The organism is Aeromonas sp. R5-4, from assembly GCF_040908215.1.
Lineage (GTDB): Bacteria > Pseudomonadota > Gammaproteobacteria > Enterobacterales > Aeromonadaceae > Aeromonas > Aeromonas veronii.
The window spans coordinates 1-54,041 of sequence record NZ_JBFODG010000019.1; the positions used below are offsets into that span (position 1 = coordinate 1).

Annotated in this window: 47 protein-coding genes, 1 tRNA gene and 1 riboswitch; of the genes, 18 read left to right on the forward strand and 30 right to left on the reverse strand. The window is 58.6% G+C overall.

The genetic code is table 11. The features are described from left to right. On the forward strand, positions 1-426 hold a 426-nt coding region (locus AB5Y83_RS09175), incomplete at its 5' end, for an IS3 family transposase (protein ID WP_368175053.1). A gap of 170 nt (positions 427-596) precedes the next feature. On the opposite strand, the gene AB5Y83_RS09180 is transcribed toward AB5Y83_RS09175, so the two are convergent. Continuing rightward, a tRNA-Ser gene (locus AB5Y83_RS09180) sits at positions 597-686 on the reverse strand. Positions 687-1,077: 391 nt separating this feature from the next. On the opposite strand from AB5Y83_RS09180, the gene AB5Y83_RS09185 reads away from it, so the two are divergent. Continuing rightward, positions 1,078-2,034 (forward strand): L,D-transpeptidase family protein, encoded by a 957-nt coding sequence (locus AB5Y83_RS09185; RefSeq protein WP_111899471.1) that lies wholly within the window; start codon positions 1,078-1,080, stop codon positions 2,032-2,034. 39 nt (positions 2,035-2,073) lie between these two features. Further along, positions 2,074-3,060 (forward strand): DUF481 domain-containing protein, encoded by a 987-nt coding sequence (locus tag AB5Y83_RS09190; protein WP_111899470.1) that lies wholly within the window; start codon positions 2,074-2,076, stop codon positions 3,058-3,060. 116 nt (positions 3,061-3,176) lie between these two features. On the opposite strand, the gene AB5Y83_RS09195 is transcribed toward AB5Y83_RS09190, so the two are convergent. From AB5Y83_RS09195 to AB5Y83_RS09210, 4 genes are all read right to left on the reverse strand, one after another. After that, positions 3,177-4,592 (reverse strand): DASS family sodium-coupled anion symporter, encoded by a 1,416-nt coding sequence (locus AB5Y83_RS09195; protein WP_005353291.1) that lies wholly within the window; start codon positions 4,590-4,592, stop codon positions 3,177-3,179. A gap of 245 nt (positions 4,593-4,837) precedes the next feature. Beyond that, positions 4,838-5,563 carry a MaoC family dehydratase gene (locus AB5Y83_RS09200; protein ID WP_111899469.1) on the reverse strand — a complete coding sequence of 242 codons (726 nt, stop codon included), beginning with the start codon at positions 5,561-5,563 and terminating at the stop codon, positions 4,838-4,840. Positions 5,564-5,808: 245 nt separating this feature from the next. Beyond that, entirely contained in the window at positions 5,809-6,780 is a 972-nt protein-coding gene (gene rlmF, locus AB5Y83_RS09205; RefSeq protein ID WP_111899468.1) for a 23S rRNA (adenine(1618)-N(6))-methyltransferase RlmF, read from the reverse strand. A gap of 148 nt (positions 6,781-6,928) precedes the next feature. Then, positions 6,929-7,417, reverse strand: a complete 489-nt coding sequence (locus AB5Y83_RS09210) for a C40 family peptidase (protein WP_005334331.1) — start codon at positions 7,415-7,417, stop codon at positions 6,929-6,931. A 275-nt stretch (positions 7,418-7,692) separates the two neighbouring features. Between AB5Y83_RS09210 and AB5Y83_RS09215 the strand changes: the two genes are divergently transcribed. Together AB5Y83_RS09215 and AB5Y83_RS09220 are read left to right on the forward strand one after the other, a co-directional pair. Continuing rightward, positions 7,693-8,415, forward strand: coding sequence for a 4'-phosphopantetheinyl transferase superfamily protein (locus tag AB5Y83_RS09215; protein WP_368175054.1), 723 nt, complete (start codon positions 7,693-7,695; stop codon positions 8,413-8,415). Continuing rightward, positions 8,412-9,260 (forward strand): tetratricopeptide repeat protein, encoded by an 849-nt coding sequence (locus AB5Y83_RS09220; protein ID WP_368175055.1) that lies wholly within the window; start codon positions 8,412-8,414, stop codon positions 9,258-9,260. The genes AB5Y83_RS09215 and AB5Y83_RS09220 overlap by 4 nt, the downstream gene beginning before the upstream one ends. Positions 9,261-9,432: 172 nt before the next feature. On the opposite strand, the gene AB5Y83_RS09225 is transcribed toward AB5Y83_RS09220, so the two are convergent. Both AB5Y83_RS09225 and ribB read right to left on the reverse strand, forming a co-directional pair. Next, entirely contained in the window at positions 9,433-9,675 is a 243-nt protein-coding gene (locus AB5Y83_RS09225; RefSeq protein WP_005334342.1) for an Lpp/OprI family alanine-zipper lipoprotein, read from the reverse strand. 225 nt (positions 9,676-9,900) lie between these two features. Then, positions 9,901-10,554, reverse strand: a complete 654-nt coding sequence (ribB, locus tag AB5Y83_RS09230; protein WP_064339774.1) for a 3,4-dihydroxy-2-butanone-4-phosphate synthase — start codon at positions 10,552-10,554, stop codon at positions 9,901-9,903. Between the two features lie 104 nt (positions 10,555-10,658). Further along, a riboswitch (FMN riboswitch) is annotated at positions 10,659-10,815 on the reverse strand. A gap of 259 nt (positions 10,816-11,074) precedes the next feature. Here ribB and purU point away from each other — a divergent pair. Continuing rightward, positions 11,075-11,911: a formyltetrahydrofolate deformylase gene (gene purU / locus AB5Y83_RS09235; protein ID WP_019445959.1), complete on the forward strand. Its 837-nt coding sequence runs from the start codon at positions 11,075-11,077 to the stop codon at positions 11,909-11,911. A gap of 79 nt (positions 11,912-11,990) precedes the next feature. On the opposite strand, the gene AB5Y83_RS09240 is transcribed toward purU, so the two are convergent. Both AB5Y83_RS09240 and cls read right to left on the reverse strand, forming a co-directional pair. After that, entirely contained in the window at positions 11,991-13,253 is a 1,263-nt protein-coding gene (locus AB5Y83_RS09240; protein WP_021229238.1) for a DUF945 family protein, read from the reverse strand. A 107-nt stretch (positions 13,254-13,360) separates the two neighbouring features. Further along, positions 13,361-14,842 (reverse strand): cardiolipin synthase, encoded by a 1,482-nt coding sequence (cls, locus tag AB5Y83_RS09245; protein WP_005361740.1) that lies wholly within the window; start codon positions 14,840-14,842, stop codon positions 13,361-13,363. Between the two features lie 97 nt (positions 14,843-14,939). Between cls and AB5Y83_RS09250 the strand changes: the two genes are divergently transcribed. Next, the gene (locus AB5Y83_RS09250) at positions 14,940-15,482 is read left to right on the forward strand and encodes a DUF1439 domain-containing protein (protein ID WP_368175056.1); all 543 of its coding nucleotides are present in this window, start codon (positions 14,940-14,942) and stop codon (positions 15,480-15,482) included. Between the two features lie 5 nt (positions 15,483-15,487). On the opposite strand, the gene AB5Y83_RS09255 is transcribed toward AB5Y83_RS09250, so the two are convergent. Continuing rightward, positions 15,488-15,928, reverse strand: a complete 441-nt coding sequence (locus AB5Y83_RS09255; protein ID WP_041980377.1) for a GNAT family N-acetyltransferase — start codon at positions 15,926-15,928, stop codon at positions 15,488-15,490. A 340-nt stretch (positions 15,929-16,268) separates the two neighbouring features. Here AB5Y83_RS09255 and AB5Y83_RS09260 point away from each other — a divergent pair, with 340 nt between their 5' ends. Continuing rightward, a complete protein-coding gene (locus AB5Y83_RS09260) occupies positions 16,269-17,006 on the forward strand; it encodes a lytic transglycosylase domain-containing protein (RefSeq protein WP_058055841.1) in 738 nt (245 codons plus the stop codon). 92 nt (positions 17,007-17,098) lie between these two features. On the opposite strand, the gene aqpZ is transcribed toward AB5Y83_RS09260, so the two are convergent. Further along, a complete protein-coding gene (gene aqpZ, locus AB5Y83_RS09265; RefSeq protein ID WP_201988190.1) occupies positions 17,099-17,788 on the reverse strand; it encodes an aquaporin Z in 690 nt (229 codons plus the stop codon). A 270-nt stretch (positions 17,789-18,058) separates the two neighbouring features. Then, a complete protein-coding gene (locus AB5Y83_RS09270; RefSeq protein WP_115544111.1) occupies positions 18,059-18,271 on the reverse strand; it encodes a DUF1653 domain-containing protein in 213 nt (70 codons plus the stop codon). 381 nt (positions 18,272-18,652) lie between these two features. Here AB5Y83_RS09270 and AB5Y83_RS09275 point away from each other — a divergent pair, with 381 nt between their 5' ends. After that, complete coding sequence (locus tag AB5Y83_RS09275; protein ID WP_005334367.1) at positions 18,653-19,867, forward strand: pyridoxal phosphate-dependent aminotransferase; 1,215 nt, start codon at positions 18,653-18,655, stop codon at positions 19,865-19,867. 63 nt (positions 19,868-19,930) lie between these two features. Here the strand turns inward: AB5Y83_RS09275 and AB5Y83_RS09280 are convergent, their stop codons facing one another. The 7 genes from AB5Y83_RS09280 to AB5Y83_RS09310 all read right to left on the reverse strand — a co-directional run bounded on the left by AB5Y83_RS09280 (position 19,931) and on the right by AB5Y83_RS09310 (position 28,154). Then, on the reverse strand, positions 19,931-21,406 hold the full coding sequence (locus AB5Y83_RS09280) for a YfcC family protein (protein WP_368175057.1): 1,476 nt from the start codon (positions 21,404-21,406) through the stop codon (positions 19,931-19,933). A 162-nt stretch (positions 21,407-21,568) separates the two neighbouring features. After that, a complete protein-coding gene (gene fabV, locus AB5Y83_RS09285; protein WP_005353312.1) occupies positions 21,569-22,762 on the reverse strand; it encodes an enoyl-ACP reductase FabV in 1,194 nt (397 codons plus the stop codon). A gap of 287 nt (positions 22,763-23,049) precedes the next feature. Then, complete coding sequence (locus tag AB5Y83_RS09290; protein ID WP_021229324.1) at positions 23,050-24,675, reverse strand: methyl-accepting chemotaxis protein; 1,626 nt, start codon at positions 24,673-24,675, stop codon at positions 23,050-23,052. A 323-nt stretch (positions 24,676-24,998) separates the two neighbouring features. Continuing rightward, positions 24,999-25,586 (reverse strand): histidine phosphatase family protein, encoded by a 588-nt coding sequence (locus AB5Y83_RS09295; RefSeq protein ID WP_368175058.1) that lies wholly within the window; start codon positions 25,584-25,586, stop codon positions 24,999-25,001. 154 nt (positions 25,587-25,740) lie between these two features. Beyond that, positions 25,741-26,394, reverse strand: coding sequence for a transcriptional regulator (locus AB5Y83_RS09300; protein ID WP_005334376.1), 654 nt, complete (start codon positions 26,392-26,394; stop codon positions 25,741-25,743). Positions 26,395-26,458: 64 nt separating this feature from the next. Then, positions 26,459-27,748, reverse strand: a complete 1,290-nt coding sequence (locus AB5Y83_RS09305; RefSeq protein ID WP_368175059.1) for a serine dehydratase subunit alpha family protein — start codon at positions 27,746-27,748, stop codon at positions 26,459-26,461. Between the two features lie 22 nt (positions 27,749-27,770). Then, positions 27,771-28,154 carry a Rid family detoxifying hydrolase gene (locus AB5Y83_RS09310; RefSeq protein ID WP_040095234.1) on the reverse strand — a complete coding sequence of 128 codons (384 nt, stop codon included), beginning with the start codon at positions 28,152-28,154 and terminating at the stop codon, positions 27,771-27,773. A gap of 251 nt (positions 28,155-28,405) precedes the next feature. On the opposite strand from AB5Y83_RS09310, the gene AB5Y83_RS09315 reads away from it, so the two are divergent. The 3 genes from AB5Y83_RS09315 to AB5Y83_RS09325 all read left to right on the forward strand — a co-directional run bounded on the left by AB5Y83_RS09315 (position 28,406) and on the right by AB5Y83_RS09325 (position 32,456). Beyond that, complete coding sequence (locus tag AB5Y83_RS09315) at positions 28,406-29,701, forward strand: amino acid permease (RefSeq protein ID WP_201950152.1); 1,296 nt, start codon at positions 28,406-28,408, stop codon at positions 29,699-29,701. 192 nt (positions 29,702-29,893) lie between these two features. Next, complete coding sequence (locus AB5Y83_RS09320) at positions 29,894-31,900, forward strand: methyl-accepting chemotaxis protein (protein ID WP_368175060.1); 2,007 nt, start codon at positions 29,894-29,896, stop codon at positions 31,898-31,900. A gap of 268 nt (positions 31,901-32,168) precedes the next feature. Further along, complete coding sequence (locus AB5Y83_RS09325) at positions 32,169-32,456, forward strand: hypothetical protein (protein ID WP_047438534.1); 288 nt, start codon at positions 32,169-32,171, stop codon at positions 32,454-32,456. 80 nt (positions 32,457-32,536) lie between these two features. Here AB5Y83_RS09325 and AB5Y83_RS09330 read toward each other — a convergent pair whose 3' ends face one another. Together AB5Y83_RS09330 and speA are read right to left on the reverse strand one after the other, a co-directional pair. Further along, the gene (locus tag AB5Y83_RS09330) at positions 32,537-32,725 is read right to left on the reverse strand and encodes a hypothetical protein (protein ID WP_005334402.1); all 189 of its coding nucleotides are present in this window, start codon (positions 32,723-32,725) and stop codon (positions 32,537-32,539) included. 270 nt (positions 32,726-32,995) lie between these two features. Next, complete coding sequence (speA, locus tag AB5Y83_RS09335; protein ID WP_368175061.1) at positions 32,996-34,897, reverse strand: biosynthetic arginine decarboxylase; 1,902 nt, start codon at positions 34,895-34,897, stop codon at positions 32,996-32,998. Positions 34,898-35,911: 1,014 nt separating this feature from the next. Here speA and pepT point away from each other — a divergent pair. Both pepT and AB5Y83_RS09345 read left to right on the forward strand, forming a co-directional pair. Beyond that, entirely contained in the window at positions 35,912-37,135 is a 1,224-nt protein-coding gene (gene pepT / locus AB5Y83_RS09340; RefSeq protein WP_368175062.1) for a peptidase T, read from the forward strand. 202 nt (positions 37,136-37,337) lie between these two features. Next, complete coding sequence (locus AB5Y83_RS09345; RefSeq protein WP_368175063.1) at positions 37,338-39,047, forward strand: lysophospholipid acyltransferase family protein; 1,710 nt, start codon at positions 37,338-37,340, stop codon at positions 39,045-39,047. A 114-nt stretch (positions 39,048-39,161) separates the two neighbouring features. On the opposite strand, the gene AB5Y83_RS09350 is transcribed toward AB5Y83_RS09345, so the two are convergent. The 4 genes from AB5Y83_RS09350 to AB5Y83_RS09365 form a co-directional block, all read right to left on the reverse strand. Continuing rightward, complete coding sequence (locus AB5Y83_RS09350; RefSeq protein WP_043821170.1) at positions 39,162-39,470, reverse strand: SelT/SelW/SelH family protein; 309 nt, start codon at positions 39,468-39,470, stop codon at positions 39,162-39,164. 76 nt (positions 39,471-39,546) lie between these two features. Next, on the reverse strand, positions 39,547-40,671 hold the full coding sequence (locus tag AB5Y83_RS09355) for an adenosylhomocysteinase (RefSeq protein WP_203117468.1): 1,125 nt from the start codon (positions 40,669-40,671) through the stop codon (positions 39,547-39,549). Between the two features lie 182 nt (positions 40,672-40,853). Beyond that, complete coding sequence (locus tag AB5Y83_RS09360) at positions 40,854-41,591, reverse strand: hypothetical protein (protein WP_279488116.1); 738 nt, start codon at positions 41,589-41,591, stop codon at positions 40,854-40,856. Continuing rightward, entirely contained in the window at positions 41,591-42,151 is a 561-nt protein-coding gene (locus AB5Y83_RS09365) for a YceI family protein (protein WP_005334411.1), read from the reverse strand. The genes AB5Y83_RS09360 and AB5Y83_RS09365 overlap by 1 nt, the downstream gene beginning before the upstream one ends. A gap of 109 nt (positions 42,152-42,260) precedes the next feature. Here AB5Y83_RS09365 and AB5Y83_RS09370 point away from each other — a divergent pair, with 109 nt between their 5' ends. Beyond that, complete coding sequence (locus AB5Y83_RS09370; protein ID WP_279488117.1) at positions 42,261-43,163, forward strand: LysR family transcriptional regulator; 903 nt, start codon at positions 42,261-42,263, stop codon at positions 43,161-43,163. A 41-nt stretch (positions 43,164-43,204) separates the two neighbouring features. Here AB5Y83_RS09370 and AB5Y83_RS09375 read toward each other — a convergent pair whose 3' ends face one another. Beyond that, on the reverse strand, positions 43,205-43,633 hold the full coding sequence (locus AB5Y83_RS09375) for a hypothetical protein (RefSeq protein WP_368175064.1): 429 nt from the start codon (positions 43,631-43,633) through the stop codon (positions 43,205-43,207). Between the two features lie 67 nt (positions 43,634-43,700). Between AB5Y83_RS09375 and AB5Y83_RS09380 the strand changes: the two genes are divergently transcribed. Beyond that, entirely contained in the window at positions 43,701-45,431 is a 1,731-nt protein-coding gene (locus tag AB5Y83_RS09380; RefSeq protein WP_368175065.1) for a formate--tetrahydrofolate ligase, read from the forward strand. Between the two features lie 59 nt (positions 45,432-45,490). Here AB5Y83_RS09380 and AB5Y83_RS09385 read toward each other — a convergent pair whose 3' ends face one another. The 3 genes from AB5Y83_RS09385 to folE all read right to left on the reverse strand — a co-directional run bounded on the left by AB5Y83_RS09385 (position 45,491) and on the right by folE (position 50,419). Beyond that, positions 45,491-47,146: a methyl-accepting chemotaxis protein gene (locus tag AB5Y83_RS09385; RefSeq protein WP_206901469.1), complete on the reverse strand. Its 1,656-nt coding sequence runs from the start codon at positions 47,144-47,146 to the stop codon at positions 45,491-45,493. A 272-nt stretch (positions 47,147-47,418) separates the two neighbouring features. Further along, a complete protein-coding gene (locus AB5Y83_RS09390) occupies positions 47,419-49,506 on the reverse strand; it encodes a methyl-accepting chemotaxis protein (RefSeq protein ID WP_279488121.1) in 2,088 nt (695 codons plus the stop codon). A gap of 256 nt (positions 49,507-49,762) precedes the next feature. Beyond that, a complete protein-coding gene (gene folE, locus AB5Y83_RS09395) occupies positions 49,763-50,419 on the reverse strand; it encodes a GTP cyclohydrolase I FolE (protein WP_042054628.1) in 657 nt (218 codons plus the stop codon). Positions 50,420-50,727: 308 nt separating this feature from the next. Between folE and moeA the strand changes: the two genes are divergently transcribed. Next, the gene (gene moeA, locus AB5Y83_RS09400) at positions 50,728-51,954 is read left to right on the forward strand and encodes a molybdopterin molybdotransferase MoeA (RefSeq protein WP_368175066.1); all 1,227 of its coding nucleotides are present in this window, start codon (positions 50,728-50,730) and stop codon (positions 51,952-51,954) included. Next, a complete protein-coding gene (gene moeB, locus AB5Y83_RS09405) occupies positions 51,951-52,706 on the forward strand; it encodes a molybdopterin-synthase adenylyltransferase MoeB (protein ID WP_139746747.1) in 756 nt (251 codons plus the stop codon). The genes moeA and moeB overlap by 4 nt, the downstream gene beginning before the upstream one ends. 61 nt (positions 52,707-52,767) lie before the next feature. Here the strand turns inward: moeB and AB5Y83_RS09410 are convergent. Beyond that, positions 52,768-53,987, reverse strand: a protein-coding gene (locus tag AB5Y83_RS09410; RefSeq protein WP_279487891.1) for an IS3 family transposase whose coding sequence is annotated in 2 segments (ribosomal slippage) — positions 52,768-53,639 and positions 53,639-53,987 — 1,221 coding nt in all. Because the reading frame shifts where the segments join, the coding sequence is not laid out codon by codon here. Between the last annotated feature and the right edge of the window lie 54 nt (positions 53,988-54,041).

The window sequence follows — 54,041 nt, forward strand, 5'->3', positions numbered from 1 at the left end:
GACCTGCACACCCGGCGGGTCGTGGGCTGGGCGATGTCTGATAAACCTGATGCAGAATTGGCAATCAAAGCACTGGAGATGGCCTATCAGCAGCGGGGTTGCCCATCCGGTGCGCTATTTCACTCCGACCAGGGCAGCCAATATGGCAGTCGGGCATTTCGGCAACGACTGTGGCGTTATCGCATAACCCAGAGCATGAGTCGGCGTGGCAACTGCTGGGATAACGCCCCGATGGAGCGATTGTTCAGAAGTCTTAAAACGGAGTGGGTTCCAGCTATGGGATACATGAGCGTGCGGGAGGCAAAGCGGGATATCAGTTACTACCTGATGGATTACAACAACTGGCGGCGTCCACATCAATACAATCACGGGATACCGCCAGCAAAAGCCGAGGTTCGGCCTAACCAAGTGTCCGGATTTAGTTGACCACTACAAGAGGGAAACATCATCAATACTTGGATACCTGACTGGGTCGATGTCCAATGTAATCCATCTGGGTAGTATGTCAGCCAATACCAGATGGCATACTGAATGGCACACCAAAAAGGCAACCAAAATAAAAAACCCAACCCAATCAATAGGTTGAGCTTAGCTTGTGGCGGAGAGACAGGGATTCGAACCCTGGGTGGCATTGCTGCCACAATTGATTTCGAGTCAATCCCGTTCGGCCACTCCGGCATCTCTCCGTGGGGAGAGATTTTTACCCAAGCTGGGCCGAGGATGCAATAAAAATTTCTTAGATATCAAATGGCTGAATCAGATATCTGGGAGCAGGCTCACAATGCGGCGCGTGCTGTTCGCGTTGCCAGACCACCCTGCATCCACCAGACATTAACCCTCTCGCACACCCGGCCATTATCCATATCGTGATATTGCCCCATTGCCATCAGGCGTCTCTTTTTCCTGCTTGGTGCTCAAATTTATGGGTGATGCCGATTTTGGCAGGTTTCCTATGTATCCCCACATCATTGCGAGTGCGCGGCAAGCTGGTAATCATGGGCTGATTGAGGAACAATCGCGCCATCCTGGCGGCTGTATTGATGATGTTCCGCCCAGATTGAACTGATGGATCTTATTATGCGATTGCCGAAACTCAAGCCCCTACCCTTAACGCCCGCCCTTTCCCTGCTGCTGGCAACGATCCTGCTATGCGCGGCGCCGGCAGAGGCCAAACGCTACCCGCTGCCAGCTGCCGGGAGTCGCCTCATCGGTGAGCTGGAGGATTACATCATCCAGCAGAATGAACATCTGGAACTGGTTGGCAAAAATACGCAAATTGGTTTTTTGGCGCTGCTTGAAGCAAATCCGGGTGTAGACCCCTATTTACCCAAGCCGGGCACCCGTTTGACGCTGCCCACCCAGATGCTGCTGCCTGATGTGCCTCGCGAGGGGATCGTCATCAATCTGCCCGAACTGCGCCTCTACTACTTCCCCAAAGGGAAGAATGAGGTCATCGTGCTGCCCATCGGGATTGGCGATATCGGCCGCGAAACACCCGAGATGACCACCACCGTCATCGAGAAGAATCCCAACCCGACTTGGGTACCCGGCCCCATGGTGCGCAAATCCTGGCTGGAGCAAAAAGGGATCACCCTGCCCGCCGTGGTGCCCCCCGGCCCGGAGAATCCCCTTGGCAAGTTCGCCATGCGCCTTGGCTATGGCAAGCGCGACTACCTGATCCACGGCACCAACAAGGATTTTGGCGTTGGCCTGCGGGTAAGTGCAGGCTGCATCCGGCTGCGACCTGACGATATCGAGGCCCTGTTCAAGATTGTGCCGATCGGCACGCCGGTGCGGGTCATCAATCAACCGGTCAAGGTCGCCATCGAACCGGATGGTCGGCGCTGGCTGGAGGTACACTCCCCGCTATCCCGCACCGAAGAGGAGCTTGAAAATGGCGCCCCGCTGATGTTATCACCGGCCATAGAGAGCTTTATCAGCGCACCTGACGTGATGCAGGATGAGGTGACGGCGGCGCTGGAGAACAAAAATGGCCTGCCCCGCCCCATCAGCAGCCAGCTTGTCAGTGGTTAAGTCACCAGCGCCCGAGTCGCACCGGAGTCACCTTTCCTCATGAAATACCTGCCTCTCATACTCATGGTGATCTGCCATCCCCTGTGGGCAAAAGACATCCTCTGGATGAACAATGGCGATCGTCTGACCGGTACCATCGAAGAGATTGGCGATGAATCGGTACGCATCTCTTTGCCCTATACCGGTGCCGTTACCGTCAAGCGGGATGCCATCAAGCGCTGGCGACTAGAGCATCAGGATAAACCCAAGGCGACCGCCAAAGGTGGATTCACCCTGTTCAAGGATGAGCAGGATGAACGCAAGGCCTGGCTCTGGACCGGTAGTGGCGATCTCAACATCAAGCTCAAACACAAGGACAAGCACACCAACAACGTCAACTTCAAGGGCAAGACCGAGTTGGCCAATCTGGACTGGCGCTACAGCTTCTCCGGAGAGTACTCCTACGAAACGTCTGACAGCGCCACCGATAACCACGACTACAAACTGAACCCGACCATTGACTACTTTTTCGATCAGCAGTGGTTTGTGCGCAGCTCGCTCAATGCCGAATATGACATGCTGGAAAGCAACTACCTCAGCCTCGACTATGGTACCGGGCCGGGTTACCGCTTCTGGAACGAGAAGCGCCGTCGGCTGGAGTTCGTAGCACAAGGGGGTCTGCGCAAGGCCTACTTCAGAGAAGAGAGCGGGATTGGGTTGCTCTTCAAAGGCAACCGGATCATCGACTACCCCTTTGCCAGCATGAACTGGGATTATCGCCAACCCATCCCGATATGGCGGGAAAAACTGGAGCTGTTCAGTCAGGGGCGCTATCTGCTCTATCTGGATCAACCCTCACCCTATATCACTCTGAATCGAGATGTGACCGGCAGCGTGGGCCTGCGCTACTACTTCAACGACCACCTGCGCCTCTCCTGGTCGAGCGAGATGGAGTGGGAAGATGGCGAAGTACATTTCGTCGGTCTCGAGCAAAAGTACAAAGAGACCGAATTCAGGCACCTGCTCAATCTGGGCGCCAGTTTCTGAGTCAACTGCAAACAGAAAGAGGAGCCAAGTTGGCTCCTCTTTCTGTTTTGGTCATCACCTGCCATGGCACTTCTCCGATGATGGAGCAGGCAACAGATGAGAAACCGGCCGTACGCTCAGATCAGTCCCCAAGCGGCAATCTGGTAGATCCATACCATCGCCAGCAGGGTGCCGACCAACCCCATGATAACGCCGATGCGCACCATCTGGTGACTCTCCACCAGACCGGTGGCGTGGGCCAGCGCATTGGGCGGGGTACTGATGGGCAGAGACATCCCGAGCGAAACCGAAATGGTAACCGCCAGGATCAGGGTATGACTGCCGCCCCACTCGGCCAACTCCGGCATGCTGACCGCCAGTGCCGCCACCAGTGGCAGCAGCAGATTGGCTGTTGCGGTATTGGACATAAAGTTGGCCATCACCACTGCCAGCAGACAGGCGCCGACCAGTACCGCCAGCGTGGAGTACTCGTGGAACGGAATATGGGTGATGAGCCGCTCGGCCAACCCGGAGTCCTCCAGCGCCAGCCCCAGCGCGATACCGCCCGATACCAGCCAGAGCACGTCGAGGGAGATCTTGTGCAGATCGTCCTTGGTGATGATGCCGGTGGTCAGGAACACCGCCACCGGGATCATGGCGACCACGTAGGAGCTCATGCCGTGCAGATCCCCCAGCAGCCAGAGCACTATGGTGGTGATAAAGGTGAGGTAGACCACCCAGGCACGAGGGGTCTGCATAAAGCGCCCCTCAATCTTGAGATCCATCCGCTTGAGGGTGCTCGGAAAAAAGCGCCCCAACAGAAACCAGCCAAGCAGCAACAGCAATACCACAAAGGGCACCGCAAACCCCATCCACTGGCCGAACGAGATGGCATGCTCGCCGGTCAAGTATTTGAGGGCCACTGCGTTGGGCGGAGTGCCGATGGGAGTGCCGATCCCGCCGAGGTTGGCCGCCAGCGGAATGGCCAGCACAAAGCCGATTTTGGCCGGATCCTTGTCGGGAAACGCCGCCAGCACCGGGGTAAGGATGGCAAGCATCATGGCGGTGGTGGCGGTATTGCTCATGAACATGGAGAAGGTGGCGGTGATCAACATCAGCCCCAGCATGACGATCCGGGGATCCTGACCGAACGGGCGCAGCAACACCCGCGCCAGATTGACGTCCAGATGGTATTTGGTCGCCGCAATGGCGAGGAAAAAACCGCCGAGAAACAGCATGATGACCGGCGAGGCAAAGGTCGCCATCACCTCGGTGGACTTGAGCAGCTCACCAAACCCCGGTTCAGCCTTGTCGGCAGTCATAAACCAGAGCCCCTTGTCGGAGAGCAGCAGCAGCTCCAGCACGATGATCAGCACTGAGGTAGCAAAGATAGGGATGGGCTCCAGGATCCAGCAGAGGGCGGCCAGCACGAAAATGGCCACGACCCGCTGCTCGATGACGGTGATCCCCTCCAGCGGGATCCAGTGGGTCGGGATCAGCAGGATGGTGAGGCTCAGCAGCAGTGGCAGAATAATCTTGTTATTGATGGGCACTATTGTCTCCAGGATCGGGAGTAAGAAGCCAATAGTGGCATAACATGCTATCGCCTCACGCGGCCAACTCGCCAAAATGAGAGCTGGCTAACTGCACGGCGCACCGTTTTGTGAGTCATATCAAGCTGGGGTCGGCGCACTATGGCTGACGCCTCAACCCTTGCAACAAACAGGCAAAAAAACGGGCCCGCTGTTCGTTGCACACGACAGCGGGCCCGTTTCACCATTCATGCCGATGAGGGGGCTCAGAAGTAGATGCGGGTCACCGACTCGATGACGCAACCCGGGCGGCGGATCCCTTCGATCTCAACCTTGATCTCTTTGAGCAACTCCAGCCCACCCTTGATGGGGGTGACCCGGGCAAGCTTGGTGCGGGCGCGGATGTTGCTGTCCACCTTGATGGGGTACGGGAAGCGCACCTGATCCAGCCCGAAGTTCACCACCATGCGGGCGGTCGGGAACTCGGGTGTGGCCTCGTCGACCGAGCCAGTCAACTGTGGCAGCAGCGCCAGGGTCAGGAAGCCGTGGGCGATGGTGGTCTTGAAGGGCGACTCGGCGGCCGCGCGCTCCGGATCGGTGTGGATCCACTGGTGATCCCCGGTCACTGCAGCAAACTGATCGATCATATGCTGGCTGACGTGCAGCCACTCGCCGACATGGGTCTCTTCACCGATGCGGGCCTGCAGAACGGCATAGAGCTCGGCCGCCTCGGCCGCCAGCTCAACAGCGGGTTCCTGAGCCACGGCAGGCTGACCGTTGGCTACTTGTGCCACGGTTGCTGCATCCTGTTGCTGCTCGCTCTGGGACTCGGCTTGCAAGTCCAGCACACGCCCCAGCAAAGGGTGAAGATGTGCCTTTTGCTGAAACTCACGCCAGTAGTCGCGGATCGCCGGAGAGAGCCAATCCTTGAGCTCAAAGGGGTGCTGCGCCAGAATTTCGCGCTTGCGCTTCAGAAAATCGACAACTTTCATCTACCGATCCCTATTTGATTCAATGCCTGTAAAGAGGTCTAACCAGTCCTATTTTATTAAAGTTTCAGCTGTAAGTGCAAAAAAATCTCGGCGTACACCTGTACCAAGGCGGAAGTAACTACTTAGACCATATAAACCAGCACGATCTGCCAATGAGGAAATCGATTGCCAAAGATGCCGCCAGCAGGGGAAATTCGCGGTGCTCATCATGAAAAAAGGCCCTCATCGGGCCTTGTAGTGGGGACTCAGCGCGCGCTCGACCAGCCGCTACGCAATCCCTCTTCATCCAGAAAGGACCAGGCGAGGATCCGGCTCACCTTGTTGCCCTGCGCCATGTCGATCACCCGTACCTGACGCGCCCCCACCCGGCTCAACGCCTTTTTCGCCCCCGGCAGGTTCTCTTTTTTCGACACCAGCGAGCTGAACCAGAGACACTGAGTGGCAAACTCCTTGCTCTGGGCAATCATGTTGGCCAGAAACGCCGCCTCGCCCCCTTCGCACCAGAGCTCGGCCTTCTGGCCGCCGAAGTTGAGCACAGGAGCGCCTGTAACCTCCTTGCCCAGATTGCGCAGCTTGCGCTCCGTCCCCTTGCTCGCCTCTTCCAGCGACGCATGGAACGGTGGATTGCACAGCGTCAGGGCAAAGCGATCCTTCGGCCCTATGATGCCGCGAAACACATGGTTGGGGTTACCCTGCAAACGACACTCAATCTGGTTGCCGAGTCCGTTGCTCTTGGCCAGCAGGGTGGCCGCCTTGACCGAGACCGGATCGATATCCGATCCCACAAAACGCCAGCCATATTCGCGGCAGCCGAGCAGCGGATAGATGCAGTTTGCCCCCACCCCGATATCCAGCACCCTCACCCCCTTGCCGGTAGGGAGCTGGCCTGCGCTCTCGGCCAACAGGTCGGCCGCCCAGTGCAGGTAGTCCACCCGTCCCGGGATGGGTGGGCAGAGGTAACCGGCAGGCAAGTCCCAGTGGGCAATCCCGTAGTGATGGGCCAGCAGGGCGCGATTGAGGGTCTTCACTGCATCGGGATTGGCAAAATCGATGGTGCGGGTGCCGTAGTCATTGATAAAGACGTGGGCAGCCAACTCGGGAGTTCGCAGGCAGAGCGCCTCAAAATCGTAACCCGCCTGATGGCGATTACGGGAGTGAAGTCCGGATTTACGGTCGCCCGACTTGGGGCCACCGGCTGATGGGATGCGGGGTTTCATGCTGAGCCTGCCGAAGAAAACGGGCCCACACTATAGTGATTTGACTCGGGAAAGTCTAAACGAGGGCAATAAAAAACCGGGCTATCTGGCCCGGTCCAAGTGAGGTTGGAAAAACAGTCCGTACTGCGAGCCGTTTGTCCAGCCTGACTCAGATATCGATCCGGCGAGCTTGCCAGAACTTGTTGCGCCAATATTGGCTATCCAGCTTGGAGCGCGTCACACCGGCTCGGGTCGAGGCGTGGATGAATTCGCCATTGCCGACATAGATACCAACGTGGTTGAGACGACGATTGATTTTGAAGAAGACCAGGTCACCCTCGACCAGATCCTGCTTGGAAACGCGCGTCCCTTCGTGGACTTGGGAGCGGGTATCGCGGGGTAATTCGATACCGACGGCATTGCGGAACACTTCACGGGCAAAGGCGGAACAGTCGATACCGCGCTGGCTGCTGCCACCCATCCGGTACGGAACGCCACGCCACTCTTTATATACAGTCAGGATTTCATTCACATCGGGTGTCTGGGAAGCTTCCGGTTCTATGACAGGTTCAACCATGGAAACTTCGATCTTGCTCGCGACCTCGGGTTGGGGTGCCGAGGCACAACCCACCATTCCGAGCGCGACCAGCAGTAGCATCAGGTGGCGCAATCCTTTATCCCCGCTAAATAGTAAATCTTGTTAAAATACGGCCCCAAAGGGCAATTTATAAGGCAACAGCATCCGACTATATCCAAGAATTCTATCGAGGCAAGTGAAAATCCCTATCAAGCTCACATTTTTGCAAGGAAATGCACGATTTTTCATAATTAATGTGATCATGCACAAACAATATACAATCGCCAAGAGAGCCTTGGGCCTCATAGATAACTGGCTTTTATCCCTGCTTCAGCACCTTTTTAAAGTGAAAAATCATGATCGAAACCGATCTTTTTTTGTTAAAACCGACCAGGGTATGCCAGGAACTGCTTGCTCAATTGCCTGAATGGCTGTCAACCGATGAGCAGCATATCTGGCAAGCCATGACCCATCCTGAACGGCGTCAGGAATATCTGGTGAGCCGCGCCCTTCTGCGCCAGCTATTGGCCGAGCGGCTGCAACAACCTGCTGCCAGGCTGCAATTTTGCAACGGCCCCCAGGGCAAGCCCCGACTACATGATGATGCTTGGCAGTTCAATCTGAGCCACAGTGGCTGCTGGCTGGTGTTGGCGCTCTGCCCGCATGGGCCGCTTGGGGTGGATATCGAACTGGGCAAACGGCGGCATCATCCCCTCCCCTTGGCCCGCCGGTTTTATGCACAGAGTGAATATGAGTGGCTCTGCGCACTGCCTGCCCAAGAGCAGGAGAGTGCCTTCTACCGGCTCTGGTCGCGCAAGGAGGCGGTACTGAAAGCCCACGGTGGCGGCATAGCGGCGGGACTGGAGAAGGTGCGGTTTCTCCCGGAGGAAGGATGGCGACTCGACAACCTGCTCGATGACACCCCTTATCAGGTACAGGATTGGCCCTTTGCCAACGGCTGGCTCAGTCTCGCAACGACGGCAGCCCCTGTGACCTTTTACCGGCTGGATGAGCGCTTGAATTGCCACTCGCTTAACCCCATGTTACTTAACACCCTTTCTGAAGAGTCCAACTCATGATCGTCGACATTACTTCCCAGAATTTTCACGCTGAACTTATCGATGCGTCCATGAAGAAACCGGTCGTCATCTATTTCCATGCTCCGCAGATGCCGGAGTGTCAGGGGATGACACCGCTGATCGAATCACTGGTTGGGCCCGCCAATGAGCAGGTCACCCTGGCCAAGGTGGATATGAACGATCCCCAGCTGCAACCGCTGGCTAGCCAGCTCGGCCTGCGCGCCCTGCCAGCACTGGTGCTGTTCCATCAAGGTCGCCCTGACGAACAGGGGATCATCGAAGGGCCGCAGGATGAAGCCACCCTGCGCCAGTATTTCGCCGCCTTCGCCCCCAAAGCAGAGGAAGAGTTGCTGGCCAAGGGGCAACAGGCACTGGCTGACGAGCAGCCCAGCACCGCCTATGCCCATCTGACCAAGGCACACCAGCTGGCTCCTAAACGCCACGACATCAGCCTGTGGCTCATTCAAGCTGCGCTCGACCTCAACCTGCTGGATGAAGCGCAGGAGCGCCTCGACACCATCCCGATGGCGGCGCAGGATGGTCACTTCCATACCCTGAGCTCACGGCTGGCGCTGGCCCTGCAAGCGGCAGACAGCCCGGAACTGCGCGCGCTGGAAGCCCGTCATGCAGAACAGCCTGATGATTTTGCCCTGACTCAGGAGCTGGCGGTGCAATACAACCAGGCTGGTCGTCAGGAAGAGGCGTTGGGACTGCTGCTGGAGATCCTCAAGCGGGACTTGGCATTCGGCGATGCCAGAAAGACCTATCTCGATATTCTAGCAACCATGGGCAGCACACCGGCGGCACAGAGCTACCGTCGCAAACTCTACAGTCTGCTCTACTGATCGGAATCGAACTGGCTGGAAATGATGGGGGAATGCCGGGAGACCGGCATGACCTCATGGGTCAAGTACGAAGAAGGTATTGTGGAAATAAGTTGCTGTGGAAATAGTGGAGATAAGGTGAATTTCAGGCAAAAAAAAATGGCGCAAAACTGCGCCATTTTTTTCGCATGGATTACTTCTTGTAGGAAGTAGCCATGTTGTCGATGCGCTGGTTAGCACGCATAGCTTCTTGCTTGGCTTCGGCAACATCAGCAGCGATTTTGGACTGATCAGCACGAACTGCGCTAACATCTTGAGCCAGTTGGTCAACTTTGTTAGACAGATTCTGAACGGAAGTTTCCAGTTCGCTGGTGTTTGCACAACCGCCCAGCAGAGCGGACAGACCAACAACACCTACCAACAACAATTTTTTCATTTTTAAAGCTCCCTTGAACTCGCCAGACGTTTAGCAAGCGGCGTGATTATGGCACAAAAAAATCCTACTTTGCATAGTCCCCACCACAGATAAATGCATTAAAACCCTCATTTTTTTTTGAATGAACAGTTTTTGTCCAGATTCGTCTAAAAAATGAGTGCCGTGTGGTGGGGGCACGGACAAAGGTTAACCAAATTTTTGCCTTATTACAATTTCGTATGAGGCTCAGGCAGTACGTTCTGACAACAATTGACGATATTGCACCAGATCCTCGATGGTCAGCACCGGCATCTGGTGCTTGCGACCGAACGCAACCAGATCTGGCAGACGCGCCATCGAGCCATCTTCTTTGGTCAATTCACACAACACACCAAACGGTTTGAGGCCAGCCAGCTGCATCAGATCGACCGTCGCTTCGGTATGACCCCGACGGGTAAGCACCCCACCGGTTCGCGCCCGCAGCGGGAAAACATGACCCGGGCGATGCAGATCGCCCGGCTTTGCGCCGTCAGCGATGGCTGCGCGGATGGTGGTGATGCGATCAGCCGCCGAGACACCGGTCGTGACCCCCTGCGCCGCTTCGATGGTCACGGTAAAGGCGGTCTGGTAGTGGCTGGAGTTGGCCTCCACCATCATCGGCAGTTCCAGCTGGCGAACCCGCTCGTCGGGCAGGCAGAGGCAGACGATGCCGGAGCACTCGCGGATCATCAGCGCCATCTGTTCATTGGTCATGGATTCGGCGGCGAAAATGAGGTCGCCCTCGTTCTCCCGATCTTCATCGTCGGCCACCAGCACGCCGCATCCGGCACGCAAGGCAGACAGCGCCGCTTCGACACGGGCAACGGGATCACCGAATTCACTGAGTAGAGACTGATTCATGGTAAAACTCCTAAACAAGACAAGGACCAGAATCAGGGCATGGAAAGGCAGACAGAGATGGGCATGCAGCGGCCAGCCCACAAGGGCTAACACGGCAAGGTCTGTCTTATCCTCTTTCATCCGGACTATGACCGTCGGCTCCGGCATCTCACCGGATCTGCTGACCCCGACCTAGCAATCAGCCGGGTCGGGCGCTCGCGGGCTCCCCGAGTCAATCGGGATACCGCCGGTGGGGAATTGCACCCCGCCCTGAGAATAAGCGCAGACAGCCTAAAGAAAAACGGTTGCAGATACCAGCCAAAATCCCCCGCAGGCTGAAAAGCGTTTCAACATTGCGCCCGGGATCCCGCTCTGCGGCCCGCTCGCCAGCACGAGAGGCCATGACTGGCGAATTTCTTTATGGCGCGGATCGGTTTATGGCATAGTTCCCGAAACAAAAAAACAGGGCCCGAAAAGAGAGCCTGAACAACGCTGCCGGCGCAGACAGCAGCGCCAACACCACAAACGGAAAATGACAGAGATGGAAAAGAAAATACTGCTCACGGATTGCCCGGATGCCAAAGGGCTCATCGCCAAGATCACCAACATCTGCTACAAGCACCAGCTCAACATCATCAAGAACGATGAGTTTGTGGATCACGAGAATGGCCGCTTCTTTATGCGTACCGAGCTGGAGGGGCGCTTCAACGACGAGACCCTGCTGGCCGACCTCGATGATGCCCTGCCCACCGGCGCCCAGCGCCGTCTGGTCAAGGCGGGCAAGAAGCGTATCGTCATTCTGGTGACCAAAGAGACCCACTGCCTCGGCGATATTCTGATGAAGAACTACGCGGGCGCGCTGGATATGGATATCGTCGCGGTGATCGGCAACTACGACACCCTGGCCGAGCTCACCGGCAAGTTCGATATCCCGTTCCACACCGTCAGTCACGATGATCTGAGCCGGACCGAACATGAAGAGCAGGTTCGCGCCATTATCGACAGCTATGAGCCTGACTATGTGATCCTGGCCAAGTACATGCGGGTGCTGACCCCGAGCTTCGTCGAGGCCTATCCGCGCAAGATCCTCAACATCCACCACTCCTTCCTGCCCGCCTTCATCGGTGCCCGCCCCTACCGGCAGGCGTTTGATCGCGGCGTCAAACTGATCGGTGCCACCGCCCACTTCGTGACCGACGATCTGGATGAAGGCCCCATTGTCGAACAGGACGTGATCCACGTCGGTCACGCCTTCAGTGCGGACGACATGGCCAAGGCGGGTCGGGATGTGGAGAAATCGGTGCTGAGCCGCGCGCTGGAGCTGGTACTGAACGAACGGGTGTTCGTCTACGGCAACAAGACGGTGGTCTTCAAGTAATTCGCCCACACGGCCCATATGCAAACGCCAGAAACAACAACGGCTCCCGCGGGAGCCGTTGTTGTTTCTACATCATGTGTCAGAGCGGCAGATCGTTTACCGTCACCGCGCCCTTCTCCAGCTTCAGCTCGGAGGTCAGCGCTTGCTTGTCGGCCTTCAGATAACCCATCAGGGTCAGCTGATCGAGCATGGGGGCCAGTTGCGGCACTGCCTTGCCCAGCTTGTCGCTGAGGCTGGCATGCAGCACGCCGGAGAGGGCCTGCATGCCCGCGTCGCTGTTGAACAGCTGCTCCAGCGAGGTGGAGGCCAGCTTCACGTCCCCCTTCATGGTCACCGCCTCACCGTTGAGCTTGGCGCTGAGATCGGCCAGCTCCAGGGTCGCACCACGTTTGAGCATCTTGTCCAGCGCCTGCTGGATGGCTGCATCTTCAACCCCCTTGCCACCGGCGGCCTGCAGCCCCTGATACCCTTCCAGATCCAGACCGTTGAGGTTGAGCGCCAACTTGCTGTCGGTCACCGCCAGGGTGTCGGTCTCGTTCTCCAGATCCAGCTTGGCAATTTTCATCTGATAGCTGCTGGAGAGGGTCTGGGCATCATCACCGGTCAGCTGAGTCTCGGTTGTCATCCCCTGCAGGGCGACCTTGACGCTGTCAGGCAGTTGTACCGTGAGGGCCGAGAGGGTCATCTCGCTCTGGGGCGAGAGGAGCACACCGCTGATCTCGGCAATGTCGGCACTCCCTTTCAGGTCGGCCAGCACCAAGTCCATCTTGCTCTGCTCTTCATGGACCGTCATCCCCTGCCAGGTCATAGTGAGGTGACCATTCCCCTCCAGATTGCCGTGGAACTCACCGCTCAGGGGCAGGAAGCTGAACTCGTCCAGCCCCTGTTTGATCTTGAATTCATTGGCCCAGAAACGGCTGCTGTTACCCTGGGTCCAGAGACTGGTGACCGACTCCAGACCGAGTTCCCACTGCTCCATACCCAGTGCGGTAAAGACCGGAGCCAAAGTGCCGTTATGGGTATCGAGCAGAAAGTGGCTCTTGATATAGAGCGGCAGGATCTGGCTCTTGACCACCAGTTGCAGCTCGATGGGCTGACTGCCCTCCAGCTCGCTGTCGATGGCAGCCAGCTCCTCCGGCGTCACCACGACCTTCAGGATCCCGTCACGGGTGAAGAGGTTGCTGCTACCCGGCTGCCACTGCATGTCGATACCGGTCTCTTGCTCTACCTTGGCGATCTGCTCCGCCATGATGTTGTCGAAGCTGTTGCCCGTGTACCAGCACGCAGCCAGACCACCACCTACCAGTGCCGCACCCACGGCGAGGGCCACTATCTTTTTCATATATCCATGTGTCTCCAGGGAGTTGTCACTGCACTCTACGGGGCGGACTCGGGGCTAGGCAAGTCCAATCAAATGGCGAGTCCACTTTCTTGCGGCTCGCCACAACATCACAACAAGGGGCTGAAGAGATAGAAGATGTTCTCCATCGCCTTCTTGTACCAGGGGCGGGCCTGCCATTGGGCCAAGGTCATAGGGGTGGCTTCCGCCATATAGCCCTGTACCAACCGGGTCATCTGGGCCACGAACGAGGGGTTGTCCACCAGCAGGGTCACCTCGAAGTTGAGCCAGAGGCTGCGCCGATCCAGATTGACCGTCCCCACCAGCGCGAAGTCATCATCCACCAGCACGCTCTTGGTATGGAGCAGACCGGCATCGTAGCGGTAGATCTCCACCCCGGCCGCCAGCAGCTCCTCCATAAAGGCGTTGCAGGCGTAATTGGCCATGATGGAGTCGTTGCGTGCCGGCAACACCAGCTGCACCTGCACTCCGCGCGCTGCTGCCGAACTGAGTGCGGCCGCCAGCGGATCGTCGGGTACAAAGTAAGGGGTCGTCAGCACCAGATGGCTGCGTGCCTGATAGATGGCCAGCAGCAGGCTCTGCTGGATGCAGTCGCCGCCGACGAAGGGGCCGGACGGGATCAGCTGGGCGCGGTAGTTGGTCTGGGGCCAGGCTTCCGGCTCATGCTGCAGACTGTCGAGCAGCCGCTCGCCGGTCTCCATCTCCCAATCCCAGACGAAGATCGACCACATCAGCGGCACCATGGGCCCCTGCACCCGGATCATAATGTCGACCCACTGGCCGACTCCAGCATCCTGCTTGAAGAAACGGGGATCCACCATGTTCATGGAGCCGGTGTAACCCACCCTGTCATCGATCACCACCAGCTTGCGGTGCATCCGCAGATCCTGACGCTGGAACAGAATGCGCCAGGCGCCGACCGGCAGCACCTCCACCAGCTTGACCCCCGCCTTGCGCAGCTTTTTGGGCCAGTGGGAGCGGAAGAACTGCTTGCTGCCCACCGAATCGAGCAGCAAGCGACAATCCACGCCGCGTTGCGCCACTTCAATCAGCGCCTCGCACACCTCGTCGGCATCGCCGCCCGGATGCCAGATGTAGAATTCCAGATAGCAGGAGAGCGTCGAGCGACGGATATCCTGGGCAATCTCGCGCAAGATCCAGTCCGGCTTGTTGAGCAAGGTCATGCGGTTGCCGGAGAGCATCGGCATGGCGAGCCGTCCCTGGATCAGATCGTGCAGCGGCTGTGCCTTGGCGCCCACTTCGCAGCAGTGCTGCGGGAACAGACGGGCCAGTTGACGGATCCAGATGGCATAAGGGCGATACATGGCCTGGGCGCGCTCGGCACGGCGGCGCCCCAGCTTTATTTCACCAAACAGCACATAGAAGCCCACCCCGGCAAACGGAATGGCATAGATCAGCGCCAGCCAGGCCAGCGACACCCCGATGGGACGGCGTTTCATCACCACCCGAAACGACACACCGGTGACAATCACGGTATGAAAAAGCAGTAGCAGCCAACCCAGAAAACGGGAAAACAGCAGTTGAAGATCGTGTTCCAGACCGTTAAACAACGGGGACTCCTTCTAATCGACAAACAGCGCGGTGGGCAGACCCCAACCGGCCGGGATGGTATGCTGTAAGGCAAATCCATTCTATCAGGTCGCACGCATGATCCTGCAATCTATGCTGCTCAGCCTGGCCATGCTAGGCCAAGGCTCATATGACATCAATGAGCAACAGATAAACCAGTACCTGCAATCTCAGGTGCAAGTCGATAAACAGCTGGAGCTGCCGGGCATCATCAAGGCCCATGTGACGCTTGAGCAGAGCGACGTCCTGATCGGTCGCCAACGCCCCGATACCGCCCGGGTCTATGGCAAGGGCAAGCTCAAAATCGCCCTGCCAGACAATACCGAATATGACGCCCGCCTGCAGATGACCTATGAGGCGAGACCCCGCTATGACAAGAGCCAGAGCGCGCTGTTTCTCGATAACATGAAGCTGGTGGAGTACAAGCTGGAGCCGGAGGCGGCCGAGAAGAAGTTCGGGCTGATGCTCAACATGCTGCTGCAGAGCATGGAGAAGCGGCTCGAGACCAAACCGGTCTATAAACTCAATGACAAGGATCCGGATCAGGCCTGGCTGAAGGAGAATCTGCTGGGGCTGGAGCTGTCACCGGGCAAGATCCACCTGCTGACCAAACCGCGCTAAACCGCTCAATTCAGGAGGGGCTGGGTGGTATCCCGTACCAGCAGCTCCACCTGATAACCCTGCTGCTGCTGCCGCTCGTAGAGGGAGAAAAGCGACCCGCTCAATTGATTGAGGGGCATATCGGCAAACCCGGCCTTGAGATAGAAAGGCTTCTCGAAGGGCAGCGCCTGACAGACCACAGGTTTGTCCAACAGACCGTGGCAGGCGTGCTGCAACAGCCGAGATCCCAATCCCAGCGACTGGTAATGGGGCAACAGGCGAAAGCCGCACAGATGGTAAAACTCCTCCTCGTCCCGCAACCGTACCGCCCCCACCAGCCAGTGAGCATCACGCACGACAAAGATCCGCTCGGCCAGATCCGGCACATAGTGGGAAAACGTCGTCTCGTAATAGTCCCTGATAAGGGAGAGGTCGGCGTCGCAGTACTCTTCGAAAGTGAGTTCCATCGCCAGCTTGCTTGTCACAGACAAATCCTTTGATAATCAGTTATTAGTGCCAGATACGGTGCGCTAATCCGACCACATGACGCCAGCACGATAGCATGCCTTTCGTCAACAAAAAAGCGGACGTCGTGGGTAGCTTGCTTACCCGGTGGAAGAGGCCATTACCCACCGCCTGACGGCCAAAACCGTGCTTTATGATGACAATCCTTTATTGCGGCGGATACTTTGATCCCGGTCACCGAATCGGATCATTTGCCCCCTGTTGGCCGCTTGTTCTGCCCTCGTCATGATGCTTTACTCAACATGGTCATCACAAGAAGGAGTATCAGGGTTGAAAGCATGGATGCTGGCAGGCCATATGTTGTTGATCCCCCTGAGCGGATGGAGCCAGACTCCCCCCCCCGCGGAGGTGATCTTCCTGACCGCCGCTCCCTCCCCCTTGCGTCCGAGCAAAGATGCCACTCCCGCCTCACAACCCGACACCGCTCAAACAGCGGCAGTCGCCACCAACGGCAAGAAGCAGATCCAGGTCTATAAATCGGTGCAACAGAACGGGGTGGTTCGCTACTCCGACATGGCGCCCGAACAAGGCCATTACGAGCTGCTGCTGTTCAACGACTGCTTCGCCTGCGACCCCAAATCCAGCGTCAACTGGCAGACCACAGGGCTGTTTCTCTATGACTATGCCAGCACCATCAAGGCGGCCGCCAAAACCTATCAGGTTGAGCCTGCGCTGATCCGGGCGCTGATCCATGCTGAATCCGCTTTTAATCCGCTGGCGGTCTCCCGCAAGGGGGCGATGGGGCTGACCCAGCTGATGCCCGCCACAGCGCGGGAGTTGGGGGTCGGCAATGCCTTGCTGGCGGAGCAGAATATCTTCGGCGGGGTGAAATACCTGGCGGGACTGCTCAAGCAATATGATGGCAACGTGGCGCTGGCGACCGCGGCCTACAACGCCGGCGCGGGCGCCGTACAAAAACATGGCGGTATCCCGCCCTATGCGGAAACCCGTGCCTATGTGGAGCGCGTCCAGCTCCTCCACCTGCGCTACAAAGAGATGCTGCAGGCCAAAGGGCTCTGAGGTTAGCCTCGGGTAATGCTCTTTTCTTGCCCCTACAGAAACAAAAAACACGCCCGCAGGCGTGTCGATACCACACTTTGTTTCGCAAATGATTACTTCTGCTCAGTCGCCACCAGGCGATAAGCCAGCGCACCCAGAATGGCACCGACAATCGGGGCAACCCAGAACAGCCACAGCTGACCGATAGCCCAGTCACCGACAAACAGCGCAACACCGGTACTGCGGGCCGGGTTGACCGAGGTATTGGTCACCGGAATGCTGACGAGGTGGATCAGGGTCAGGCACAGACCGATGGCGATCGGCGCGAAACCGGCAGGCGCACGGCTATCGGTGGCGCCCATGATGACGAACAGGAAGAAACCGGTCATCACCATTTCGCATACGAGTGCGGCAGTCAGACTGTAACCACCCGGAGAGTGCTCACCGTAGCCGTTGGAAGCAAAACCGGCAGAGAGATCAAACCCGGCCTGACCGCTGGCAATCACGTAAAGCACGGCAGCAGCGGCAATGCCACCCAACACTTGCGCCACGATATACGGCAGTACACCGGATGCCGGAAAACGACCACCCGCCCACAGACCGACGGTCACGGCCGGATTGAGGTGGCAACCGGAGATGTGGCCGATGGCAAACGCCATGGTCAGCACGGTCAGACCGAAAGCCAGCGAGACCCCCAGCAGACCAATCCCGACGTGAGGGAAGGCAGCAGCCAGCACGGCACTGCCGCACCCGCCCAATACCAGCCAGAAAGTGCCCATAAACTCAGCAGCAACAGGTTTCACATTATTTCTCCCATTTGAGATAACACCGAACAAGACCCGAGAAGGGCCCATGCTTGAACAAGCGCAGCATTATGGGAGTGTGAGTCCAGATTGCGAACCCGGCAGGCAGGGCTCACTGAATGTGATATTCGTCACAATTGGTTGATTAGATAAGGGATTTATCATTAAGACAGCTGGCTGCACGTCTCATGCCCAAGGGCGTCATGCGACAACTTGTGACACCATTTAGCTCGAGTGCTCATCCCTTGAGCGATAAAAACGGAGGCGTGGTCAGTCTCCTGTCGGGGCAAAACGGCTGACAACCTGCCCCTGATGCTCAATCCACTCCATAAACATGGCGACGGGTCGGGCATAGACCTGACCATCCTGCTCGGATTGATAAATGACCAGCTGCTCCTGGGTTTCGGTATGCAGAGCCAAGGCAAGCACTTGATAGTAACCCCCCTTGAAGTGGCGATAGCGGCCAGGAACGGGTGCTTGCATGGGAAAACCTCGCAGAAGTGAACGCCGATGAGCGAACCACATAAAGATGACACCATGAGTGCCATTCAACTCATCGAAAAGGGGGACGAAGACGATTTTTTACACAAGCCAATCGTGCCACAGGATCCGGATATTGCAACACAGTCAGGCAGCTTTGTTAATTCGTTCCCCATGTTTCACTAGTTAACCTTGGTTAGCACCAAAGATCGTGCTGAATTTAACGTTCTAGCAACCCTGTTTTAGGGCTAAAAATCAGGGAATTCTTCTAAAAAGAGGATTGTTCTAGCATTCAATTCTGTGAAGAATAGGGGAAAAGAAATTTGATACTAAAAATCGCCTTTTTCGCCAACGCGTCCCTGTGGGGAAGGAATCACACTCACCATGTTCACAATCGACAAGTCGCACAAGCTCGACGATGTCTGCTATGACATCCGCGGCCCGGTGCATAAAGAGGCTCGCCGTCTCGAAGACGAAGGCCACCGCATTCTCAAGCTCAACATCGGCAACCCGGCCCCGTTCGGCTTTGATGCGCCGGAAGAGATCATCAAGGATGTGATCCTCAACATGCCGCTGAGCCAGGGCTACTGCGACTCCAAGGGGCTCTTCTCTGCCCGTAAAGCGGTGATGCAGTACTACCAGCAAAAAGGGATGCGCAAGGTCGATATCGATGACATCTATATCGGCAATGGCGCCAGCGAGCTGATCGTGATGGCGATGCAGGCGCTGCTCAACAATGGCGACGAGATGTTGGTGCCCTCCCCCGACTACCCGCTCTGGACCGCCGCCGTCACTCTCTCCGGTGGCCATGCGGTGCACTATCGCTGCGACGAAGGGGCTGACTGGTATCCGGATCTCGACGACATCCGCGCCCGCATCACCCCGCGCACCCGCGGCCTGGTGCTGATCAACCCCAACAACCCGACCGGTGCCGTTTACGGCAGCGAGTTCCTGCTGGAGGTGATCGAAATCGCCCGCCAGCACAATCTCATCATCTTCGCCGACGAGATCTACGACAAGATCCTCTACGACGATATCTCCCACACCAGCGTCTGCACCCTGTGCGACGATGTGATGGTGGTGACCTTCAACGGCCTCTCCAAGGCCTACCGTGCCTGCGGCTTCCGTCAGGGCTGGATGGTCATCACCGGTCCCAAGGGCCGTGCCCGCGGTTACATTGAAGGGCTGGAGATGCTGGCCTCCATGCGGCTGTGCGCCAACGTGCCGATGCAGCACGCCATCCAGACTGCGCTTGGCGGCTACCAGAGCATCAACGAGCTGATCCTGCCGGGCGGCCGCCTGCGCAAGCAGCGGGACAAGGCGTGGGAGCTCTTGAACGAGATCCCCGGGGTCTCCTGCGTCAAACCCAAGGGGGCGCTCTACATGTTCCCGCGCCTCGACCCCAAGGTGTATGACATCCGCGATGACCAGAAGATGGTGTTCGACCTGCTGCAGCAGGAGAAGCTGCTGCTGGTGCAAGGCACCGGCTTCAACTGGCCGGCACCGGATCACTTCCGGCTGGTGTTCCTGCCCCGCGAAGAGGAGCTGGAGGATGCCATCGGCCGCCTCGCTCGCTTCCTCAAGGGCTACAAGCAGTAAGCAAGGCTCATGAAAAAGGCTCCCGCGGGAGCCTTTTTGTTATCTGTGGTTTTATCCGTGCCATCAGCCGTGCAGCAGGGCACCGGCCACCAGCACCGCCATGGTGATGAGGGCTACGCCGATGATAAAGGGCAGCACCCAGCGCACGAAGCGATCGTAGGGGATCTTGGCGAGCGCCAGACCCGCCACCAGATGGGCAGCAGTGGGGGCAAACAGGTTGATCCAGCCGGAGGCGGACTGATAGGCGGTGATCACCAGATCCCGGGAGATGCCGGAGAAGTCAGCCAGCGGCCCCATCAGCGGCATGGATACAGTCGCCAGCCCCGAGGTGGAGGGGATGAAGAAGCTCAGGATGATGTGCACCAGATAGGCCATCAGGATGAAGACCGACGAGGAGAGCCCGCTCACCAGCCCTTCGGCCCAGTGCAAAATGGTGTCGATGATGACGCCCTGCTCCATCACCACATAGATACCGCGCGCCACCGCCACCACCAGTGCCACCCCGATCAGATCCCGCGCGCCATTGAGGAAGGTCGCCACATAGTTGGACTCGGGCATCCGGTTGATCAGCGCAATCAGGATGGAGGAGCTGAAGAACAGGGTGGAGAGCTCGTCAAACCACCAGCCAAAGGTGGGCAGCACGTCGATCCCCAAATCGGACCAGGGCACCACCGCATAGATCATCAGCAGGAAGGTGCCGAAGAAGACCAGCATGGTGAGTTTCTGCTTGCCGGTGAAGGCGAGATTGCCGCTCTTCATCTGGGAGAACTCGTCGTCATAGACGATATCGGCCAGCACAGAGCGGGACTTGTCCTGCTGCACCTGCTTGGCATAGCGCATCACGAACCAGGAGGCGAAGATCACCAGCAGCAGCCACTGGATGACCCGCAGGCCAATCCCCTCACCAATGGGGATACCGGCAAAACCGGAGGCGATGCCGGTAGCAAACGGGTTGACTGTAGAGGCGAGTACCCCGACCCCGGAGCCAAGCAGGATAATCCCCGCCGCCACCATGCGATCGAAGCCCGCCGCCATCATCACCGGCACGATCAGTGCCCAGAAGGCAACCGTCTCTTCCGCCATGCCGAAGGTGGAGCCGCCGAGGGCAAACAAGGCGATCAACACAGGAATTAGCAGCCGCTCACGCCCGGCAAAGCCACGCACAATGGCCCCTACCCCGGCATCCAGCGCACCGCTTTGCATGGTCACCGCGAGAAAACCACCGATGATGAGCACGAACAGCGCCACATCGGCCGCCTTGTGAAAGCCCTGAATGGGGGCCTTGAGCACCTCGAACACCCCCTGCGGGTGGGCGGGTAACTCGGTGTAGCTGCCGGGCACCGGCAACAGCCGCTCGTCGCCGCTGTAATCGGCCACGGCCGCTGCCGCAACCGGCTGCTGGGTCTTGGCGGTGACATAGTCATATTTGCCCGCTGGCAGCACCCAGGTCAGGGCGGCCATCAGGGCGATGATAATAAAAAGCAGGGTATAGACAGTGGGAAGTTGGCGCTTCTTGGGCGCCTCGTTTGGAGTGGTCATAGCTTCCGTTCCTCGGCAATGCCGTCTGTGATCCGATCAGCGCAAGACTAGCGGGTTTGATATGGGGAAAAGGTGATCGCTGATAATAAAATTCCGCAAATTAGCGGGATTTTTGCCAAAAAAACAGGGCCCCGCGGGGCCCTGTTTTCACTTGAGTCAGACTCAGAGCTCGACCACGTCGAATTTCACGTCCGGATTTACATCCGCATCGTAATCGACCTCATCCAGACCGAAACCAAACAGGCGTAGGAACTCCTGCTTGTAGCCGGTGTAGTCAGTCAGCTCGGAAAGATTCTCGCTGGTGATGGATGGCCACAGGTCGCGGCAGGTCTGCTGCACATCTTCGCGCAGTTCCCAGTCATCCATGCGGATGCGAGCCTGCTCGTCCAGCGCCATGTCGGACGCGTAGAGACGGGTGCGCATCATGCGATCCACCTGCTCCATGCACCCCTCGTGAATGCCCTTCTCCTTCATGATCTTGAAAGCCATGGAGATATAGAGCGGCATCACCGGAATGGCGGAAGAAGCCTGGGTCACCACGGATTTGAGCACGGCCACGTGAGCGGTGCCGCCCTTGGCAGCCAGATCGCCACGGATGGCGGCAGCGGCGCGGTCCAGATCTTCCTTGGCGCGGCCCAGAGTGCCATGCCAGTAGATTGGCCAGGTCAGATCGGTACCGATGTAGGAGTAGGCCACGGACTTGGCGCCGTCAGCCAGCACGCCGGCATCACGCAGGGCAGCCATCCACAGCTCCCAATCCTGACCGCCCATGACGGTGATAGTGTTCTGGATCTCTTCCTCGTTCGCCGGCTCGACGGTAGCGGTGATGATCTGATCCTTGTTGGTATCGATGGCGGTGGTGGTGTAGACCTCACCGATCGGTTTGAGGGCCGAGCGCACCACTTCGCCGGTTTCCGGCATCTTGCGCACCGGAGAAGCCAGGGAGTAGACCACCAGATCAATCTGACCCAGATCCTGCTTGATAAGCTCGATCACCTTGGCGCGGCACTCGTTGGAGAAGGCATCGCCGTTGACGCTCTTGGCGTAGAGGCCCGCCTCTTTGGCTGCCTTGTCGAAGGCGGCAGAATTGTACCAGCCAGCGGTACCTGTCTTGGACTCGGTGCCCGCCTTTTCAAAGAAGACGCCGAGGGTGGCTGCACCGCTACCGAAGGCAGCCGCAATCCGGGAGGCCAGGCCATAACCGGTGGAAGCGCCGATCACCAGCACCTTCTTGGGACCATTCTCGATGGTGCCCTTGGCCTTGGTATAAGCGATCTGGCGACGAACATTGGCTTCACAACCGACCGGATGAGTGGTGGTGCAGATAAAGCCGCGAACCTTGGGTTTGATGATCATATGGGGTCTCGGATCCGTTTAATGGATGAAATCGGGGCATAAGATACCTCATCTTGCCGCGATAAGGTGCTCTGATGTGTTGAACTGCGGCAAAAATGGCCATTCAGAGTGACGGCTGCCGTCAAAAATGCACAATTTTTCGGAAAGCCTCACTTCATCAGTCCGGTAATGAATCTTCCCATATCTATGGAAACCGATGACATGTTTCAACACAGGTGCAGTACGACCAACATGATACAAAAAGGCCCCGAACTCTCGGGGCCTGGGGGTAATGTCATCGAACTATATCAAGCGGCATGTGATCGCCATTTAAAATGATTAATCTGTGTTCTCATTGACTTGGCCATCTCATCAAGACGCTGACACTTGGCCGATACATGGGCTGCCGAGTCCGAGGTATGTACTGCGATATCGGCAATATTGACCATGCTGCGCGTCATCTCTTCGGTGACTTTGCTTTGCTCTTCGGCTGCAGCGGCGACCTGCACATTGAGATTATTCAGATCATCCACGGCACTCACAATTTCTTCCAAAGAGACGCCGCAGGTCAGCATCAGGGTATTCGTCTTCTCCACTTCAGATAATCCGATATTCATACTATCAACAGCCATAGTTGCATTCTGTTGCAGGCGATTGACGGTATTCTGGATTTCTCCGGTAGAGTTTTGGGTGCGCTGAGCAAGTACCCGGACTTCATCAGCCACAACAGCGAAGCCACGCCCCTGCTCACCCGCTCTGGCGGCTTCAATTGCCGCATTCAGTGCCAGTAAATTGGTTTGTTCGGCAATCGAGCGAATAACCCCCATCACCTGGGTAATGTTATTGCTTTCGATAGCCAGGTTTTGCAGCACAGTGGATGTATTTTGCAATTGACCAGAGAGCAGAGCCATATTCCCAATGGTCTCCTTGACAACCGCTTGCCCCTCTTCGGCCTTGTTTTCAGCCTGACGGGCGGCAATTGCAGCACTATTTGTATTCTGGGCGATTTCGTTAACCGTTGCGCTCATCTCATTCATCGCCGCAGCGCTCTGATCTGTCTCCAAACGCTGCTGGGCCATTTGCTCTGCACTGGTTAGCCCCAGCTCGTTCAATGCATCGGCGCCTGTCGATAACTGTTCGGCCACGTCATCCATTTCGCCAATCAATCTGCGGAAATGGCTAACCATATCATTCAGCGCCCGTGCGACTTGCCCCAATTCATCTTCCCGAATAACAGGGACGGTGACGGTCAAATCCTGCTCATGCTGCAATTTGTAAAGTGCTCTACGCAAAGCGGTGAGCGGTTGACTGATCCCGCGAAAAATCCAGATCCCCAGCACGGATAAAGCGAACAGGGCAATCCCGGTGATGGAGAGGAAGGCAAATGAAAAATCAACGGCCAGACTTTCCAGGGTACCAACATGCTCATCTGCAAATCTCAGCTGGAGTTCAACCAGCTTGCCCAGCTCCTCATTAAAAGGATCAACCGTGCTATATAACTGATGAATTGCCTTATCAAGAGGAGCTTTTAATGAAAGATCACTCTTAATACCATCCAGTGTAATGTCGGCTTTGTTCATCAATACCTGGGCAGACTCCGCTATCGCCCGCTCTTCCGCAGACATCTTCTGGGCCATGTAACGCTTCCATTCCGTTGCTGCTTTTAACTGCGCTTCAGTAACGGAACGTTTTGCCTCTTCACGGGTGATTAATCCAACATGCGCTTTATTGATCGCATCAACGACACTGACCGCATACAAGTCTGAAATCAGCTTCAGTTCGGATAACTGCTGCACCTCCTCTTCATTCACCTGATGGGCAGCCTGATTCATCAGGCGCATCCCCCAAAGGGAGAGAGTGCACAGCAAAATCATACAAAACAGCGGTACCACAACCAGCATCAATAATTTGCTACGAACCGAGATCCCTTTCATGGTGTCGTCCTCATACTCAGGCCACTGGTCGTTTAATATGCAATTGATACACCAAGCATCACGCGACCACTCATTTCAATACAATCACCCGCTTACCTCATTAAAAAGCGCGGTCTGTGCACCATAGTGCAATGCAAGTTGCAACCTGTTCGCAAAACCAGACCTTAAACACATCACCGCAGAAGAAGGGCTAATGCCATTATTGATAATGCGCTTTTTGAGTCTATTCATCATTTCGTTGATGTCTAATCTTCGCAAAGCAAAATCCGTAGCGTGTTGCAGCCTGCATCGTCCATGAACTGCTGGCGGCAACGTCCTCGAAACTAGCAAGCAATGCGAGTGATGTGGCCATCCTGCAGCTTATAGAAGGCATCTTGGGGCAACTCCTGTGACCAGGTCGCCTCATAGTCGAGATCGGCATAGACGCCGCGCAACATGGCACCGAGCAGACCGTGGGAGATAACAATGGCCCGCTCGGCGATGGCAGGATCCTGCAACCACTGGTGTGCCCGGCGCTGAATGCTCTCGAAGCTCTCGGCCCCCGGTGCCTGCAGATACCAGTCCCCCTTGCCGGTATCGAGCTCGGGATGAGCGAGCCGCAGCACCGGGATCTGGCAGCTCTCCCACTCCCCCATCCCCAGCTCCATCAACCGATCGTCCCAGATGATGCGATCAGCTGACAGCCCCAACTGCTCGCACACCAGCAGCGCAGTCTGACGGGCACGCCCGAGCGGGCTGGCATAGATGGTCCAACGGGCGGGTTCCGCCAGTTCGCCAGCAAGCCGCCGCCCCATGGCGATGGCTTGCGCCTCACCCTTGTCGGTCAGCTCGGAGTTGCAACGCCCCTGCAGACGCTGCTCGGCATTGAAGCGGGTCTGGCCGTGGCGCAGCAGATAGATGAGTCGAGACATGATTTCTCCAGCACGTTCAGAGAGATAGAAAAACAAAGGGGGAAGATGATAGCAGATGAGCCCGAAGGATGGCCCACACAGAGAGGCTAAAACAGGCGTAAAAAACGGGTCAGGGTTGACCCGTTTGCTGCCATTTAGGCCAGATTAAACTGGCTCAGCCCTTCTTGATCTCCCGCAGATAGCGGTAGATGGAGTGGACCGAAATGCCGAGCTGGCGCGCCGCAATCTGGGCACTGTCTTTAAGCTCGAAGATCCCCATGTCGTGCAGCTGGTTGACGATGACCCGTGTCTTCTGGGAAGGGGGCACCGCCTCGTTGCCACGCACCTCGGCACTGACGGTGTCGATGGTGCTGTTGAGCGCTTCGTCGATGTTGCGGGCGAACACCTCCGGGGTGGCATGGCTCTCGTGGGGATGCATGCACTCCGGCATCATGGTGCGCAGCACCGATTGCAGCGGAGCGTCCATGTCGCTGTTGATGCAGAGCAACCCGATGGCCCTGTGCTCCCCGTTGCGAATAACGGTCGTGATGGAGCGCAGCGTCTTGCCGGTGGCACACTTGGTCATGTAGGGGCTGGAGATATCCTGCCCGCTCTTGAGCTTCATCATCGCCAGGTTGGTGATGGGGGCGCCGACACTGCGGCCGGTGATATGGCCGTTGGCAATCTTGACGATCGAGGGATTGCGCGCATCCAGACTGTGGAGCAGCACTTCGGTGTGCTGGCCATACATGGCGGCGATGCCGTCCACAATGTTCTCCATCGACTTGAGGATCTCAAAATCGCTCGGACTCAACTCTTGCAGCTTCACAATGGGACCTTCTTGCAAGGGTTGCAGCCGGGCAATGGGCGCCGGGCAGCAACCGACAGGGACATCAGGCGGACATGATATCAATAATGGTGCTGTCTGTGGCAGACATGCCTTCCTTCACCATCTGACCGACGTTGCGGATGGTCTGATCCACGTTGCCGGCAACGATCCCCTGACCCGACACCGAGTGGCTGTTGAGGGCCATCAGGAAGCCGCGTACCGCCGCGCCGGAGGAGGTACTCACCTTCATGGCGCAGGAGGCTTTCGCCCCGTCGCACACCATGCCGGCACTGTCGCTCAGCACGTTCTGGATGGCGAAGCAGGATTGCTCGAAGCTGCCGCCCGCCAGATAGACCATAGCCATGGAGGCGGCCGCGCTGGTCACGGTATTGCCACAGAAGGCCGACAGCGGCGGATAGTGGGACTTGATATAGATGGCGCCCAGATGGCTCATGATGAGGGCGCGAGCCAGCTGCTCTTCGCTGGCCGCAAAGCGCTCGGCAATCACCATCACCGGAATGGTGGCGGCAATGCCCTGGTTGCCGCTGCCGAAGTTGCTCATGGCTGGCAGGGTCGCGCCCCCCATGCGAGCATCGGAGGCAGCCGCCGTCATCATCACGATGCGGTTCATCACATCCTCGCCGATGAGACCGGCATCGATGTTCTGCTGCATGGTGCGCCCGATCTCGAGACCATAGGGGTTGTTCATCCCCTCGGCGGAGAGCTTGCCGTTGAGTTCGGAGGCTTTGAGGATGAACCTGATCTGCTCGAACTCCACCTGGGTGGCGAACTCGTAGATGGCGGCGATGCTGATATCTACCCCATCGCAGATGGAACCGGTGGCACCGCCCTGGCTCTGATCAGCGGTGAAGGTCACCTCGCCATCGCGGCGCTGCTCGACGATGCGGGTATGACCGCCGCAGAGGGTCACTTCGGCGCTGTGTTCTTCACCCTTGTCATCAGTGCCATAAACTGTCACGCGGCAGAAGATAAACTCGGGGGCGGCGGTGCGGCTCACCTGCACCTTGCCGGCATCGATCAGCTGCTGGGCACGATCCACCTGTGCTGGCTGGATCGCGGCCAGCACCTCCAGCCCGGCATCGGCGTTGCCGCCGATGGCACCGGCCGCGGCCGCAATGGCCAGACCGATCTTGCCGGTGCCCGGCACATAGACACCCATCGAGTTTTTATAGAGATTGTCCGACACCGCAACCTCGAGGCGACCGGGCTCACAGCCCAGTTGCCGGACGGCGACAGCCGCGGCATAGGCGGCGGCGATTGGCTCGGTACAACCCAGCGCTGGTTTGACAACCTGTTGAATAATCTGCAGATACTGCTGCCACGCTTGTTTCATCACTTGAACCTTTTTATCAGCATTAACGAGCGATATGGGCGATCGCTTCCACTTCAACCTTGACGCCCATCGGCAGATCCTTCACTGCGAAGCAGCTGCGCGCCGGACAATCTTTCTGGAAATAGGCTTTATAGACCTCGTTGAACGCGGCAAAATCGCTGATCTCGGCGAGGTAGCAGGTGGTTTTGAGCACGGTATCCAGCGAGCCGCCAGCGGCTTCCAGCACGGATTTCAGGTTTTCCAGTGACTGGCGGGTCTGGGCGGCAATGCCCCCTTCCACCACACCACCCTGCAGCTTGCAGACCGGCAACTGACCGGAGGTAAAGATAAGGTCGCCATAGGCAGTGCCGTGGCTGTAGGGACCGATAGCGTCAGGTGCCGCTGCTGCTGTGATGATGCGTTTCATATAGCCACTCCTGTTTGTGCAATTTTTTTTGCAATCATGAATCTCATTCCGCTCAACATTATTTGCTTTTTATTTTATCCATTCAACAAAAAGATACAAAAATGGCGTTTAAAGGCACCTTTCGGCCTCAATATAAACCGTGATCACCATCCTGATTTGAACAAAAGTACTCTTATGGGCATTGTTTATGACAGTTTCATTCAACTATATTTGCGCCGCTTTCCCACATCCCTACAAAAAAGAAGGTTTTAATGGACGCGCATAGCACTACACTCGCCAGCCCCGTGATGGGCACGCTGGAATGGAAAGAAGCGGTTCGCTTCGACAGCACCGACTGGGGCTGGATCATCATGAGCATCGGCATGGCCATCGGCGCAGGGATCGTCTTCCTGCCGGTACAGGTGGGTCTGATGGGCTTGTGGGTCTTTCTGCTTTCGGCGGTGATCGGCTACCCCGCCATGTATATGTTCCAGCGCCTCTTTATCAACACCCTGGCCACCTCGCCGGAGTGCAAGGATTACCCCAGCGTCATCACCGGCTACCTTGGCAAGAACTGGGGTGTGCTGCTCGGCGCGCTCTACTTCGTGATGCTGGTGATCTGGGTCTTCGTCTACTCCACCGCCATCACCAATGACAGCGCCTCCTTCCTGCAGAGCTTCGGCGTCACCGACGGCCTGCTCTCCGAAAACCCGCTCTACGGTCTGGTGCTGATATGCGGTCTGGTGGCACTGGCCTCGCGCGGCGAGAACCTGCTGTTCAAGATCTCCACCTTTATGGTGCTGACCAAGATCAGCGTGGTGGCGGTGCTCGGCCTGATGATGGTGGACAAGTGGGATGCGGCCAACATCACCGCCATGCCCGCCGCCGGTGACTGGATGAAGGATGCCATCATCATGCTGCCCTTTACCCTCACCTCCATCCTCTTTATCCAGAGCCTGAGCCCCATGGTGATCTCCTACCGCTCGCGGGAAAAGTCGCTGGAAGTGGCCCGCTTCAAGGCGATGCGCGCCATGAATATCGCCTTCGGCATCCTGTTCGTGGTGGTGTTCTTCTACGCGGTCTCCTTTACCCTTGCCATGGGCCACGATCAGGCGGTCAAAGCCTCCGAGGAGAACATCTCCGCGCTGGCCATGGTAGCCCAGGGGATGCCCGGCCAGACCCTCAAGCTCCTGAGCCTCACCCTCAACATCTTTGCGGTAATGACCGCCTATTTCGGCGTTTACCTCGGTTTCCGTGAAGCCTGTCAGGGTCTGGCGATGAACCTGTTGCGCCGGGTGCTGCCGGAAAACCGAATCAACAAAGGATTTGTAGGCAAAGGCATCATGGTGTTTACCGTCATGCTCTCCTGGGGGGCCATCGTGCTCAACGCACCGGTACTGAGCTTCACCTCCATCTGCAGCCCCATCTTCGGCATGGTGGGCTGTCTCATCCCGGCCTATCTGGTCTATCAGGTACCGGCGCTGCACAAGTACAAGGGCACTTCTCTTTACATCATCATCGTCACCGGCCTGCTGCTCTGCGTCTCGCCCTTCCTGGCGTTCAACTGATCGGTGTCCCCTTATCGACCGCGGGTCACCTTCGGGTGGCCCGTTTTCTATTGGCTCGGCTGACGGCGCCCCGCCCAGAAGTAAAAAGCCAAGGGGATCACAACTTGCAACCGACCATCACCCAAGGGAGGCCGCTCGGAGTACTATTCAGGCAACACGACTCACGCCCGCACTCAGGTATCGAGGCTTAACATGAAATGGATTTTCAACCCCGCCATCCGGCTGGGCAATCAGCTCTCCTTCAAATACAAATTCCTGCTCTGGTCCTGCCTGATGCTGCTGCCACTGGCCTACAGCATGACCAATCTGCTGGGGCGGCTGCAGGATGACAACGTGCAGGCCAACCGGGAACTGGCGGGAGTGGTCAATCTCGCCCCCGTGGCCGCTATCGAGCAGGCCCTGATCACCCATCGCAATCTGGTGACCCGTCACGCCTACGAACAAAACCCGGTGGGAGAGGATAAGGTTAAAGCCGCCGCCCAAGCCGTAGACGATAGCCTGCGCACCTTCGCCGATACCCGTCAGGAAAATCCCGCTTTCGACGCCCTCAAACAGGGGTGGGCTGCCCTGCAGAGCGAAGGAAGCAAGCTGGAAGTTGATCAGAGCAACCTGCGCCACGACAAGCTGTTGACCGAGGTGCGTCACCTCTACAAGCACATTACCGCCAGTAGCAGCCTGATCCAGGATCCGGCGCTCGGTACCTACTATATGGTGATCCTCGCCAGTGAGCGGTTGCCGCAACTGCGCGACCTGCTGGCCCAGGTGCGGGATCGCGCCGCCACCATCGCCGATTTCGGCCTGTTTCAGGCCGAGGGCTACAGCGGCCTGCGTTTTCGTCTCGACCTTATCAGCGCCACTCTGCAAGAGCTGGAGGCCGATCTGACCCTGCTCTACCAGATTGAACCGGCCTACCGCGCCGAGCTGGGTCAGCAGACCGATGCTCTGATACAGCTGGTGCGTCAGGGGGTCGAGACCATGGAAAACAAGATGATGAAGGATCAGCTGGTGCAGCTCTCCACCAAGGAGGTGCAAGCGCTGGGGGATAAAATGGACGAGGCCATCACCGCACTGGCAGGCCAGGTACGCCAACGGCTGGAGGCCGACTTACATCAGCGGCTGACCGCCAACCAACGCCACTTCTGGTGGGTCACAGCGCCGCTGACCGCCAGCTTGCTGCTCTACCTCTACCTGATGATCGGCGCCTATCTCTCCCTGCGCGACACCGTAGGGCGGGTGCGTGATATTGCCGCCCGGGTCAACGCCCAGGATCTCAGCCAGCATATCGAGATCGTCGGTCAGGACGAGCTGGCCGCCATCAGCCGGGATTACAACGTGACCCTGGAGACCCTGCGCACCCTGATGCTGCGAGTGCGGGAGAATGGCGTCACCGTGGTGGAGAGCGCCACCGAGATCGAAGCGCGCACCTGCCGCTCGCAGGAGGTGATTGCCGATCAGCAAGGGGAGGCCCATCAGGTCGCCACCGCCATCAAGGAGCTGGCCGCCACCTCACAAGACATGGCAGGCAACGCTCTGCAAGCCGCCCGCATGACCCAGGAGGCGCAGAACGTGGTCGGTCAGGGCGAGGATGTGGTGGAGCGCACCATCAAGGCCATCGACCATATCAACCGCGAGGTGCTGCGCACCGCCGACACCATAGGCCTACTGGAGCAGCAGTGCAGCCAGATTGGCGGCGTCATCAGCGTGATCCGTAGCATCGCCGAACAGACCAACCTGCTCGCCCTCAACGCCGCCATCGAAGCGGCCCGGGCCGGTGAGCAGGGTCGCGGCTTTGCGGTGGTGGCCGACGAGGTGCGGTCTCTTGCCAACCGCACCCAGGGGGCTACCGTCGAGATCCAGCAGATGATTGAACAGCTGCAATCCGGTGCCCGCGCCTCGGTCACCGCCATGTCGGCGGCCAGCCATGAAGCGCAGGAGGGGGTCGGGCTGGCGCAGGAGGCAAAGCAGGCTTTTGGCGCCATCACCGAGAAGGTGGATCGGATGGTCGATACCAACGCCATCATCGCCAGCGCCATCGAGCAGCAGGGCGCCGTGGTCAACGAGATCGAACGCAACGTGGTGCGCATCTCGGATGGCAGCGATGAGGCGCTGCAAGTAGCCAACGCCGCCCGCGATGCCGCCCGCCAGATCCACCAGCTCACCGAACAGCTGCGCGCCATGGTACAGAGCTTCGTGCTGTAACAGAGCGCTGACAAGCCGGGCTCAACGTGAGCCCGGCATTATCCCGGTCTCGCATCTCCCCACAACATCTCGGTTGAGTGGATCATCCAGAAAACCTCTGCGACCCACTTGCCGGGCAGACACCAACAAAGTAGTCTCGAACGAAAACAGAATGCGGCATTCCCGACACGCACGGTCTGCGATGTCGAGGGAAACCAAGCCGCCTGCGAGCCACAGATTAAACCCAGCGTCACGTCATTTATCACCCGCTTCAAGCGAGGATTTACCCATGGCCAGATACCAGTTTTTTACCATTCCGGCGTCCAATCGGCAGCAATACACCTTTATCGACATGGCATCTCCGACTTTTCTGAGTGAAAAGGCGGCACTGCTGACTCAAGGATTCGAGGTGGAGGAGGACTTTATTGACGCGACCAGTCCACGGGAGGCCGTCGAGAAGTACCAATCCAATTTTCTCTATGTAGCGGACGAGATTGGCAAGTCTGATAGCAGCTACGCTGCGGCCGTCGCCATGCTGGAGCTAGGCAAGGGGCTATTTGGCAAAAAAACTCGCTGAGATAAGCTGCAGCGATGAAGAGTGGTGGCCATCGTGGCAACGTGCCCGATGGCCATATGGCAAGACATCAATTCGGTAAGTCAGAAGCGCCCCAGCTGCTGGAGCATCTCGATCAGCTCCTCTTCGCTGCTCGGCTCATAGGCCAGCTGAAGGCTCGGCGCGGCGCCTCCCATCAGCATGTAGACGTTGGTGCTGCAGTGGTCGTAGTGATACCACTTACCGTCGATACAGACGTCGGTATAGCATCTCGGGTCCCTTTTCAGTTCCATATGCACATCCTTTTGTTACATTCCATCAACATCACTCCTGACCGTAAAATAACCACCGAGGTTCAAGCTTGATGCAGATCAAGGGAAGCGGCTGAAAGGGACAGATATCAGCCAGATCTGTGGCTTGCGGATGCCCCGAGCCACCATAGGTTATCCGAATGAAGATGGACCGAGCGCACCGTCATATCGCCGGATGATCCCCGGTAACAAAAACGGCGCCCGCAGGCGCCGTTTTGACTTTCCCTCAAAAGCGAGGGGCAAACAGAAGGCTTATTCGTCTTCCAGATAGGCGTAGCCTTGCAGGCCCAGCTCCAGCTCGTCGAGCAGGGCTTTGCGAGTGGCATCGTCCAGCGCCGGGTGAGCGGCGATCCGCTGGTAGTTCTCGCGGATCACGGACGGGTCGATGTTGACGTAACGCAGCAGCTGGTCGACGGTATCGCCGCGCACCACGTTGCGAATGTCCATCTTGCCCTCTTCGTCCAGCCACACTTCTGCGCAGTGGGTGTCACCGAACAGGTTGTGCAGATCGCCGAGGATCTCCTGATAGGCACCGACCAGGAAGAAGCCGACGTGGCACTCTTCGTTCTCGCCGTAGACCGGCATTGGCAGGGTGCTCTCGACCCCCAGACCGTCGACATAGTGCTCGACCTGACCGTCGGAGTCACAGGTGATATCCATCAGGATACCGCGACGGCTAAGCGGACGATCGAGACCAGCCAGCGGCATCACCGGGAATACCTGACCGATACCCCAGGCATCCGGCAGAGACTGGAACAGGGAGAAGTTGGCAAAGCACTTGTCCGCCAGCTTTTCACTCAGTTCGTCAGCCAGCGCACGGTGGTTGCGGTTGACCGGGTTGAGCATCTCTTTGAGCGCCAGACAGGTGTTCTGGTGCAGCATCTCGGCCCAGGCACGCTGTTCAAGGTTCAAGAGGCCCATGGTGTACTGGGTATTCACGTCACCCAGATCTGCCACCGAGTCATGGAAGATCTCCAGCAGGGAGGGATCTTCGCTGCGCAGATCCAGCCAGCCTTTCCACATGTTCTGCAGAATGGTCGGTGCATCTTCGTCCGGCGCGCTGATGTCGTTCATCTCCACCCCTTCGGCACCAATGATATTGGTGACCAGCACGGCGTGGTGGGCGGTCAGGGCACGGCCGGACTCGCTGATGATGGTCGGGTGCGGCAGATCGAACTCGCGGCAGACATCACCGATGCCCCATACCACGTTATTGGCGTACTCGGAGAGGCTGTAGTTGGCGGAGCAGTGGCTCTGGGAACGGGTTCCCTCGTAGTCCACACCCAGGCCGCCACCGACGTCCACGACTTCGATGTTGGCACCGAGGCGACGCAGTTCAGCGTAGAAACGGCCGCACTCGCGGATGCCGCCCTGAATGTCGCGGATATTGGCGATCTGGGAACCCAGATGGAAGTGCAGCAGTTGCAGGCAATCCAGCTTGCCCAGCCCACGCAGACGCTCGATCAGCGCCAGGATCTGGGAGGCGGAGAGACCAAATTTGGACATGGAGCCGCCGCTCGATTCCCACATGCCGGAGCCGGTGGAAGCGAGCTTGGCACGCACCCCGATGTTGGGCTTGATGTTGAGACGAGCTGACTCGTCCAGCACCATTTCCAGCTCGGAGGGCTTCTCCACCACGATGTAGACCTTGTGGCCCATCAGGTTGCCCAGGAGGGCGTGGCGGATATATTCGCGGTCTTTGTAACCGTTGCAGACGATCACCGAGCCTTGCTCATGGTGATGGGACAGCACGGCCAGCAGTTCCGGTTTGGAACCAGCTTCCAGGCCAAGCCGGGGCTTGTCGCTGTAGGACTGGCTGATGGTCTCGATGACACGACGCTGCTGGTTTACCTTGATCGGGTAAACGCAGAGGTAGTCCCCTTCATAGCCAGACTTTTCGATGGCCTGACCAAAGGCGTTGAACAGCGCATCGACCCGACTCTTGAGGATGTCAGGGAAGCGCAGCAACACGGGGGTGGTCAGCCCGGACTGACGCAACTGTTCGATGGCGTCAGAAAGCACGATATGTGTGTCAGGGCGTGATTTGTCGGGGGCGACGGTCACATGACCGGCGTCATTGATATTGAAAAAACCCGCACCCCAGTAGGGAACGTTGTAGACCTTCAAGGAGTCCTTGCTGGACCAGTTAGTCATGGGCTATGCCTCGCAAATGAGCGACCCAAAGTCGCCTTCGTTACCCTCAATCACATCCAGACCATCTAGTGCAGAGTACGGCGAGCGCTGCCATCACGAGACGCAGCCACCCAAACCAACCCTTTGCACATCGCGGCAAGCCAGAGGCTGCCTGGTGGATCTTGGGGAAGTAACGAGTCTTGATGTGGGGCTGGTGGCTTTACATCAAGCTCAACGGTATGCGGTGCCACTATGCCGTAGCGCCGCGGTACTTTGATGACAGACGACATCAGCCACGCCGTCAGTTCATCATTCGGCAGCGATCCCGACAGAAGGAGAGGGTTCCAAGGAAGAGAAGCGAAGGCGCCAGCACGCATGCGTGTTGATAGACGACAACAACCACAGCCCACCTCACCGTCAGTGACCGCCCATGACAAGGGAAGATGATGAGCCGCTGGCCCACTCGGTCAAATGAAGGATGAGAGTCTGTTGTTCTCCCTGATACCGGAGCCTAACCGGTATTAAAGAAACCATTCCCCAGCAGTGTCTGTCGTTTCTGCGTGCCTCGCCCTATAGGCGTATGATCGGTCGGGTTTCTGGCGGCTCTGCCTGCTTCAGGGTTGCCCTTGGATCGGCGCGGAGTGTACACACTTACCGCGGGCAGTGACAATAAAAAATAGTGTTCAAAATCCCCTTTTAATAAGTCGATCAAATCTTGCTGGCGGGCAGGCAGGCTCTGGGATGGCGCAGGTTATGCGACAGCCCGATTCCCCCTTGAAAAGTGTGCGAAAACGCCATGGTTGGGCTGACGCCTTGCTGTGCGGTCGCTGAGGGGAATTTGGCCGCTTCCGCCAGCGCCTAAATATTGCAATAAATGCCACATTTATGCGCTCTCCCTCCCGGACGTTGCCCCGCGCGCCGCACATTCGCCGCTCTTCCCTTGCGTCAAAAAATGGGAAAAACCTGCGCTGACGCAATGAGTGTCCCGCACGGATTGGCCACAATGACCGCTCACAATCGGTTAGAGGCTGACTAATGGATACCCTGCTTGAGCGTTTTCTGCGTTACGTAACTTTTCATACCCGCTCCGATGAGACCAATCCAGCCTGCCCCAGCAGCGGGGGACAACTGATCTTCGCCCGCGCCCTGCAAGAAGAGATGAAGGCGCTGGGGCTGAGCCAGGTCACCCTGGATGAAAACGGCTACCTCACCGGCTGCCTGCCGGGCAACCAACCGGACGCCCCCGCTATCGGCCTGATTGCCCACATGGATACCGCCGACTACGAGGCGGAGCACGTAGTTCCGCAAATCATCGAAAACTATCAGGGCGGCGACATCTGCCTTGGCAAGGGTGACGAGGTGCTCGCCATCCGTGACTACCGCTTCCTGAAAAACTACCTGGGTCAGGATCTCATCACCACCGACGGCACTACCTTGCTTGGCGCCGACGACAAGGCGGGTATCGCCGAGATCCTTACTGCCATCGACCACCTGCAAGCGCACCCCGAGATCCCACGTGGCGATATCTGGGTCGGCTTTACCCCGGATGAAGAGATTGGCCGTGGCGCCAACCTGTTCCCGCTGGAGAGATTCCCGGCCAAGTGGGCCTATACCGTGGATGGCGGCGAGCTGGGCGAGCTGGAGTATGAAAATTTCAACGCCGCCAGCGCCACGGTGCGTTTTATCGGCAATAACGTCCACCCCGGCACCGCCAAGGGGAGCATGATCAACAGCCAGACCCTGGCCGCCCGCTTCCACGCCGCCATGCCTGCCGAGCAGACCCCGGAGTGCACCGACGGGTATGAGGGCTTCTTCCATCTGGCCCAGATGAGCGGCACCGTGGAGGAGAGCACCCTGCACTACATCATCCGTGACTTCGACGACGAGCACTTCGCCGCACGCAAGGCCGAGATGCAGAGCCGGGTGGCCGCCCTACAGGCCGAGTATCCCAAGGCCCGCATCGAGCTGACCCTGATCGACAGCTATTGCAACATGCGCAGCCAGATCGAGCCGCACATGCATATCGTCGAGCTGGCCAAGGCCGCCATGGAAGCCGCCGACGTGGTGCCGAAAATCAAGCCCATTCGCGGCGGTACCGATGGCGCCCGCCTCTCCTTTATGGGTCTGCCCTGTCCCAACCTCTTCACCGGTGGCCACAACTTCCACGGCAAGCACGAGTTCATCCCGCTGCAATCCATGGAGAAATCGATCGCCACCTTGGTGGAGCTGGTGCGCCTCACCGCAGCTTGGCGCGGTTAATCAATTACCATGACAACCAAGGGGGGAGCCGGTTAACCGGCTCCCCCCTTGCTATCTGGCCATCACCCATCAACAAAGGGAAACCGGGGAGAGTCGCGCAGGGGCAACTGGCTGCCACTGCCATCAAACTGTCATCCCGCTGACATGTCGCGGGAACAGTGTCACATCATGCTGGGAGCAACGGATCGCCGGAGCCCTCCAGATGTTCACTATCGATACCCTGCTGACCCAGCACTTCCCCCGCCTGCTTGGCTACCCCCTGCTCACCCCGCTGTTAAAGCGGCTGCTGGGCTGGCTGCTCAACGAGCAGGCCTTTGCCGACTTTGCCACCCGCTACCCGCACCTGCGCGGCCTCGACTTTGTCGAGCAGGCGCTGACCCAGCTCGATTTCGACTATCGGGTCAGCGAGGCGCAACTGGAGCATATTCCCGCCAGCGGCCGGGTCATTCTTGTTGCCAACCACCCCATCGGCTCGCTGGATGGACTGGCGCTGCTACAACTGCTCGGTCGCATCCGCCCCGATGTGAAGATCGTCGCCAACCAGCTGCTGGCCCAGCTCGCGCCGCTGCGCCCTTTGCTATTGCCGGTGGACAATATGGAGGGCAAGACCGATCGACAGGCCATCCTCGCCATGAACGAACACCTCGCCCATGAAGGGGCACTGGTGATCTTCCCCGCAGGCGCAGTATCTCGGCTTGGCCTCAAGGGGGTAAAAGATGGCCCCTGGCAGGCAGGCTTTATCAAACTGGCCCAGCGCACCCGCACCCCGCTGGTGCCCATCCATCTGGGAGGGCGCAACAGCCTCTGGTTCTATCTCGCCTCCTGGCTCAACAAGCCCGCCTCCGCCCTGTTGCTGGTACGCCAGCTGTTTCGCCAGCAGGGGCAAACCCTGCCGGTGACCATAGGGGCGCGCATTCCGCTCGGCAGTTTTCAGGAGCTGCCCGCCAAGACGGCGGCGCGGCTGGTGCGCAACCACCTCTACCGGATTGGCCGTGGCAAGGCGGGACGGCTGCAGACCGAGGCCCCCATCGCCCTGCCGGAGGATCGCCGCCAACTCAAACAGGCCATCGAAAGCTGCGAACAGCTCGGCACCACCCCGGATGGTCAGGGGATCTACCTCTACCGCCGCCACGAACTGAGCCACTCGGTGATCCTGCGAGAGCTGGGGCGACTGCGGGAGATCGCCTTTCGCGCGGTGGGGGAAGGCTCCGGCAAGCGGCGGGATCTCGATGGCTTTGACAACGACTATCACCACCTGATCCTCTGGGATCCGGCCCGGCTCGATATTATCGGTGCCTACCGGTTCGCCCCGGTGGCGGAGCTGCTGGCCAGCAAGGGGAAGGATGGCCTCTACAGCCACACCCTGTTCGGCTTTGAGGATAAACTGCTGCCCCGGCTGGAGCAGGCCATCGAGCTTGGCCGCAGCTTTATCCAGCCCGCCTACTGGGGCAAGCGGGGGCTCGATTATCTCTGGTTCGGCATCGGTGCCTATCTGGCTCGCTATCCCCGCTACCGCTACCTGTTTGGCCCGGTGTCGCTCTCCGGCAGCCTGCCGCCGGCGGTCAAGGATCTGCTGGTGAGCTTCTACCGCCAGCACTTTGCCCCCGAGCTGGCGCTGGCCCCCTCCCGCCGCCCCTACCCCGAGACGCAACCTCTGTTCGAGGGGGTGGATTACGGCGCCGATCTCAAAGCACTCAAGGCCCGCCTCGACAATCTGGGCTGCGCCATCCCTACCCTCTACAAGCAGTATTCCGAGCTGTGCGAGCCGGGCGGCGTCCAGTTTATGGATTTTGGTATCGACCCCGACTTCAACCACTGCATCGACGGGCTGGTGTGGGTCGATGTGAGCCGCATCAAGTCCCACAAGCGTGCCCGCTATATTGGCAGCCATCTGGCCGAGCCGCGCTTATAACCCTGCTGGAGCCAGGCAAACAGCCAAAGGCAAAAAAGGAGAGAGAGGCCATCGCCTCCCTCTCCTTTCGCTCTCATGCTCAGCACCTTTTCGAGGCGCTCGGCCCATCTGGCGTTACTCGGCCGCCTTGCGATCTGAGTGGCCAAGATCCCGCTCAGGGGCAATGACATCACGCACCCGCTGCTTGATCTCCTTGGCCTCGGGGAAGCCGTCATCGACCACCCGATCCCACACCTGCACCCCGCTCACCAGAATGCGGAACTCCCCCTTGCTGGCCGGCACCAGCGCAACCTCCCCCAGATCGCTGTCGAAGGTGGATAGCAGCTCCTGCGCCAGCCAGGCGGCGCGCAGCATCCAGCGACAGAGGGTGCAGTAGCGTATTTCGATGCGGGGTTTGCTGATCAGGGTTTCAGACTCGGTCATGAGTGACTCCATAAAAAAGCGACAATGGCGGGAAGTGGCGTACTGCCGCCCAATGGCCGATCCCGGTTTGGTCAAATCAGTGCTGATCAACCCCATGAAAATCGGCCAGCCAATGGCGGGCAATGGTACGCATCGCCGATTCTGGCAGCTCGAACAGGCCGGGTGCAAGAGGGCCTGCCGCCAGCATCCGGATCCCTTCCATGATCTCCGCCAGCACCAGATAGACATATTCACCAATCACGGCACCATGGACGAAGTTGACCGCCTCGCCCCGGTTGAGCAGGTAGATCTGGGTACCATCCGGCCGGTTGAGGGCCAGCACATGGGGGCACACCTCTTCGCTCGGCCACGGCAACTGGGCCAGCGAGAAGGCAAACTCGTCGTCGGCCGAGGTGACCGAGGCGACCATGGTGCCGGGGCGCAGCGCCTGCAGATCCGCCAAATCCAGCGAGCCGTTGCCGGTAGAGCAGATCACCAGCTCGGCGCGGCTCAACGCCTCGGCCTTGGTGATCAAGCGAAAACCGTGAGAGAGCGCTTCGACCTGTCGCAGCACATCGGTCTCCACCAGCCCGAGATGGAGGTTGCGACAGCGCAGGTCGCGGGCGATGCTACGCCCCACCTTGCCATAGCCAAACAGCGCCGCCTCGCAGACGTTGAAAGTACGGTTGAGATTACGAGCCAGCGACTCCGCGGAGTAGACCACGCTCAAACCAATCTGGATATCCTCGGCCTGCTTGAGGGGGCTGCGCGCCACCGACACCACCGGAGTCGCCAGCACCTCCTGCTCATAGCGTTGATGGCCGTTCTCGGTCATCTCCACCACCCCGAGGAAACGGGGGCCGAAGTATTCACTCAAGATCACCTGGGTTTTGGCAAAGTAACCGCCAATATCGAGGATCAGCAACCGCTCGTGAGGGGCCACCAGCGGCGCAATCTGCTGGATGATACTGTCGGGATCATTGGTCCAGCGCCGGTTGAGGGGCAGCACCGGATAGTGCTGGGATACCCACTCCAGGGTCGGGCCGTGTACCGATTTCGGTTTGGGTAAAATGGCGCCAATCCGCCCAATCCGGGAAAGCGCTTCGATAAAACGGGGGCGATCGGGAAGCAGGTGAGTGACCAGCAAAATGCAGAGACCATCGATACGTCCCTGTCCGGTGAAATGGCGAAAAAACAGATGCTCAGATCCTTGACTGCGCAACTGTGGCCTCCTTATGTGCCGCAAAGCAGGCAAACAGAACCCGGCGCGGCCGGGTTCTGTGTGTGTCCAAATAAAATGAAAAACCTTTTTATCTGAAACACATAGGTGGCTCAATCATTATCTGCCAAGAGTATGAGCGGGTATGCAAAAATGACTGTAATTGCCTGTTTTTCATGCAAAAATCAGTACAAAGAAGCAGCAGGCCACACCCACCATAGGCTGAGCCCGGTTCCCGCCGCGGTGAGCAATATCAGCCCACCCCAACGCACTGGCAACGATTTGGCACGCAATGCCCACTCCAGCAGCGGCAGCAACCAGACCGGCAGCAACACCACCAACGGCACCTCCACATATTGCCAGGCCAGCATCTGGACGAAGGCGAGGGCCAGCGCCAGACCGGCGGGTGCTACCTTGATGTCAACAAAGGTGGCAAGCAGGGCGCGAAAACCGGCGAAAGCGGCCAGCGCACCGGCCAGCTGGGCAATCAGCAGACTGCCATCGATGCCGATCACCAGCGCCAGCCAGATAAAACCGAGGGCAAACCCGAGCCCCTCGCGGCTATCACAGCGCAAGGTGCTCCAGCCAAACCAGAGGATGGCGGGCAGCAGCGCCAGCCAGATCCCGGGTTCGCTCGCCAATACCGATGCCAATCCCTGCCACCACACCAGCGCACTGAACACGGCAAAGAGCAGCAGCGAGCCACACAGAGCGTTCACCTGAGCCGCAATGGCGGGCACCAGCAGGGTTAGCGGCAGCCACTGCCACGCCTTTTCCGGTATGCCATAGAGGCCGCCGAGCCAGGATCCCACCAGCCAGAGCGCCAGCGCGCCCCACAGATACCCCAGTCGTGGCCAGCGCCACGATAGCAAAGCGGCTCCCAGAGGAGCCGCCAGGGTTTGCAGCAGAAGTTCCGCGCCCATTACTTGCGCACGCCTTCGACAAACAGGTTGATGTTCATCTCGTCCGGGATGCCGGGCAGCATGTAGCTCACGCCAAAGTCACTGCGCTTGATGGTGGTGGAAGCGTTGAAACCGCTGCGGTAGCCGCCCCAGGGATCCTTGCCCTCACCAATTTTGACCAGATCGAAGGCCACTTCCTTGGAGACGCCGTGCAGGGTCAGGGTCCCTTTCAGCACGCCTTTATCCTTGGTGCCCTCGTAAGCGGAGCTGACGAAGGTCATCTTGGGATACTGCTTCACGTCGAGGAAGTCCGGGCTGCGCAGGTGCTTGTCGCGGGCCTCGTGATTGGAGTCGACGCTGGCGGCATCCACTTCAAAGCTCGCCTTGGCGGCCGCCGGGTTGGCGTCATCCATGCTGAAGGTACCGCTGAAGGTGTTGAAGCGACCCACCAGCTCGGAGAAGCCCAGGTGACCCACCTTGAACTGCACTGTGGTGTGCGCCGCATCCACGTCGTAATCCGCCGCCATCAGGGGGGTAGCCATAAACAGGCAGGAGGCCAGCAGAGCCTTGGTCATTTTCATCCGTTCGTTCCTTCATCTTGGGGTTCACATCAGTGGTTAAAATGCTAACCTCGTTCTGAAAATGAATAATCAGTGATTTATTAAATTCATTATTTACTGAGGATGGAAAATGGACCAGATCGCCGCCATGCGTACCTTTATCAAGGTGGTGGAGTGCCAGAGCTTTACCAAGGCCGCCAACCAGCTCGGCATCTCGGTCGCCATGGCCTCCAAACTGATGCAGCAGCTGGAGGAGTCCCTCGCCACCCGGCTGCTGTCGCGCACCACCCGTCAGGTCAATCCCACCGAAGCGGGGCAGTTCTACTACCAGCGCTCCCTCGCCCTGCTGGCGGAGCTGGAAGAGACCCACAGCCAGCTGACCCACCACAACCAGCAGCCGAACGGCACCCTCAAGCTCTCGGTGCCGATGGACTTTGGCTATCTGCACCTCTCCCCCGCCCTGCCGCTGTTTCGCCAGCGCTTTCCCGACCTCAAGCTCGATATCGAGTACAGCGACCGGCGGGTAGCGCTGGTGGAAGAGGGGTTCGATCTGGCGCTGCGGATCGGCCACCTCAGCGACTCCTCGCTGGTGGCGCGCCAACTTGCCACCATTCGGGTCGAACTCTGCGCCAGCCCCGCCTATCTGGCACGCAAGGGCAGACCGGAAAAACCCGAGGATCTCAAACAGCACGACTGTCTGATCTACACCCTGACCCAGCCGGAGTGGCACTTCAAACGGGGAAGCGAGCAGCAGAGCATCCGGCCACAGGGGCCGCTGCGGGCCAACAACGGGGTGGCGCTGACCCGCGCCGCTTGTGATGATCAGGGCATCATATTGCAGCCCACCTTTATCGTGGGGGAGGCCCTGCGGTCAGGGCAGCTGGTCAGCCTGCTGCCGGAGTGGGACAAGGGAGATGTGGGACTTTATGCGGTCTATCCGCACCGCCGCTTCGTCTCGGCCAAGGTGCGCTGCTTTATCGAGTTCGTGCAGGAGCGCTATCTCGCCCCGCAACAGTGGGATACGCCGACCTGATTGCAGAGCGGAGGGTACAGCCTTCTGGTCCGGCTTGAAACCTAACGCTGGTCGGATGCGGTGGTGGATGCGGCAACAAGGGTGAGCTTGGCTAGCAGACGCTCCTGCTCGGGGTGCAACTGCCAGCGTGGCAGTCGGGTGCGGACAACTGACAACTGCTGCTCACTGAGGGCATAGGGGAGCGCCACTTCAATCTCGGGGCAGTCAAACATGGCGGCCAGCTGCAGGATCAAAATGAGGTTTGCCTCGTCGGTCTTGTGCTTGTTGACCCGTTTGTGGATCTCGTGGCGCAGCTGGGTTTCGGGGTCCTGGGTCATCGCCTGCCAGCCGAAACCGAACAACGGCACCAGCGCGCTGACAATCCCCAGCGCCGTCATCGGCTGCTTGGGGGGATGATAGAGTGCGTTGAGATCCAGCCGAACAGGATTCTGACGAACCTCACCCTCACCAAATAAAATCGTTTTCGTCATTGGATTACCCGTTATATTCCACTAGACTGCGCCGCATATTTTACCCCGATATGCCAACGAGGTGCTGATGCTAAGCGATATCGAGATCTCCCGCCAGTCCCCCCGTCTCTCAATCCACGCGCTGGCCGAACGCCTCGCCATCCCCCAGCACCTGCTCAGCCCTCATGGCCACTACAAAGGCAAACTCAGCCTCGACCTGCTCACGTCTCAGCCCAAGCAGAGCGGCAAGCTGGTACTGGTGAGCGCCATCACCCCGACCCCGCTCGGTGAAGGGAAGACGGTGACTACCCTTGGCCTCTCCATGGGGCTCAACCATATCGGCCAGCCCAGCATCGCCACTATCCGCCAGCCGAGTCTCGGTCCGGTATTCGGGGTCAAGGGGGGGGCCGCAGGTGGCGGCCACGCCCAGGTGGTGCCGATGGAGGAGATGAACCTCCACCTTACCGGCGATTTTCACGCTCTGACGGCGGCTCACAATCTGGCGGCTGCAGCCCTCGATGCCCGCCTGTTCCATGAGCGCAAACTCGGCGACCAGTTCACCGCCAAAACCGGCCTGCCGCGGCTCGATATCGATGCCGATAACATCCTCTGGCCGCGCACCCTCGACATGAATGACCGCGCACTGCGCCACCTCACGATTGGACAGGGGGGCGCTACCGATGGTGTGGAGCGCCGCGATCGCTTCGTCATCACCGCCGCCTCCGAGCTGATGGCCATTCTGGCGCTGGCGAGCGATCTGAAAGACCTGCGCCAGCGCATCGGCCGCATCCAGCTGACCCGCGATATTCACGGCAAGCCCATCACTGCCGAACAGCTGGAAGTAGCGGGCGCCATGACGGTGCTGCTGAAAGATGCGCTGCAACCGACCCTGATGCAGACCACCGAGCAGACACCAGTGCTGGTACACGCCGGCCCCTTTGCCAATATCGCCCACGGCAACTCCTCGGTGATCGCCGATCGTATCGCCCTTGGCCTGACCGACTATGTGGTGACCGAGGCGGGTTTTGGCTCCGACATGGGGCTGGAGAAGTTCTTCAACATCAAGAGCCGCCAATCCGGTATTGCCCCTGCCTGCGTGGTGCTGGTGGCCACGGTGCGCGGCCTCAAGGCCAACAGCGGCCTGCTCGATATCCGTCCGGGCCAGCCGCTGCCAGCCAGCCTGCAAGGGGAAGACCTGCCGACCCTCAAGCAGGGCTGCGCCAACCTCGCCTGGCATATCCGGAACGCCCGCCGCTACGGGGTGCCGGTGGTGGTCGCCATCAACCGCTTCCCCACCGACAGCGAGGCCGAACTGGCGCTGCTGGCCCATGAAGCGCAGCAAGCCGGTGCCTGTGGCGTGGCCATCTCCAACGCCTTCACTCAGGGTGGTGCCGGTGCCAGCGAGCTTGCCCGCACCGTGGTCGCCGCCTGCGAGCAACCCGGCAAGGTGAAACTGCTCTACCCCGACGAGGCGAGCCTCGACGCCAAACTGGCGACCCTGGTGGAGTGCGGCTACGGCGGCCGCGGAGTGCAGCTCTCCGACAGAGCGCGCCAGCAGCTGGCCCAGCTCTCCGCCGAAGGGTGGGATCACTTGCCCATCTGCGTGGCCAAGACGCCGCTCTCCATCAGCCATGACCCCGCTCTCAAGGGCGTGCCGACCGATTTCGAGGTGCCCATCGACGAGGTGAAGCTCTGCGCCGGTGCCGGGTTCGTCTATGCGCTGGCTGGCCCCATCATGACCATGCCGGGGCTGGGCAGTCTGCCTGCCTATCGCCATATCGATATCGATGAGAACGGCGAGATAGTCGGCCTGAGCTGAGCCCTTCCACAACGCCAGAAACAACAAGGCCCCGCCAATTGTTATCCATGCATCAACCCTTAGAGGGTGAAGCGCTGGGTCATATGGTGCAGGGTGTTGGCCAGCTTGCTCAGCTCGACGCAAGCCTGGGCGATCTGATGAGCGCCCTGGGCATTCTCGTCAGCGGCATTGTGAATATTGACGATGCTGCGGTTGAGCTCTTCGGTCACCGCATTCTGCTCTTCGGTGGCGGTGGCGATCAGGGTGTTCATGTCGGTGATGCGCACCACGGCACCATTGATGGTCTCGATACTGGTACCGGCATCCCGTGCCAGACCGACACTCTCCTGCATCTGGTGACGACTCAGCTGCATGGCGTTGCCCGCCTCGGCGGCGCGGCTCTGCAACAGCTCGATCATCTTGCTGATCTCGGCGGTGGAGTCCTGGGTCCGCTGGGCCAATGAACGCACTTCATCCGCAACGACCGCAAAACCACGCCCCTGCTCACCGGCACGGGCCGCTTCGATGGCCGCGTTAAGGGCCAGCAGGTTGGTCTGACCGGCGATATCGCGGATCACATCCAGCACCACGCTGATGTTGGCGCTGTCGGCCTCCAGCTGCTGCACTACTGTGCCAGCCTGCTCAATCTTGACCGACACCTCTTCAATGCTGGCAATGGAGCTGCGCACCACTTCGCTGCCGGCAGCGGAGGTGCGGGAGGCATCCTTGGCGGCGCTCATGGCATCCGTGGTGTTGCGGGCCACTTCGTTGACGGTGGACTGCATCTCGTTCATGGCGGTCGCCACCTGGGAGACTTCGTTCTGCTGGATGGCCATGCCGCTGGCGGACTGGCTGGAGATGGCGCTCACCTCCTCCACTGCGCTGCTGAGTTGGCTCACTGAGCCGGCGATCTCGCTCACCAGATCGGAGAGGGAGCCCTGCATCCGGTTGATGGCGGAGCCCAGCTGACCCAGTTCATCGCGGTTGAAGCGGCTGTCACGGATCCACTGCTGCAGTTCGCCCTGCCCCAAATCGCCATTGGCAATGCGCTGGGCCTGACGGGCCAGCATGATCAGCGGGTCGCGAATTTGGCGGGTCAATACTACTGAGAGCACCACCACCAGTATCAGACCGATCACCAGCGCGATGGTGACACTCAGATTGGCGGATTGATAAGAGTCGACAATGTCGCTGCGGGATTCAGACGCATAACCATGGTTAATCTGGATAAGGGAGGCCACTGACTTGCTCAGCGCGGTGTAAAGGGGAACCCCCTCCTCAAGGAAGATGCGTTGGGCTTCGGCAAGCTGATCGCTGTCTTGCAGCTGCTGGACTCGCTGGTGCAGGGCGACGTAACGATCCCAGTCAGATTTCACCGTATCGAAGGTACGGCGCTCCGCCACATCCTCAGGCCAGATCGTCTTGTCATGGGCAATCAGCTGCTGCGCGATCGAGTTAAGCTGTTGACTGGCAATATTCCGATATTCAGCCCTTTTCAGCGGCTCGGCGGCCACCACGAAATAACCCAGCTCATAACGACGCAACTCACCGAGAGAATCCCCGATCGCGCTGGTGCGATTGACCGCTGGCAAGATGCTGTCGGTAAACCGGATGGCAACATCATTCATGTTGCCAAACTGGACAAGGGAAAAACCGCCGATAAAGGCGACCATCAAACCGAGCACGGCAAAGCCGGCGGTGAGTTTTTTGCCTATGGTCATGGAACTGGTATTCATGGGATATCCTGGTGGTCGTTAAATTCGTAGCACTCGTCCGGTTCACGCCCTCCTGGCATGAACTATCTGGCCACCTGTTCAGTGGCGCACAATCCAACCTTGATGAATATCTCTGAATTCCATGAGCGGCAGCGAGAGCCGTGAGGGGCGGTAGAATAGCCGGATTATTGCGGTTCGGAAAGAGTCTTGTGATTAAAATTAAAGCAACTCAAATGACCCCGTTCAAAACAGGGGTCATTTGGATGAAAGATCAACTATAAAGGGGTGAAAACTTAATAGCGGAAGCGCCCAATCTTGTCCATCACATCGCTGGCTAACTTATGCATTTGCTGACTTTGTTCATCCTGCTGGTTAGCCAAACGGGTCGATGCGGTTGCCGCTTCATGAATGTTGCTGACATTTCGACTGATATCATCGGTGACCTTGGACTGCTCCTCTGCCGCACTGGCGATCTGGGTCGCCATATCCTGGATCCGGTCTGCCGACATAACTATCGTCGCAAGCTCGGTAACGGCAAGCTCTGCATCCTGCAATGCCAGCTCACTCAAGTTTTTTCCCTCTCCCATGGTACTCACAGCTTCTGCCGTGGTCTGACGAAGGCGCTCGATCATGCCCTGGATCTCTTTGGTTGAAGCTTGGGTTTTGGACGCCAACCCCCTGACCTCATCCGCAACCACCGCAAACCCCCGACCATGCTCCCCGGCACGAGCGGCCTCAATAGCTGCATTCAGAGCCAACAAATTGGTCTGTTCCGAAATGGTACGGATCACATCGAGAATCGAACCGATCTGTTGACCCTGTTGCTGCAACTCGGCAATCCGTTGTGCAACCACATCTACTTGCACACTCAGCTCACGGATCCCGCCAGCTGAATTGCTCACCACATGCTGACCTCTATGTACCGCTTTGCGGGTCTCATCTACAGCATCAGCGGTAATCTGTGCACTGCTGGAGACGGAATCCGCCGTCGAGGCCATTTCGTGGATGGCAGCTGCAACCAGTTCAATCTCTTCCAATTGCCGATGGCTATTGGACAATCCTTGCTGAGCCAGCTCGGCAGATTGGTGGGCAGCTAGCTGCAGGTCGCGGCCACTTTGTGCCGTATCACTCACAATATGATGAATAGTGCTGACAAACCGGTTGATCCCCTCAGCCAACTCGCCAGTCTCATCTTTACGCATCACATTGAGGCGTTGGGTCAAGTCCCCCCCGGCGGCAGAAAGACGTCCGACCATGCTGGCGGTCTGTTGTACCGGACGCGAGATGGAGCCGGCAGCCCAGGCCAAGCCGACAAGACCAAGGCATGCCACCACGATCCCAACCAGCAGTTGCATCCACAAACTCTCGCTGAAATCAGCGGCTCTCACCTGTTCAGCCTGATCAGCATCTGCAAACAGCGCCGTATCAGCCACCTCAATGATGATCCCCCAGGCTTTAGTGACCCCTTTAAGATGGATTGGCACCAGCACGCGCAACTGACCCGAAACTTGCTGACTACTGACCTCTCCCTTGTTGAGCAGATCCATCAAGCCAGACTCTTCAAGCCGCCCCCCGATTACATCAGGTTGCGCCGAATCCGCGGCGATGATGCCGTGTGGACTGATGATCCTGACCCGGCTCTGGCCAGAGAACACTTGGCCACTTACCTGCTTGGCCAACTGTTGCAAGTAATTGAGGGAATAGTCTACCCCGACCATCCCCAGATAGCGGCCCTGATCCAGAACGGGCACAACAAAAGAGGTCAACAGCGTCGGTTGGCCATTCACGGTATAAACGGAAGGGTCGACAGCACAAGCTGCCTTGCTCTCCATCGGACAGAGATACCATTCCGATGCCCGGATACCGGTCTTGCTCAAACTCTTGCTGTAGTAGTCGCCCAGCGGTTTGATGGTGAACCCGGCTGGACCACGACTCCAGTAGGGGGCAAAGTTGCCAGTGGCCTGGCTATGTACCCCGTCAGTCAAATACGCACTGTCCTGAGCATCAAAGGTATTAGGCTCCCAACCACTGTAGATACTGAGAAAGTCGCTGTTCCGTTCAGCAACATCCTTGAGCAAAGCAGTCACGGTAGCCCGGTCCAATGGTCTGGGTTGATGAACATTGCCAGCCAGCATGGCGGCAAGTGTCTCTGCTGTATTAAGGGCTTGTTCAAAGGTGCCTGCAATCTCGCCGGCTTGTTGACCAGCCAGAGCCATTAGCCATCGTCCGGCATCCTGACGTGTTGTCTCACGCATTTCGCCCTGAATACCACCTTGCATAGTCGCAAGAGACAGATAGCTATACCCGACCACACTCAACACGGTAGCCAGTAAAATACAGCCACCAAAAAACATGACCTGATGTTTGATTGAACGAAACACGGCTACTCCAACCTGTAAATGATGCCCTGCTGGTAATGGCAAGCATCTTAAGATGGGGACAGGTTGGTTCCGAAGAGCTACCAGTCAGGATTTTCACACTTTGAGCGTTCGATCACGAACATGAAATATTCGCTTACGAAAATAGAGAAAGTGGTCGATACAGGCTCGCCATCTCTGGTTATCGTCCATAAAAACGCCAGCAATGGCTGCTGGCGTCTCGTTTATTCAGCGTGGCGGTTACAAAACAACCGCCATCTTATCCGCGCAGGCCGCCCAGAAATTCGGCCCGGGTATCGGGCTGGGTCTTGAACACCCCGCCGAGGGAGGTGGTGGTGGTATAGGAAGTGGAGTCCATCACTCCGCGCGCCTTGACGCAGTAGTGGGTCGCCTTGATGCTGATGGCCACATCCTTGGTACCGAGCAGGGTCTGCAGCGCCAGCAGGATCTGCTGGGTCAGCCGCTCCTGCACCTGGGGACGACGGGCGAAGAACTGCACGATACGGTTGATCTTCGACAGGCCAATCACCTTGCCCCGAGGGATATAGGCCACATGAGCCATGCCGTCGATGGTGACGAAGTGGTGTTCGCAGGTGCTGGTGAGGCTGATGTCCCGCACCATGATCATCTCGTCCACCTGCATCTTGTTCTCGATCACCGTCACCTTGGGGAAGGTGGAATAGTCGAGGCCGGAGAAGATCTCGTTGACGTACATCTTGGCGATGCGATGCGGCGTCTCGGCCAGACTATCATCGGCCAGATCCAGCCCCAGCGTCTCCATGATGGAGCGCATATGGCCTTCGATCTTCTCCCGCTTCTGCTGGCTGTTCAGCTCGTTGGTGACCAGGGGGGTTTCCAGTCCCTGGGCTTCGAGGGCAGCCCTGACCAGCAAGGCTTCCGGACTTAAGGTTGTCATTATCTTCTCTCCCACGCTCAGGGACTGTGAGGGCAGCTCAAGGAGCAACCCCTTATGTTATGGCGGCGTACAGGGCCGATGGTATCGCTGTAATGGTCGCCACACGGGATGTGACGGCCATCTGTTATGGCGGCATAGTAAACGGCCATTGCCGCCAAGATTCAAGTCAACTTGTGCGTCACCTCATACTTTATGGCCATCTCACCCCGTTTCAGCGCCGATTACCCCGAGAATCCTTGAGATAACCTGCCCATCCCCGGGGATTTTTGTGATAATCCCGCCTTCAATCATAGAAAGAGGTCATGACGATGGGATTTGATACCAGCGGACTACTCCCCTTAAGCGATGCCCTGCAAGGGATGCTGGAACAACTCGCCTGCTGCTGCGACAGCGAGCAGTTGCCCCTGCCAGAGGCCCTTGGCCGGGTACTGGCCTGTGATATCGCCTCCCCACTCGCCGTGCCCCCCTTCGACAACTCTGCCATGGACGGTTACGCCGTGCGCCTTGCGGATCTCGCCAGCGGAACCCCGCTCATCATGGCGGGCAAGGCATTTGCCGGTCAGCCCTATCAGGGCGAGTGGCCCGCTGGCCACTGCGTGCGGATCATGACCGGCGCCCCGGTACCCGCAGGCACAGATGCGGTGGTGATGCAGGAAGAAACGCAGGCCGATGGCGATCGGATCACTTTTCTGGCGCAACCCGAACCGGGCCAGAATATCCGCCGCACCGGCAGCGATATCGGTAAAGGCGCCTGCGTGCTGCCAGCCGGTACTCGCCTTACCCCGCGCGAGATGCCGCTGCTGGCCTCCCTCGGCGTGGCTACCGTCGCGGTACGCCGACCGCTGAAAGTGGCCATCTTCAGCACCGGTGATGAACTCAAACCGGTTGGTACCCCGCTCGCCCACGGCGATATCTATGACTCCAATCGCTATGGCGTGCGGGCCATGCTGGCGCGGCTAGGCTGCGACTGCCTCGACCTTGGCATCATCCCCGACGATCCCGCCCAGCTGCGCGCCGCCTTTATCCGCGCCGACGAAGAGGCCGATGTACTCATCACCACCGGCGGCGTCTCGGTGGGGGAAGCGGACTTCACCAAACAACTGCTGGACGAGCTCGGCGAGATTGGCTTCTGGAAGCTGGCCATCAAACCGGGCAAGCCGTTTGCTTTTGGCCGTCTGCCCCGCGCCTGGTTCTTCGGCCTGCCGGGCAACCCCGTCTCCGCCATGGTCACCTTCGATCAGCTAGTGCAACCGGCGCTGGCCAAGCTGGCGGGCCAGCAGTTCGAGCGCCCGCTTCAGCTACAGGCCATTGCGGCCGAGCCACTCAAAAAGAGCCCGGGCCGACTCGACTTCCAGCGCGGCATTCTGAGTCAGGGACCGAACGGCCTCGAGGTGCGCAGCACCGGCTCGCAGGACTCTGCCGTGTTCAGCTCCCTGTCGCGAGCCAACTGCTACATCGTTCTTGAACTGGAACGGGGCCGCGTTGCCGCAGGCGAGACGGTGACCGTGGAGCCATTCGGGGGATTGCTGCTGTGAGCGAGATCCTGAGCGACGCCGAACTGCTGCGTTACAACCGCCAGATCATCCTCAAATCCTTCGATTTCGAGGGGCAGGAGGCGCTCAAGCAAGCCAGGGTGTTAGTGATCGGCGCCGGTGGCCTTGGCTGCGCCGCCAGCCAGTATCTGGCGGTGGCCGGTATTGGCCAACTCACCCTGGTGGATTTTGACAAGGTGGAGCTCTCCAACCTGCAGCGTCAGGTGCTGCACAACGATGAGCGAATTGGCCACTACAAAGTAGACTCTGCCGCCCAGTCGCTGCGTGCCCTCAATCCTTGGCTTGAGGTGGAGACCCACGCTACCGTGGCCGACGAGGCGCTGCTCGATACCCTGTTGCTCCAACACCAGCTGGTCTTGGATTGCACCGACAACCTGACCATTCGCAATCTGCTCAACCAAAAGGCGCGCCAGCACAGGGTACCGTTGGTCAGCGGCGCCGCCATCCGGCTGGAGGGTCAACTCTGCAGCTTCACCTGGCAAGAAGATGAACCCTGCTACGCCTGCCTCAGCGCCCTGTTCGGCGAGCAGGCCCTCACCTGCATCGAGGCGGGCGTACTCGCCCCCGTGGTGGGATTGGTGGGCAGCCTGCAGGCACTTGAAGCCATCAAGATCCTGGCCAGCATGGGCAAAAGCTACAGCGGCCGCCTGCTGATGATCGACGGCCTAAGCGGCACTTTCCGCGAGATGAAGCTGCCCAAGCGCCCCGACTGCCCGGTCTGCTCACATCCTTGAACCCGAGTGATATGTCTAGTCCTGAAATAGGTTTACACATTTTCAACTAGCATTTCTCTACTCAGAACCCCCTATGTACCGCATCGGGGGTTCTGTATTTCAACGCATGATGCGGCCGCTCCGCGTTGTAAATATCCACCGCTTCACGCACCATTTCCCGCGCTTGCGTTAAATCCTGCGGGCTTTGCAACAACAACTCTCCTTTCAAAATCCCGTTCACCCGCTCCGCCAACGCATTCTGGTAACAGTCATGTCCATCCGTCATCGAGCATTTCACCCCGTACCGTTCATGTAATGACTGATACAGCACCGAGCAATACTGCACGCCGCGGTCCGAGTGATGGATGAGTTCACCGCCGCCACGCCGTTGCTTCAGTGCTTTCTTGAACGCCATCGCCACCGACTCCGCGTGCATTCCTTCGTGCACGTGATGGCCCACTATCTTGCGTGAGTAGGCATCCGTCACCAGGCTCAGGTACAGCGGTCCGCTCCTGGCGGGCAGATAGGTGATATCTGCGACCCAGACCTGCTCCGGAGCCACCGGCGTAACCTGCTCTGGTCCCGCCTTGCGCAAGTTGGGATGACGGTAGAAACGGTGAAAACTGTGGGTGGTCTTGTGATACGCCCGCTTAGGCTGCACCAGCAAGCGGTGCTCGGCCAATATCTGAAACAGCCTGTCCCGCCCTACCTTGAGCCCGCCATCCTCCTGACCCTGCAGCAGATAATGCAGCTTGCGAGTGCCGACCCGAGGTTGTCGCAGTCGAACCTGACGCACAAAGCGCACCACCTGTAGCCCTTGTGCATGGCGCTCGTCGGCGACCCGATTGCGCTTGTAGTAAGCCTGCCGGCTTATCCCCGGAAACAGGCAAGCCCTGACAATGGTCAGCCTCTCGACTTGCCGCTGCGAGAGGACTTGCCGGGTCGCTTTTTTACGATGGAGACGCCGTAGTCATTCTTCAGTACATCGACGATGGCCTCAAAGAACTGGGCCTTCTGACTCATCAGCGCCAGCTGCTGCTCGAGTTCCTTGATGCGCTGTTCGGGCGTCTGGTTGTCGGGGTCAGGCATGGTGATGCTCCTGCAGGCGCGCACAGAAGCCCCCAGGCTCCAATCTTGCCGACCATGTTTACGCAACCATACCAGAACGGTGGAGCGGCCCTGAATGCCATAACGGACCTGAGCCTGTTTGTAGGTGAGCTCGCCTTTTTCAATCTGCTCGACCAGTGCCAGTTTAAAAGTCAGCGAGTAATCGCGCTGTGTCCGTTTCACACCTTGTCCCATCGGGTTCTCCATTTATTGGGGGGAAAGGTGTAAACCATATTCAGGACGGGACAA

What these genes read in the sequence shown, in the direction of transcription:
- AB5Y83_RS09185 (WP_111899471.1), top strand. Translation starts at nt 1,078, where the DNA reads ATGCGATTGCCGAAACTCAAGCCCCTACCCTTAACGCCCGCCCTTTCC.
- AB5Y83_RS09190 (WP_111899470.1), top strand. Translation starts at nt 2,074, where the DNA reads ATGAAATACCTGCCTCTCATACTCATGGTGATCTGCCATCCCCTGTGG.
- AB5Y83_RS09200 (WP_111899469.1), bottom strand. Translation starts at nt 5,563, where the DNA reads ATGAAAGTTGTCGATTTTCTGAAGCGCAAGCGCGAAATTCTGGCGCAG.
- rlmF (WP_111899468.1), bottom strand. Translation starts at nt 6,780, where the DNA reads ATGAAACCCCGCATCCCATCAGCCGGTGGCCCCAAGTCGGGCGACCGT.
- AB5Y83_RS09210 (WP_005334331.1), bottom strand. Translation starts at nt 7,417, where the DNA reads ATGCTACTGCTGGTCGCGCTCGGAATGGTGGGTTGTGCCTCGGCACCC.
- AB5Y83_RS09215 (WP_368175054.1), top strand. Translation starts at nt 7,693, where the DNA reads ATGATCGAAACCGATCTTTTTTTGTTAAAACCGACCAGGGTATGCCAG.
- AB5Y83_RS09220 (WP_368175055.1), top strand. Translation starts at nt 8,412, where the DNA reads ATGATCGTCGACATTACTTCCCAGAATTTTCACGCTGAACTTATCGAT.
- AB5Y83_RS09225 (WP_005334342.1), bottom strand. Translation starts at nt 9,675, where the DNA reads ATGAAAAAATTGTTGTTGGTAGGTGTTGTTGGTCTGTCCGCTCTGCTG.
- ribB (WP_064339774.1), bottom strand. Translation starts at nt 10,554, where the DNA reads ATGAATCAGTCTCTACTCAGTGAATTCGGTGATCCCGTTGCCCGTGTC.
- purU (WP_019445959.1), top strand. Translation starts at nt 11,075, where the DNA reads ATGGAAAAGAAAATACTGCTCACGGATTGCCCGGATGCCAAAGGGCTC.
- AB5Y83_RS09240 (WP_021229238.1), bottom strand. Translation starts at nt 13,253, where the DNA reads ATGAAAAAGATAGTGGCCCTCGCCGTGGGTGCGGCACTGGTAGGTGGT.
- AB5Y83_RS09250 (WP_368175056.1), top strand. Translation starts at nt 14,940, where the DNA reads ATGATCCTGCAATCTATGCTGCTCAGCCTGGCCATGCTAGGCCAAGGC.
- AB5Y83_RS09255 (WP_041980377.1), bottom strand. Translation starts at nt 15,928, where the DNA reads ATGGAACTCACTTTCGAAGAGTACTGCGACGCCGACCTCTCCCTTATC.
- AB5Y83_RS09260 (WP_058055841.1), top strand. Translation starts at nt 16,269, where the DNA reads ATGCTGGCAGGCCATATGTTGTTGATCCCCCTGAGCGGATGGAGCCAG.
- AB5Y83_RS09270 (WP_115544111.1), bottom strand. Translation starts at nt 18,271, where the DNA reads ATGCAAGCACCCGTTCCTGGCCGCTATCGCCACTTCAAGGGGGGTTAC.
- AB5Y83_RS09275 (WP_005334367.1), top strand. Translation starts at nt 18,653, where the DNA reads ATGTTCACAATCGACAAGTCGCACAAGCTCGACGATGTCTGCTATGAC.
- AB5Y83_RS09280 (WP_368175057.1), bottom strand. Translation starts at nt 21,406, where the DNA reads ATGACCACTCCAAACGAGGCGCCCAAGAAGCGCCAACTTCCCACTGTC.
- fabV (WP_005353312.1), bottom strand. Translation starts at nt 22,762, where the DNA reads ATGATCATCAAACCCAAGGTTCGCGGCTTTATCTGCACCACCACTCAT.
- AB5Y83_RS09290 (WP_021229324.1), bottom strand. Translation starts at nt 24,675, where the DNA reads ATGAAAGGGATCTCGGTTCGTAGCAAATTATTGATGCTGGTTGTGGTA.
- AB5Y83_RS09295 (WP_368175058.1), bottom strand. Translation starts at nt 25,586, where the DNA reads ATGTCTCGACTCATCTATCTGCTGCGCCACGGCCAGACCCGCTTCAAT.
- AB5Y83_RS09305 (WP_368175059.1), bottom strand. Translation starts at nt 27,748, where the DNA reads ATGAAACAAGCGTGGCAGCAGTATCTGCAGATTATTCAACAGGTTGTC.
- AB5Y83_RS09310 (WP_040095234.1), bottom strand. Translation starts at nt 28,154, where the DNA reads ATGAAACGCATCATCACAGCAGCAGCGGCACCTGACGCTATCGGTCCC.
- AB5Y83_RS09315 (WP_201950152.1), top strand. Translation starts at nt 28,406, where the DNA reads ATGGACGCGCATAGCACTACACTCGCCAGCCCCGTGATGGGCACGCTG.
- AB5Y83_RS09320 (WP_368175060.1), top strand. Translation starts at nt 29,894, where the DNA reads ATGAAATGGATTTTCAACCCCGCCATCCGGCTGGGCAATCAGCTCTCC.
- AB5Y83_RS09325 (WP_047438534.1), top strand. Translation starts at nt 32,169, where the DNA reads ATGGCCAGATACCAGTTTTTTACCATTCCGGCGTCCAATCGGCAGCAA.
- AB5Y83_RS09330 (WP_005334402.1), bottom strand. Translation starts at nt 32,725, where the DNA reads ATGGAACTGAAAAGGGACCCGAGATGCTATACCGACGTCTGTATCGAC.
- speA (WP_368175061.1), bottom strand. Translation starts at nt 34,897, where the DNA reads ATGACTAACTGGTCCAGCAAGGACTCCTTGAAGGTCTACAACGTTCCC.
- pepT (WP_368175062.1), top strand. Translation starts at nt 35,912, where the DNA reads ATGGATACCCTGCTTGAGCGTTTTCTGCGTTACGTAACTTTTCATACC.
- AB5Y83_RS09345 (WP_368175063.1), top strand. Translation starts at nt 37,338, where the DNA reads ATGTTCACTATCGATACCCTGCTGACCCAGCACTTCCCCCGCCTGCTT.
- AB5Y83_RS09350 (WP_043821170.1), bottom strand. Translation starts at nt 39,470, where the DNA reads ATGACCGAGTCTGAAACCCTGATCAGCAAACCCCGCATCGAAATACGC.
- AB5Y83_RS09360 (WP_279488116.1), bottom strand. Translation starts at nt 41,591, where the DNA reads ATGGGCGCGGAACTTCTGCTGCAAACCCTGGCGGCTCCTCTGGGAGCC.
- AB5Y83_RS09365 (WP_005334411.1), bottom strand. Translation starts at nt 42,151, where the DNA reads ATGAAAATGACCAAGGCTCTGCTGGCCTCCTGCCTGTTTATGGCTACC.
- AB5Y83_RS09370 (WP_279488117.1), top strand. Translation starts at nt 42,261, where the DNA reads ATGGACCAGATCGCCGCCATGCGTACCTTTATCAAGGTGGTGGAGTGC.
- AB5Y83_RS09375 (WP_368175064.1), bottom strand. Translation starts at nt 43,633, where the DNA reads ATGACGAAAACGATTTTATTTGGTGAGGGTGAGGTTCGTCAGAATCCT.
- AB5Y83_RS09380 (WP_368175065.1), top strand. Translation starts at nt 43,701, where the DNA reads ATGCTAAGCGATATCGAGATCTCCCGCCAGTCCCCCCGTCTCTCAATC.
- AB5Y83_RS09385 (WP_206901469.1), bottom strand. Translation starts at nt 47,146, where the DNA reads ATGAATACCAGTTCCATGACCATAGGCAAAAAACTCACCGCCGGCTTT.
- folE (WP_042054628.1), bottom strand. Translation starts at nt 50,419, where the DNA reads ATGACAACCTTAAGTCCGGAAGCCTTGCTGGTCAGGGCTGCCCTCGAA.
- moeA (WP_368175066.1), top strand. Translation starts at nt 50,728, where the DNA reads ATGGGATTTGATACCAGCGGACTACTCCCCTTAAGCGATGCCCTGCAA.